Raw genomic sequence first — 48,629 nt, 5'->3', positions numbered from 1 at the left:
GTTTTCGAGCTAAAATACTATTAACACATAAGTATAAAAGATTGGGTTCACATATTGGATAAGGGTGAAGCAACATTCACTTCACCCCAACATTTGACGTTGAACCTTTTTTTGTGCTTGTCGGGCCTGACCAACCCGCCTCCGCTTTTCGATTTGTTCAAGAACTTGTCATTACCTTACGTTGAAGTGGGGGAGGGTTGTCAGTATAATGGGGGTAGGTGTTAATTGTGAAATGAGGTGAGAAGATGCCTTTGGGTATTTTTGGTTTTATGGCGTTATGGAGCCCGTTTTTTCTTATGACGCTGGTGTTTATGACGGTACTCTATTTTTTGATTACGATAAAGTGGAGGGGGAGCTTCAGGGATAACAGGAAGCTGTCTGGAAAGGAAGCAGCGTTCTTCCTTGTTTCGATGGTGTTATTATATGCCATCAAGGGTTCGCCTGTTGAGGTTCTGAGCGGGATATTGTTTTCTGCTCATATGACACAGATGGCATTTTTATATCTTGTCTTTACTCCATTATTGATTTTGGGAATACCGGATTGGGTTTGGAAGGCAACGATTGAATTGCCGGTCGTGAAACAAATATTCAGCTTTATGACCAAGCCGCTGATTTCCTTATTGTCATTCAATCTGGTTTTTTCGATTTACCATATCCCGTTAATTTTTGATAACGTACGTACCGATGTCACTCTACACGCTTTGACCACGTCCGTATTATTCATTCTTGCCGTCTTTATGTGGTGGCCACTGATTAATCCGGTAGATGAAGATATTGAATTAAGTGGATTAAAACGAATCGGGTATATCTTGGGAAGCGCTGTGTTATTGACACCGGCATGCGGATTGATCATCTTTGCGGAAAACCCGATGTATGCGACCTACTATGATCCAAACGAATGGCTCCAAGCGTTATCTCTATGTGTGCCTGTGAATACACTGGAAGGATTGACACTTACTGGTCCGGAATTATTTACGTCCATGTCGACTCTCAATGATCAGCAGCTCGGAGGAGTCCTGATGAAGATTATTCAGGAAATCGTGTTTGGTGTCGTTCTATTTAACTTGTTCTTCCAATGGTATAGAAAGGATCAGGAGCAGCAAGAGAAGCTTTCTTATGATCCGGTTGCAGATTCAACCCTGCCAGAACAATAAATGCGTATACAGGGATATCAGGGGAGTGTGGTTATTCCTGTATGTACATAGGTATCTTGAAAGATGCTGGTTAGAATTTTTTAGAAAAGAGAGGAAACGAGATGGATTTACCTATTTTACCTACCATTAGCACGAGTTTCATCGTGTTAAGTGCTGTTACTGTTGCAATAGGCTGGTGGCAGATTACACAAAGAAAGATTGAACAACATCAGAAAACGATGACACTTGCGGGAATCTTCGCCCTTATCTTTTTCGTTATCTACTTAAGCAGGACGATTTTTGTCGGGAACACATCATTTGGCGGTCCTGATGACATCAAGGTCTATTATACGATCTTCCTGGTCTTTCATATTACTCTCGCGACCACAGGCGCCGTATTCGGTATCTTAAGCCTTTGGACAGGGTATAAAGATCGCCTGAAAACCCATCGCAAGCTTGGTCCGATTACAAGCTTCATCTGGTTTTTTACGGCCATCACAGGGGTTGCCGTTTACCTTCTGCTTTACGTTTTCTACAAAGGTGGAGAGACAACGTCCGTTATCAGGGCAATACTCGGTTATTAATATAAACCGCTATGTGAATCAAGCACATAGCGGTTTTTTTGTATAAAAAAGCAAATCCCGATACAGCGGGATTTGCCTTTTTATACTTTGAAATTTGTTTTAATGATACCTGCTTCTTTTGCGGAGTTAAACACAATGAGAAGCAATGGGCCGATAATGAATCCCAATACCCCAAATAGCTTAAGGCCGAGATACATGGCGATGAGCGTAGCAAGGGGGGACAATCCGATATGGCTTCCCATGACCTTCGGCTCTACGGTTCTTCTGATGATCAACAATATGGCAGCCAGCACCGCTAATTGGGTTCCGAGGGCGATGTTTCCGGTCAAGAGATGGAAGATTGCCCAGGGGCCCAATACAACGATGGAACCGATCAGTGGGATGAAATCAATCACCCAGATGATGAGTGACATGACAATTGCCACATCAGGAGCTATGAAAAGAAGACCGATCAAGGAAACGATGAAGATAATGATACTGACGAGAAATTGCGCCTTAAAGAATCCAAATATGACGTAGGTAAGTCTGGACGTCATGAATGTTACTTTCTCAGCTGTTCTTTCTGTCAGATGACCATAAATGGATTTCTTGATCCTGGGCAGATCCAGCATGAATAGAAAAAGTGCGATTAAGTAGACGAGAAAACTTACCAGATAGTTCGGTATATACGATAAAAACACGCTGATTCTTTCGATGTTGAATGAATTAAGAATCTTTGTTTTACCACTCTCCAGAAAGCTCTGGACATCATCACTGAAGCTCTTGACCAATTCATCGGGAAGGTCCTCGGTTGCATTCAACAATCGATCTTCATAATCCAGCCAGATATCGCTTAATTGATTAACGTATTTGGGTGCATCTTCAATAAGCTTAATTCCTTCTCCTACCACTTTAGTGGTGACGAAAAACGTGGAAACACTGATGAGGAGCAGAAACAGAATGAAAACGGAAAGGACTGCGAATCTCCGTTTTGTTGAAAAGCGTTTTTGGATAAAACCTACGGCAGGCTCAAGAAAAAGAGCGGTGATGATCGCAGTGATCAAAGTTACGGATACCGGCAGAATAAAAAATGCAATTAATGCTATCAGTAAGATGACCAATGAGATCATCCATACTTTTTTAGTGAAAAACTTGGACAATGGTGTACCCCTTTCTAACAGGAACCTCTTCTTTTTATTATATTAGAGTCAGAGAAGAATGAACAGTGGGAAGAAAGTGAAATTTTGAAGGTTTTGTTTCCGTTTAGATCAGGTGGTGATGAAGTGCTTTCGTACAAAAAGACCATATAGAAAAGACTGTCCACAAGGCAGACAGTCTTTTTTAAAGGTATATTACCATGCAAAGTTCGTTGCATCTTTTTTAACATCAGCTAAGAGCTTTTCGCAAGAAGTGACAAGATGTTTAGGGAACTCTTCACCTTCACCGTATTCAACTCCGTGCGGATAGTAATGTTTCCCGAGTAGGGGAGTCATTAATTGGATAACGGCGTCATGCTTTCCGATATCCCCCTCGACTGCAAGGCCCTGGATCCGTAAATAGAAAATGCCTTCTCTAATTTCAAATTTACGGTCATAAGTTACACGCTCGTAATCCCATTGGCCTGCTCGGACCAGTCCATGAGATTCCATGATTTCGTCCAATCGGTTTAAATCGACTTTTAAGCTTTCAAATTCAGTTGCTTCAAAACGCATAATATTTTCCTCCTATATTGGCTTGCATGAGAATGACGGATACTTTGTTACCCCCATGCTGTCCGTATCGTAGAAGCATTTATATCGGTGTATGTACATTGATACTAAATGCGGTATTTCTCATTCTTAATAATAGTGGAAAAAACTTTATCTTGCAATGTCTTGAATCATTTGAATTGGGTGATTTTTAAAAAATGGATAACTTTTCACGGGATGTACATCCCATTATACAAAGGTTTATATGATTTGTTGTACAATAAAGGTTGAGGGAGGGTACATGTTTTAGAACGAAGGGAAATATGCTATCCTTTATTGTAGACACGATTTCTATAAACAATTTTAGTGGTATACTATTTTTAGATAAGTAGACCTGTTTTTTCAAGGGGAGAAGAGAGGAGGGGAGATCCTGAAAACGGTTTTACGTGTTTTGATCATATTTGTCATTATTTTAATTATTGGTATTTATCAAGGTCAAAAGCAGGAAAATAAACCATTAAAGGGACCAGAAACCCAAACTCTTAAGGAAGACAAAGAGAACCAGGTGAATCAATCCATTGGGACACCAGGGGAAAGACCGGCTTCAGGCTTATCCACCTGGATAGGCAAAGATACGAAAATGGTAAAGGAAGCATTTGGGGAGCCGGAAAGAGTCGAACCGAGTCCGTACGGATATGAATGGTGGGTTTATCCGATTTCAACGAAACAATACATACAAATGGGTGTTTTAGATCATAAGGTGGTTACCCTATATGCCATCGGGAATCAGGTGGATGTCGCCCCTTATAAGCTTGGACAGCGCTTGGAAGATATTTATCGTTTTACCATTGTTGAATCTGAAATTGTTGTGAACGATGATTCAGGAGCCTATCAATTTGAATTGAATGAAGAAGATTTGAATACCCGTCTGCTTGTACCTCTCGGAAATATCTATGCTCAGCTTTATTTGGATAAAATCACAAGCCGACTGACGAGTATCCGATTTCTGGACAGCCGCACATTGATCGAGATGCATCCGTACGAAATGATGTATCGGGGTGAGCTCGCTGAGGAAACGGAACCGAGTGAAGAGGAATGGGATAAGGTGAATACTGCAAGCGAACAGCAGATATTTGATATTACGAATGTAATCAGACATCAGTTTGATGAAGAATCTCTCAAGTGGGATGAAAAAACCGCGGAGGTAGCCAGGGGACATAGTAAAGAAATGTATGAGGAGGATTACTTCTCCCATGATTCACCTATCCTTGGGGATCTTACTCAGCGTCTGGAACTAGGGGATGTGCGTTTTAAGACAGCTGGGGAAAACATTGCGTCCCAGTATATGGATGCACCGGAAGCCGTACATGGCTGGCTCAATTCAGAAGGTCACAGGAAGATCCTGCTGGAGAAGAATTTCACGCATCTTGGCGTAGGTGTTTACAAACGATTTTATACCCAGAATTTCATAGAGAAAATGGAAGAGGAAGAATAAAAAGGTGGGTTCTCCAGAACGGAGAACCCGCCTTTTTTATTGATTCTTCTTGAAAATAAAAAAAGAACCTGTTGAGTGAGCTACGATTTTCCCGTCTGAACTTACCACTTTCCCGTCCACTACAATCGTTTTGCTTCCTTGATGAACGACTGTCGCATGGGCAGTGAGGCGTTCACCTACACCGGGTGCCAGATAATGGACATTTAAGTTTGTCGTCACTGCGCCGTACCCTTCGGGAAGCATCATGTTCGCTAAGGTACCCATGGCTGTATCCACTAGGGTAGCGGTTACACCACCATGTACAATTTCCAGTGAGTTATGTGTAACGGGAGTGATTGGGATGCTTACCTCAAAGTTTCCGTCCGCCATATTTCTGTCCATGGCGAAAATTCCGCCGATGATTGATCCATTTTCACTGTTTTTCTTTCGTTGTATACCTTCGAGCAGCTGTTTCATAACCAGGAGGTCCTCATCGGTAGCTCCTGTCATACATTCATTAAATAATTTTTGTACCTGTTCTCTCATTTTTTAACATCCTTTTAAAGTATTCACAGTCAGCACTGAACTGTTGGGAAACACATGTGTGAATTACATGTAAATATTACTACAAAAAGGAATGTATCACCATTCTTTTCAACTTTTCATAAAGTGTAGTAGGTAGAAGCCTGTAATGGAGGTGTTCATATTATGGGGAAATCATTACACCCTAAAGTCAAAGAATTTAAAGGTTTTGTGAAAAAGCACCCGAAAATCATAAAGGATGTACGAAACGGCGATGCTAATTGGCAGGATCTCTTTGAAGACTGGTATTTGCTTGGGGAAGACGACACAAGGTGGGATAAATATAGGACAGAGTCAGCGAAAGAAAATGAAAAGACATCGACCAATTCCGAAAGTAAAGGGGGGTGGATGGATCAGGTGGGAGAAATGGTGAAGAAAATGGATGCTAATCAATTGCAGCAGCATATCAACAGTTTGAGTGAAGCCCTTGGGACTGTTCAGGGCGTGCTCAGTCAATTTCAATCAGGTAACAATAGGGGATCTGGGACAGCGACCAAAACGGAAGCGCCATCCAAACCTTCCCATCCTTTTTCTTTCCGAAAAGATTAGGGGGTAAAATATGAGACCGGACATCATTGAATATATTTATGGCAAAGAAGACCTGAAATTATTCCTCAGGGATCAACCCCAGTGGTACCGCACACTTTCCCGAAATCCCAATGAATTAGAAAAATTTGAGATCGCGTCCATCAATCATTTTCAAAAAACGATTCCACACAGGGTTCAAAAATTTTCGAATGGAGTCCAGATGGCTTCCATGATGATCAGTATGTTTCAATCAATGAATAGTGCCGACGATTAAGGTGCTATTTTTTTTGTCTTCATTTGGACAATCAATATGTGAGTAAAAAAGGGATCGATAGGGCAAGGCTATAGGTAAGGAGTGGTGTAAACGATGAAGAAAATGATCATGTTAGCCTTCGCTTTACTTGTATTAAGTGGTTGTAAGGAAAAGATGCCAGAGCCGGAAAGCTTCTCGTTCTCTAAAAAGGTGGAGGCAGCCAATCGAGAGCAAAAGACTGTTTCCATCAAACATATGGTCCAGGGAAATCAAGTGTATATAGAGTGCATTGTACCAGGTGTTACATTCACAACAGAAAAAAAGGGAGCGAAAAAAGGGAAAATCATTGTCCGGTCCAATACAGGGAATTTGTATAAAGAATATCATACCGCCGCCTTTGTCATTAAAGGATTACCGAAGGGTGTACACCTTTTGAATGTTGAAATTGTAGGGAAAAACAACCAATCATTTGGGATGAAGGAACAATTTTATGTGACAATTCAATAAGGGATCCAGCACTTCACCGCCACATTTAGGCGGTGTTTTTTTTATTCGTTATCATGGAATTTGAAATATCGAATTTGCCTATTCGCTTCCTTCCGAGAAACATGTTAAAATATCGTTACGGAGGTGGGCGTTATGCTTGCTACTATTGAAAGAATGGAAATATTGGATTCAGCTGACGAATTATCTCAGTGGATAGTAGAATCTGATGTGGCAGAGAATTATCGTAAGTCTTTATATAAACTGCGTAACAACTCTGAAACCCAGCGAAAGGTCCAAACCTTTTCACGGATGAAAGAGAGTTACGAAGAAGTACAACGCTTTGGCAGATACCATCCTGACTACAAAACCATCATGAAGGAAATCCGGGAAGTTAAGAGAGAGATGGATCTTGATGAGAATGTGGCAGAGTTCCGCAGAGCCGAAAACGAGTTGCAGGATCTTCTTGATCAGGTGAGCCTTGTAATCGGACATTCCGTTTCTAAAAATGTAAAGGTTCCTTCAGGTAATCCTTTCTTCTCAAGTGGGGGATCCTGCGGGGGAGGCTGCGGTTCAGGTGGAAGCTGCGGTTGTTCGGCGTGACAAAACAAACAAAAGAAAGAGCGGACTGAAAATGTCTGCTCTTTCTTTTGTTTCAAGGCACCTATTTTAACCGCACACAATCCACACAGAGATTCCCACAACAAAACATTTTTTCCTGGGGAACAAAGAACCGGTGTCGATACACATATAATGATTCCTCTTTCCTGAAAAAAATAGTATCAGAATGCAGTCTCTTTCCACGCATGGCTTTAGCCGACCATTTTTTGATGCAGTATTCAATATCATTTTTCGGTTTCTTTGATCGAATATAGATGAATGGAATGCCGGCACTCCATCTTACTTGTGCTTCTTCAATTCCTTCTTCTTCCTTCAGGTGCCCGATGAAATAGTCCCAAATCACATTCAAGTCCATGTAGGCCCTCCATTCTCTCGATATGCAGTATTTACTTTACACTCCATTTAAGGAAAGATCATGCCATTACTTATTGCTTACCCACACGCTATTATGCTAGACTTAAAAAAAAGTGATTCCTAGAGGGGAAACTATATGTTAACAGAAAGACAAGGTTTAGTTGTTTGGTTACATAGCTTGAAGCATGCCAAGTCCCTTAGACGATTTGGAAATGTTCACTATGTATCAAAGAAAATGAAATATGTTGTGCTGTATTGTAATCAGGACGAAATTGACTCTGTGATGGATAGAATCTCTGCTTATTCATACGTGAAAAGAGTCGATCCTTCCTTTAAGCCCTTTATCAAGTCCGTTTTTGAAAATTCACGACCTGATAAAGCGAAGGAATATGATTACAAAATGGGATTTTAAGAATGGCTGCCAAAGAATGTTGTTTTGGCAGCTTTTTTCATTGGACCGTCAGATCAAGCTTTTTGAGACGCAGACGACGGTCATTGCAAAGGCAGGATATAATGATTCAACCGCAAAATGGCAATCAAATGCTGATAGTACAGGGCATTTTCCGGAAATAGAGTCGACGGCTTAACATCCATTTGTATGATGACCCTGCCAAGCTTTTCTGCTGTCTCTTCAAATAGTGAGTAGCGCTGGTTCGGTGTTATATTCGGATTTGGAATTCCTTCCCTGCATACATAAATGGCTTGGAATTTCCCTTGTTCCGTCGGTTTCATCACAAGGGCCAAAGAAGTGACAGCGCGGTCCTTCACAATTGTATGGAATGCCAGCATATGCTGCAAGCGTTCTTCATTCGCTTCCGCAAGCTCCAATAGCTCATAAATATCTGAATAACCTTCTCCTAATTCAATAAAACGTTGAATCATTGTATTATTCCCCTTTTCTTACCAAGTTCATCAATTCCTTATTATTTCAAAACTAAAGACATAAGTAAAGATGGTAAATATGATCATATCAATAGGCTTTTTATTGAAAATATGGTCTTTTCACAAATATGTACCACTATTATCCTTATACTTCTGCTATTCTTTAAGTAGTAAACGGAGGTAAGGGTATAGTATGAGACGATTTGTGTTCACTTTCGGTTTTTTGATGATCCTGGCCAGTTCCGGTATTCTCTTCTTTCAATGGATGGGTTTTACGACAGAGAGTGCGGGTGAGTCGGGTATTGTTGAGGTAAGTCAATCCTATTCCATCATTCATAAAGAAGGCAAGTTTGAAGTGACTCAGACGATTCACTTTCCATCAAGCATTCCTTCTGATCCCCTCCTGATCAAATGGCCGGAGGGAGCAGGGAACTTTACCTGTAAAGATAAAGAAAAAACCAATTGTTTAACGAAAGAAAACGGTGAATTTTATGTAAGTACCTTGGATCAGGATCCTCAGGAAATCACCATAACCTATTCATTAAAGAAGTCTCGGAAAGCTGACAGTGTGATATTAAGAAATTGGTATCCTGTACTTTCGGGGATTTCAACCCTCAAGACAGATATCGAGTTAACGGAAAAGACCTTAAGAAACGGAAAATGGATAGCGGGGTATCCATCATCAAACCATAAAAAACTGGATTACATCGATTATTACTTCTTCAGTGGCAGAGGGGAACCTTCAGATTTAGTGTGGACAAAAGAATCATGGAAAGAAAGTGGGTCGCGGGCAGTTAAGGTATTGACTGAGGAAGGGGATCCAGCCGGATTTGATAAGCTGGATTCTCTGGAATCAGCTGACGGCTTTGTGACTGTCCTCATTTCTGGAAAAATCAAACCTTTTAAGTCCCCTCATCTCATCGTGTTGAATGATGCATACGGGGAAGAAGTGAAAAGTATAAGGCAAAGCTTGTTGTACCAAACTTTGTCCTCAAGGGATGAAGATGCCTGGATGAAGGAATTGGTTGTCAGCATCCTGCTTAATGAACCTCCAAACTCTTCCAAACCGGCATGGGCATACAAGCAGTTAAAAGAGGGTCTGAGCCCGTCGGAGTGGGATGGTCTTAGACAAAAAGTAAGGAACCAAACCGTAGACCGTAACATGTTGGATGATGCAGTCAGTAAAGTGACAGGGTTCAAGTGCTCTTTTTTTGCTGACAGTTTGAAAGGAAATGACCATCCATTGCTTATTCTGAAGGCGAGCAAGCCGATAATGGTCAATCAGAAATCAATTCAGCTATCATACGTTTCTTATCAGCAAAAGGAATACGTTCAATTCCCTGAGGCAGTAGAGGCCATGGGAATAAAAATGAAAGAACTGCAGCCTGGCGTATACTTCACTTCTGTAGAGGGGAATACCTTAAGGTTTTATATAAATGAAGATTATTTCATTTATAATGAAGAAAATTACGGATTAATGGGGAAGCCGGTTCAAAAGATAGGGGATACCATCTATATGGATATCCACTGGTTTGGGAAATTGTTCAATGCGGAAGTGAAAAACAAGGAAAATGCAATCGAAATCTTAAAGAGAATGTAAAAAGCCCTGCAGAACTTTCTGCAGGGTCCTTCTATATCCATCTCTGGAAAGAAGGCAAAGGGAGAGGAGAAACCGGAGGAAGAACTTATGGGGAATCGTAAGTCTTCTCCGCGGTTGGCAACAACATCAGTTAGGATGCTGTTACATTCATTATCACCTATCAAAATGATTTTATACATTTTTGATGCAAATTCCGAATGTGGCGATATGTGTCGAGATATGATAGGATAGGGAGGAAAAAATACATATATGGTGGATGATTATGAGAGTCATATCAGGTACGTTAAAGGGCAGGCCGTTAAAAGCTGTTGCTGGAAGTGGAACAAGGCCCACAACAGATAAGGTGAAAGAATCGATATTTAATATGTTGGGTCCCTATTTTAAAGGTGGGACAGGATTGGATTTGTTTGCAGGAAGCGGCGGTTTGGGCATTGAAGCATTAAGTCGCGGACTCGATTCCGTCATTTTTGTGGATAGGGATCAAAAGGCTTTCCAAACGGTAAAGGCCAATCTTAAAGACTGTGATCTGATGGACCAAAGTGAAGTATATCGAAATGAAGCTACGAGAGCGTTAAAGGCGATACTAAAAAGAGAAATAGTCTTTGACTATATATTTCTGGATCCTCCTTACAAACAGCAGAAGCTTCAACAACTCCTGGTATTCATCGACGAACACAACCTTCTGAATGAAAGCGGTTTCGTTATGTGTGAGCATGGATCGGAAATAACATTAGAAGATAGAGTGGGAAGCTTGAAAAAGATAAGGGAAGAGACCTATGGAATCATCAGGATATCGATATTTTCCAAGGGAGAATGATAGAGGATTACGATAAAGAGTGGGAGGTAAGAAAATGCCAAGTATAGCAGTTTGTCCGGGAAGCTTTGATCCCATTACATACGGACATTTGGATATTATTACACGGGGTGCAAAGGTTTTTGATGAAATGTATGTGGTAGTATTAAATAATTCTTCAAAAAAACCACTTTTTTCGGTAGAGGAACGAATCGAATTGATTCGGGAAGTAACCAGGGATATACCAAACGTGGTAGTCGATTCATTTCAAGGCTTGTTGGTCGATTATGCAAAAAGTGTAAATGCAAAAGCGATAATCAGGGGATTAAGGGCGGTATCGGACTTTGAATATGAAATGCAGATCACGTCCATGAACCGGGTACTGGATGATGAAATAGAAACGTTCTTCATCATGACGAATAACCAGTATTCTTTCTTAAGCTCGAGTATTGTCAAAGAAGTGGCTAAATACGGGGGCGATATCTCTGAACTTGTACCGAAGCGTGTAGAAGAATCATTAAAGACAAAATATCAGCGTGACTAACTATACAGGGTTGATCCAACTGTAGACCTTACATCTTCACTAACTTTGAAATCGGTCTAAGTGGGTCAACCCTGTTTTTCAATGATTCACATGTTTTCGTGCATATAGAACCATGTATACGATCAGACTTGAAATCGTGAGAATGGGACCTGCTGTCTTGAACCAATAGAGCATGTCGGTCCAAAATGCGTGGTTGTGCCTGGCGAATACCGGGATGGCGTTGGAAAGCTGTTCATCGGAAAACCTATCATATATGGGCTTCCAAATGAGAATGGTAATGATGGATGCGGCAAACCCGTGAACTAAGCGTGCGTAGAAGAAAGGCTTAAATTGAATATCCGTATCTGCAAGGATACTTGCGACCTGTGCCTGGACACTGAAACCGCTGAAGCCTAATATAAAGCTTGTGATGATCGCTTGGTGGAGGAGGGTGGCTTCCGTTACACCGCTTGTGAGTTTTGATCCCAATGTGATTTCAAAGAGTCCTGAAATAAATGGGATACTTAACTGCTCGGGTAATTGCAGAAGGTTAAATAAAGCCGATAGACCCTCGGCAAAAAAAGTCGTGATGTTCAGATGATACAACATTTTATTAATGACAGAAAATAAGATGATGAATCCACCGATCATTAATAAAGTTTGAATGGATGAAGTGACGGCATCCCCCAATAGTTTGCCGATGGGGCGTTTGTCCTGCAGTCTTGTCCGGTGAAGTGCCGAGAATGCTTCCCGTAGGATGAAACCCTTCCTTTTTGTCTGGCGGCTTCTGATTTCCTCTTTCTCTTTAGCTCCATAGAATCTCATGACGACTCCCACACAAATGTTCCCGATATAATGAGCAGCTGCTAACACAATGCCCAGTGTAGCGTTTTGGAAGAACCCGACGGACACTGCTCCGAATATAAATAACGGATTGGAAGAGTTCGTGAATGAAACGAGTCGTTCCGCTTCCAATTTCGAAATTTGTTCTTCCTGACGCAGCCTGGCCGTCAATTTAGCTCCTGCAGGAAACCCCGATGCCATCCCCATTGCCCACACAAACCCTCCTACTCCCGGGACCCGGAATAATGGTCTCATCAAGGGCTCCAGCATTACTCCTATAAACCGGACAACCCCAAATCCGATCAGCATTTCAGATACAATGAAAAACGGCAATAACGAAGGAAAGACGATTTCCCACCACATGTCCAAACCTCTGATGGATGCCTCCAATGATTCCCCGGGCATCAAGATGAGAGATGTGGCAAATACCGTCACACTTATGGATAAAGCCAAGGTTTTGATTTTAGATTTGAACAACAGGACTTCCTCCCCTAAGAAAATAGTTCCTTCTATCTCAATTCCTTGTGATATGGGAAAAGAATGATAAAATGAGATTAATTCAACTTGTCCTCATATTATTCAATATACTCATACATAAATGAAATAGACCATATGATGAATAGACCGATGACTCGGGAAAAGGGGGAAGGGCATGGGTAGACCAAAGATCGGATTGGCCCTCGGCTCGGGTGGCGCAAGGGGATTTGCTCATCTAGGCGTCTTGAAAGCCTTTGATGATGCCAACATACCGATTGATATGATTGCAGGCAGCAGCATGGGGGCGCTTGTCGGCTGCTTCTATGGGGTGGGTCACAAGATGGAAGACCTCTACAAGCTTTCCACTACCTTCAGAAGAAAGTATTACTTGGACTTTACCGTCCCGAAAATGGGGTTCATATCTGGTAAGAGAATAAAAGAGTTCATTCAGCTATTTACCCATAATAAAAATATCGAAGAATTGAATATCCCTGTAAGTGTTGTGGCAACTGACATTACGAATGGAGAAAAAGTCATATTTACCACCGGTCCAATAGCAAGCGCAGTGCGGGCAAGTATCTCTATACCAGGTATTTTTGTGCCTGAAAGGATAAATGGCCGTCTATTGGTGGACGGGGGGGTCATTGACCGGGTGCCGGTTTCGGTGGTGAAAGAAATGGGAGCGGATATTGTGATCGGGGTCGATGTGTCCCATGTGAAACGTAATGCAGAAATAACCACCATATATGACGTGATCATGCAAAGTATTGATATCCTCCAACTGGAAATCGTCGCTCACCGTGAATTTGCTTCTGATTTCATGATCAGACCACATGTAGAAATGTACAGCACCAGAGCTTTTAAAAACATTGAAGAAATCATCGATATGGGAGAAGAAGAAGCAAAGAAGGCTATTCCTTCCATCAAGGAAGCTCTGGACAATTGGAAGGAGTAAAAAATATGAAAACAAAAACGCTGATAAGAACCCTGCTCATCATGACCATCATTATGGTCGCCACTTCTTTTTATTATCTTCCTTTCTATGTTACGAAACCCGGGAATGCACATGAACTTGATCCAATCGTCCACGTCGAGAATGGATATGAAGACGATGGGGAACTAATGCTGACAACTGTCAGGATGGGAAGGGCGAATATATATGCCTATCTAATGGCGAGCATAAGGAAATATGAATATATTTTTCCGGTAGAGGAGATAAGGAGTCCACATGAAAGCGATGAAGAATACAATCTTCGCCAACTTCAGCTCATGAATAACTCCCAAACCCATGCCATTGAAGTGGCATATAAAAAAGCAGGCAAACCGTATGAATATAAATATAAAGGGATTTATGTATTAAATATATATCCGGACATGCCAGCTGAAAAAGTTTTGAAACCTGGCGACCGGATCACCGCCATCGACGGTCAAACGTTTCAGTCCTCACAAGAGTTCATTGATTACGTAAGTGGGAAAACAAAAGGGGATAAAGTGGACATAACGTTCGTCCGGAATAAAGAGGAAAAGGTTGAAACGATTCCACTGGAAGCATTTCCCGATGTCCCAGATAAGATTGGCCTCGGCATCACATTAAGCGATGATAAAGAAATCATAACAGATCCACCCGTAAAGCTTCAGACCGAAGAAATAGGGGGACCTTCAGCCGGATTGATGTTCAGTTTGGAAATCTATGATCAACTGACGAAGGAAGATCTGGCTAAAGGGCACAGGATTGCCGGGACCGGGACGATCTCAGAAGATGGTGTGGTCGGTCGTATCGGTGGCATCGAACAAAAAATCATTGCTGCTGATAAAGCGGATGCCGAATACTTCCTTGCACCGGATGAAACCATTACAAAAGAAATGAAGAAAAAATACCCTGATTTAGAATCCAACTATACCGCTGCGAAAAGAACAGCTGAAGATATCGGTACGGATATGAAAGTGATACCAGTAAAAACATTTGATGAAGCACTGTCCTTCCTCAAATCAATCGAAAACTGAACAAAGAGACTGCCTTCCGATTCGGGGGCAGTCTCTTTGTTTGAATCACAGTGTCTTCATGATAGGCGGTTGAGACCACTCTTGTCGCAGAAGTCTTTTTCGTGCGTTTGGATCCTGCAGGCCAAATGAATAGATTTCAGCGGCCTTCACATCCAGATGGATATCATGTTGATCCGCACTGGATAGCTTACTGATCAAAGGAAGGGACAGATTCTTTTTACGGGAGTGGATAAATTCCCTTCCTCTGTCATTCATCCCTAACAGGCGAATATATCTTGGAGAGTCATGACGGCTCCTCATCTCTTCTTTATGTGTATCGGTTAAAACGTGAAGGAGCATTCTTTGAAGGCGTGTCCACGTGTAACGCTTCGTCTTAAGCTTCGTCATGAATTCCTCAAATGACAAGGAAGACTTCGCATATTCTACCATCCGGTTTTCTATTCCCTCTTCTATTTCATATATATCCCTCAACTCACCTTTTGAAGAGGAAAGAAGCTTGTATTGAAGCAGGGTCCAATAATTCTCCCACCTGTGGAATCCCCCAAACTCGCCTTTATACTTATCCAGTTCCTGCACAGAGCTGGACGGAAGGTAAGATTCGATCTCGTGGTCCCCCCGGGTACTGAATATACTTTTTCGAATGCTGGTCGCACTGGCAATGGAAGGGGAAGAGAAATGTTCATCATGGTAACCGGCTGATTCCCGCGTAATGGTATACGCTTCTAATGAAGAGCCAAGCTCATTCCTTGCCTCCAAATAGTGAAATCCCAAGATGTTGTTGGGTTTACTTAAATCGATGACAGAATCCTGATTTCCCAATTTCCGAAAGGCACCGGCCAGTGCTGAAGGATAGCTCATCCCTTCCTGGATAAATTCCTTTATGTACGCATCGTATTGCTTCTGGTGTGTATGGATGAATTGAATCGTCTTTAAGAACGCATCAATATCCCCATCTTCGCTTCCGAAACAGAAGCTTTCACAGCCAATTCGGTCCAGGAGTGAAATGGCCCCTTTTGAAAAAATTTCTGCATGCTGAGTCGCAAAACAATATGGAAGCTCTATCACAACGTCCACTCCGGCATCCAGTGCCATCCGGGTACGGGCCCATTTGGAAACGAGTGCAGGCTCACCGCGCTGTAGGAAGTGCCCACTCATCACGGCAACGACAACATCCGCCCCGGCAGCGGCCCTTGTTTCCTTCAAGTGATGCAAATGTCCATTATGAAACGGATTATACTCCACAACTACCCCTGTCGCCTTCATAAAAACCACACAACCTTTCCATAATCAGTCACACATTCTTTATAGTAGAAAATTAACGTACTCAAATATCATATTTCATTGAATCTAACTAAATATAACATATTTAATGATTCTGCCTTTCAGTTAGATTGGAAAGACTATTCTTTAGAATCAAAGAGGGGATCGTAGCGGAAGCCACTTGACTCCTGCGGGAAAGAGAGGAACGGTCCTATCTTTAATTTGTACCCATTTGCTTCTTGATAGAAAGAATCATAACGAATATAATAAAATATTTGAAAGTCCTTATATTTAAACGTTATAATTACAACACTATGGTTAAAGAGAGTGTAAAGAAAAAATATTGACAAACGGTATTATGAAAGCTATAATTACCTTTGTTGCCTTGAGGTGATTACATTGAAATGGTCAATAATCCAATTACAAAAATTCAGAGACAAGGGACTTTCCATAGACGAAACGATTAATTTGGACGAACTGAAAGAAATCGATCCCCAAATTATAGAAGTCTCCCCTATTCGGGTGTCTGGAAAGGCAGATATCGGTTCAAACCGTGTCACTTTTCATCTCCATATAGAAGGAAAGTTAGTCCTGCCTTGCTCAAGAACCCTTGTGGATGTCGATTTACCAGTTGACATCAATACGATTGAGACGTATCTTCTAAATGAAGCTGATTATGATCAGTATGAGGAAGAAGAAGTACATCGTATGCAAGGTGATGTTATTGATTTAAAACCGGCTATCAGAGAATTGCTGTTACTTGAGATTCCGATGCAGGTAATCAGTGATGAAGCGAGAGAACAAGATGAGATGCCTTCCGGTAAGAACTGGGAAGTGATGACCGAAGAACAGGCTCATGAAGTCGAACAAGAGGAACAGAAGAAAGTAGATCCTCGACTCGCTGACTTAGCAAAACTTCTTGATCAAAACAAGAACTCTTAAAAGCGAAGTACCAGCTCGACTGGCTTCATAATGAGTATGAATCTCTTTTAAGGAGGTGGGAAGAATGGCAGTACCTTTTAGAAGAACTTCTAAAACAGCAAAAAGACAACGTCGTACACACTTCAAACTAAGTGTACCTGGTATGGTAGCATGCCCAAACTGTGGTGAGATGAAACTAGCACACCGTGTTTGTAAAGAGTGCGGAACGTATAAAGGAAAAGAAGTTGTAAGCAAATAATCGCTTATACCGCTAAAAAGCGTGAAGAGACCATGGCTCTTCACGCTTTTTTGTTGTATCTAAAGAAAAGGTCTGTTCAACGGATCGGGAAAACCATACACTTTATGTAAGATAGAAGGGGGTTTTTGAAAGTGGGAGAATATGTATTACATATGAACAATGAAGGAATATTGGAGTTTATTATTGATCGACCGGATAAACGAAACGCAGTAAGCTACGAAATCATGAATGGGCTTCAGAAGGCGATGGATGAGTGCGTTCAAAACGATCATGTAAAAGCCCTCGTTATTACCGGAAGCGGAGCCCGTGCTTTCTGTTCCGGGGGAGACTTGTCACAATTTCACAATCTGAAAACAGAAAGTGAAAGCTACGAAATGCTCAGTAAAATGGGCAGCCTCCTTACGAGACTCGCCTTTCTGCCTAAACCTACCATTGCCTTCATCAATGGGACTGCCATTGGAGGGGGATGTGAAATCGCCGCTGCGTGTGATTTCAGAGTTGCAAGAAGAACCGCAAAGATGGGGTTCGTTCAAGGGAATCTTGCCATCACCACCGGATGGGGAGGAGGGACCCTGCTCCTTGAAAGACTGCCTGTATCAAAAGCCATGTCTCTTTTAATGACGGCACGTCTGGAAAAGGCAGAAGCACTTCATGAAATGGGGTTCGTAGATGAAGTGGTGGATGAAATGGTACCCCTGCATGAAGTACCATTTATTCAAATGATTTCGTCTAAATCTGCAGGGGTCTTGATGGCATATAAGCGGCAACTCCTTAATCGATGGAATACAAAGAGGATAGAAGCGAATATCCAGGAGGAAATCAAACAATGCTCCAAACTGTGGGCACATGATGAGCACCACAAAGCAGTGGATCAATTTTTATCTAAATAGTTGAAGTCACAGAAAGGAGCAGGTGAAAACCGGTTCCTTTTTTGTATGTTAAAAATAGTGATGCTGATTCTATCTTCTCTAGTAAGAGCATATGTATGGAGAAACTGACGAAATAGGGGGGATGGAAATGTCTTCAAATAGACAGGATGCCTGGAGCCAGGATGAAGATGTATTGTTAGCGGAAGTGGTGTTGCGTCATATACGTGAAGGTGGTACCCAGCTGCAAGCGTTTGAAGAAGTAGGAAAAAAACTATCAAGGACATCCGCGGCATGCGGCTTTCGTTGGAATTCATTTGTTCGTAAACAATATAAATCCGGAATCGAATTGGCAAAGAAACAGAGAAAGCAATCCAAGAAACATTCTCTGCCAAAGAAGACATTTGAAGAAAAGCAGGAAATCCCGACGGTTGAAAGTGCGTCGGAGTCTCCGGAAGCATTTTCGATGGGAAGTATGATTCAGTACCTTCAAAAAGCGGAGGAAGCCGTCCGTAACGAGGAGAAAGTACGAAATGAAAACAATCAGCTTCACGAACAAATCTCACAACTGCAGGAAAAGCTTAAGGAAACAGAAGAAGAGTTGAAAGAGTATGAAGAAAAATTCAATCTCCTAGAAGAAGATCATAAATCTTTATTAACCATCTTTGAAAAAGCGAGAAAGATGGCCCTGCTCCAAGGAAATGAAGACAAAGTGAAATTTCAGATGGATAAGAACGGTAATTTACAAAGATTGAATAAATGAATTGAAAAAGGCTGACTCAAGTGTACTTGAGCAAGCCTTTTTGTGTATTAACTGATTTTCTGTTCTTTAACCCCTTCAGGGAACCATACGTATGGATTTTCACCTAAATCTCTTTCCACTTCGTATGTTACGGCTTCAAACCCCATCTTCTCCCAGAACCCTTGAGATTTTATACGGGAGTTTGTCTTGATCGGCAATCCGAAGGTCTTGGCGAATTCCACTAATGCTTTTCCGTAGCTTTTATTCTGGTATTTTGGCAATACTTCCAGCTTCCAAAGCTCCAGGTAATTTTGGGGAGGATCGAAGTACTGATCAAAGCGGGCATTGCGTTGATAAAGACTCATTCTGGCAACCAGCGTATCCCCGAAGTAAATTCCGTAAAACGGAGATTCACTATCGTTTTCAATGATATTCGCCTGCAGGTCCTCAAGCATGGATAATTCCTGTACGCCATATTCTTTAAATTTCTTAAACTCCTCTAGAGTTTTATAGTTTACTTTTAATTTTTCCACTTTCACTGCCATGGTATGACCTCCTAAAATGCTGAAAAATGATTCTTTGAATACAAGAAGAATGTTGTATCCGTTTGCAATTTGTTTACTATTAGAACTAGTATTTATTATTATTATATAACAAAATAACAAAAAATTCTGCACTTAATTAAGAAAACGTTTACAATGGAGAAGAAGGATTTCGACGATTTTTGTAGAATTCGTATTATGAACAGGTGTGTTCCATGAAGAAAGGGGAGAGATTGTGCAGAAGATATTAATTGCAAACAGGGGAGAAATCGCTTCTAGGATCATCAAAACATGTAAACAATTAAACATTCAAACAGTCGCGGTTTATTCAGATGCAGATCAGGATATGCCCTTTGTGAAAGAGGCGGATGTTGCATTCCGCATAGGTGAATCACAAGTGAACCGTTCATACTTAGTGGTGGACAATATACTGGAGGTTGCAAAGAAGGAAAAAGTGGATGGAATCCATCCCGGGTACGGCCTGCTCTCGGAAAATGCCGACTTCGCGAAGAGGGTTTCCGAAGAGGGCTTTACTTTTATTGGTCCTGCCCATGACATCATTGAGAAAATGGGAGATAAGGTAGAGGCAAGAAAAGTGATGCAGGATGCGTCTGTTCCTGTAGTGCCGGGAAGCGACGGAGGAGTCGGTACCATAGAGGCTGCTAAAGAGGTGGCGAATGAAATCGGCTACCCCGTGATGCTGAAGGCAAGTGGCGGTGGCGGTGGAATCGGTATGATCCGCTGTGAAAATGAGCAAGCGCTCGTTCAAAGCTTCGATTCTACTAAAAACCGTGCTAAAGCCTATTTCGGGAAAGAGGAAGTCTTCCTTGAGAAATGTATAGAGAATGCGAGACATGTAGAAGTACAAATCTTCGGTGATCATCATGGAAATCTCGTTCACCTATTCGAACGGAATTGTTCCGTGCAACGAAGGAATCAGAAAGTGATAGAGGAATCACCTTCTCCCGGCCTTTCTCAAGAAACGAAGGAGAAGATGTTCACCGCTGCCATACAGGCTGGAAAGGCAGTGAATTACACGAATGCAGGAACGGTGGAGTTTATCGTTGATGAAGAGGAGAATTTTTACTTCCTTGAAATGAATACCCGCCTTCAAGTAGAGCATCCGGTCACTGAAACGATCACGGGGCTCGATCTCGTGAAATGGCAGCTGCTGGTAGCAAGCGGAGAGCCTCTGCCCCTTTGCAGGCAGGAAGAAATCCAGAATGCCGGTCATGCGATTGAGTTCAGGGTATATGCCGAAGATCCCAAGACGTTTTACCCTTCTCCTGGCAAGTTGACAGAATTGGAATGGGGCGAAGGTGAAGGTGTCCGGATTGACAGCGGATACGAAAAGGGGAACAATGTGACTCCATTCTATGATCCGATGATATCCAAGTGTATCATCCAGGGGAATGATCGACAGGATGCACTGGACAAAGCAAAGGCTTTCTTTGCGGGGGTAACGGTTGAAGGGGTCAAAACGAATGTCAGTCTTTTCAGGGATATACTTGAAGACAACGGGTTTAAAGAAGGATCATATACGACCAAATGGCTTCAGGACTTCTTGACAGCCAACCGTACGTAATGTGGGTGCGGGATGATCCGCACCTCAATCAAACATAAGAAGACAAACTGGAGGAATCAATCATGAAGGAAATCACATCAACAATGGCAGGGACGGTACTAAATGTTTTAGTGGAACAAGGTGGAGAGGTGTCTACCGGGGATACAGTTCTAATGCTTGAATCTATGAAAATGGAAATTCCCGTTGAAGCTGAAGCGGGCGGGAAAGTCACAGAGATTAAAGTAAATGTAGGGGACTTCGTGAATGAAGGGGATGTATTGCTTATAATCGAAGGATGATCCGGTTAAAACAATGAGTCAGAAATCGTTTGCGGTTTCTGGCTTGTTTATGAGCCGTTCTTGTATTTTTACATAAAACGACGGAGGGGATAAAATGTCAACATCTAAAACGATCATCAATACTCTTGAAGAAACAAGGGAAAGAATTGCTTCCGGTGGTCAGCCTAAATATCATGAGAAATTGAAAGAACAGAAGAAGATGTTTGTCCGGGATCGCCTGGAACAATTATTTGATAATGGGGATTATCAGGAAGATGGGATGTTTGCCAATAATAAGGCTGACGATTTACCGGCTGATGGTGTTGTGACGGCGATCGGAAAAGTAGGGGGGCAGACGGTGTGCGTCATGGCCAATGATTCCACGGTCAAAGCCGGATCCTGGGGTGCAAGGACGGTTGAGAAAATCATCCGGATCCAGGAAACGGCACTCAATTTAAAAGTGCCTATCTTCTATTTAGTGGACTCTGCAGGCGCACGTATCACCGATCAGTTAGATATGTTTCCGAATCGTCGGGGTGCCGGCAAAATATTTCATAACCAAGTGAAGATGTCCGGGATGGTTCCACAGATTTGCGTCCTTTTTGGACCATCAGCAGCCGGAGGAGCATATATTCCTGCATTCTGTGACATCGTCATCATGGTGGATGGGAATGCGTCAATGTACCTTGGATCGCCTCGCATGGCCGAAAAGGTGATTGGGGAGAAGGTGACCCTTGAAGAAATGGGCGGTGCAAGAATGCATTGTACGGTCAGTGGGTGTGGTGACCTGCTTGCTGCTTCCGAAGAGGAGGCAATTGAAGAGGCGAAAAGGTATTTAAGTTATTTCCCGGCAAATTATCAACACAAGCCAAAGGTGTCCGACGGACTTGCACCTAAGCATGAAAAGCTCCTCGAAGACATCATCCCGGAACATCAAAATGCTCCATTCAATATGTATGATTGCATCGATACGTTGATTGATGAAGGGAGCTTCTTTGAAATGAAAAAGCTATTCGCTCCTGAATTGATCACTGGTTTCGGGCGACTTGACGGGAAGGTAGTGGGGATCATTGCCAATCAACCGAAAGTGAAGGGTGGAGTCCTTTTCCATGATTCTGCGGATAAGGGGGCTAAATTCATTCAATTATGCGATGCTTTCCATATTCCTTTGTTGTTCCTTGCTGATGTACCCGGATTCATGATCGGGACCAAGGTGGAAAGAGCGGGTATTATCCGCCACGGTGCAAAATTGATAGCAGCCATGAGTTCGGCAACGGTAACAAAAATTTCTGTGATTGTAAGGAAAGCTTATGGAGCAGGTTTATATGCCATGGCCGGTCCTGCTTTCGACCCGGATGTCTGTATTGCCCTTCCTACGGCTCAAATTGCCGTAATGGGTCCTGAGGCGGCGGTGAATGCGGTATATTCCAACAAGATCCAGGCAATCGAAGATCCGAAAGAAAGGATTCAGTATGTCCAGGAAAAACAGAAGGAATATAAGGAGCATATCGACATTTATAAATTGGCTTCTGAATTAATTGTAGATGAAATCACTGCCCCGAATGAATTACGCTCCGTATTGATCCAACGTTATAGGCTTTATGAAACAAAGGATGTCAATTTCAGTGAAAGAAAACATCCTGTATATCCTGTATAAGGACATATAATTGCCGGGCTCGTTCCTTTGGGACGGGCCCTTTCTTTCGGAGAGGATTGATTCTTTCTGCCTATAACCGTTTTCTCTCTGAGAAAGATTTGGTAAAATGTTCATAAACGATGAAAAAGAAGGAGTTTGTATGAAAATTGGAATCATTGGAGGAGGAGCGGTCGGCCTTTTATTTGCCGGTTATCTGGGCCGGTTATTTGATGTTACCCTTATCGTGAGGAGGGAGTCTCAAGTCCGCTCACTATTGGAAAATGGGGTTACCATATATAAAGAAGGGTCGGCAATCACTACCAGGGTCGGAGCAGTACAAGAAACCGAAACGCAGAAGGATTTGGATCTAGTGATCGTGGCTGTGAAGGAATATGATCTCCCGCTTCTTAGAAGGAATCTTGTCGAACTCGGCTCTTATGTTCCCCTTCTGTTTGTTCAAAACGGGATAGGTCATGTTGATTGGGTGAAATCATTACCTCATCGTCATCTGATCGCCGGCTCAGTGGACCATGGGGCAATGAAGGAAAATGACGCCGCTGTTCATCATTTAGGGGAAGCAGAGACGAATATTGCGTTAATTAGAGGAAATTGGCATGTAATAGAAGAAATAGTATCAAAGAGTAATGATTCCTTCCGGTTTTCAATCCAGCCAGACTTCGAGAAAATGCTCCTGACTAAGTTATTCGTCAATGTATTAATCAACCCGCTGACAGCTTTAACTGGTGTGACGAACGGTAAACTTGTTGAAAACCCTTATTTCCATGGATTACAGAAGGATTTATTCAACGAAATGCTTCTCCTTTTTCCTCAAATGAAAGGGAATATTTCCTTTGAAAAAGTAGTCGATATCTGCAGGAATACATATCAAAACAGATCTTCCATGTTAAAAGACATAGAATCACAAAGAAGGACGGAAATTGAATCGATCATTGGTGTCCTTCTCGAGAAAGCGCAAAAAGAACACCATTTTGTACCCATCATGAATCTACTTTACAAATTAGTTAAAGGAATAGAAAGAGAAGGTCTGGGGGGATAAAATGGCTTCCATTTTTTCAACGATCATTGCCATTTTCGTTATGATTCCATTTTTGGGGTATTTCATCAGTTTTATTCTTGCCAAGGAAATCTTAAAGAGTCACCGGAGAGCTGTGCATATCGCCATTGATATTACGACATTTCTCTTGATTGTATCTGTTCATTTCATTGTCATCGCCATATGGAGGACATCATATCTGTGGCTCATTTTTATCGTGATCTGTTCAATCGGGGTGCTGTTTGCCATCATGTATTGGAAAGCAAAGGGGGAGATCGACTACTCAAAAGTACTCAGAGGGTTCTGGCGGGTAAACTTCCTTTTATTTTTTACTGCCTATATCACATTAATGATCACGGGTCTCGTCCTCCGAATCCTGGAACTGTATTGAAAATTCAGCAGGCAAGTTTTTTCCTTTTCCTTATGTGGAATGATATACTCATCGTTAGGATATCAAGAGCTAGAAAAGGAGTAATTCATATGGAATTGGAAAGCTTAAACATTCCAGCAATAAATCAGTTTGCGTCTAAATACTTAAAACAAGAAGAGCCTGTCACTTCTTTTTTTCATTATAATATCAACAGACCATCAGTTTACGAGGAGCGGATGGAGGAATTAAGTTCACGTACTTTTCCTCGGGAGGGTCTCTCGGAATGCATCTCTTCCTATATGAAAGGGCTGCCTTCTTCCGATAAAGTAGAAGAGGCACTTGAGAAACTGAGGGATAATGCGGTAACCGTCGTGGCCGGTCAACAGGCAGGTCTTTTGACAGGTCCTCTTTATACCATACATAAAATCATTTCAGTCATCCAATTGGCCAGGCAGCAGGAAGCGCGGTTGGGGCACCCGGTTGTACCGGTTTTTTGGATAGCAGGGGAAGACCACGATTATCAGGAAGTGAATCATATATACGTTGAAAAAGGATCAAAGCTTGAAAAGGTGGGGTATCCCGAGAGAGTATTGGAAAAGAAGATGACCTCTCACATAACGTATTCTAAATCAGTAATGAAGAAGTGGCTTGATGACATTCTCGTCGCTTTAGGGGAGACGGAATATTCAAAACAGCTTTCGGTGGAGCTTCATCAAATGATTGATGAGGAAGAGACGATCGTCCGCTTATTTGCCCATATCGTAATGAGTCTATTCAAGGATTTCGGTTTACTGGTCATTGATTCATCCCACCCTCCACTAAGGAAACTGGAAGCGACCCACTTCCGTCATCTGATCGAAAACAGCGAGTCGATAACGGATGCGGTCCTTCTGCAACAGCGTGAAATCCGGGAAAGTGGTTTTCATACTCAGTTGGAGATCTCTCCCTCTGCAGCCAATCTTTTTCTTCAGATTCAAAATGAAAGGGCTTTGTTAGATCGGGATGGGGATATGTTTTTTGAGAAAAATAGTGGAAAAACATATTCTTCCGTTGAGTTATTATCTGTTTTGGAGAAAAGCCCTGAATCTTTCAGCAATAATGTCGTCACAAGGCCAATGATGCAGGAATGGTTATTCCCGAATCTGGCGTTCATTGCGGGACCCGGTGAGATAGCTTATTGGGGAGAATTGAAAAGAGCGTTTGAATATGTGGATTTGAAGATGCCTCCCGTCGTGCCACGATTGAATATCACCCTAGTGGAAAGGGAGATAAATAAAAGGATCCAAGACCTCCAACTATCCATTCACGGAGTGATTACAGAAGGGGTAACAACTGCCAGGGATGCCTTTTGGAAATCTCTTGAGCGTCCAGGGATAGAAAAGGAAATGAAGAGCATTCAGGATGAACTCGACCGCCGATATGAGGAAATCCGTAAACAGGCCGTCTCGATTGATCAGGGATTAAATCCGATCCTTGATAAGAATCTTGAATTCCACCATGGTCAGTTCGATTATTTACGCAAAAAAATTGACAAAGCGTTAAAAGATAAGCACTCATTGATCTTCACCCAATTCATGAAAGTGGAAAACAGTATCAGACCAAATGAAGGACCACAGGAAAGAACCTGGAATGTCCTCTACTTCCTGAACAAATACGGCCCCACTTTCATAAGGGACCTGACCGCTCTGGATTATTCCTTTGATGGCACTCATAAAGTGATCTATATCTGATCGGTCAATATAAAAAAGGACCAAATTCGTTTTGATGCGCGAATTTGGTCCTTTTTCTGTTGTTTAAAGACAAAATTCAACCTTGGAAATTTGTCTTTAAAAGCAAGAAAAACACTAATGAAAAATAGAGGAAATATTTTGCTGGAAAAGAATATAGAAAAGTGTGGAGAAAAGTGGGGGGATGTGGTACATTTGTGATAGAAAGTGGGGGCAGTGCATATGTTCATGGGCGAATATCAACATAATATTGATAATAAAGGCCGTTTAATCGTACCTGCCAAGTTCCGTGATCATCTCGGGGATTCATTTGTCATCACCCGGGGACTTGATCAGTGCTTATTTGGTTACCCCATGGATGAATGGCGATCCCTAGAGGAAAAGCTTAAAGCCCTGCCACTTACTAAAAAAGATGCCCGTGCCTTCACTCGTTTCTTCTTCTCGGGGGCAACCGAGAGTGAACTGGATAAAACGGGCAGGGTGAATATTCCTGCTACACTTGTGAATTATGCACAATTGGATAAAGAATGCATTATTTTAGGAGTTTCCAATCGAATTGAGATTTGGAGTAAATCATTATGGGAAGACTATTTCACACAGTCTGAAGATTCATTTGCTGAGCTTGCAGAGAATATGGTGGGATTTGATATTTAGCCCACCACAAAACGTTCGATTGGAAAGGTGAAGTCAACATGTTTAAACATACAACTGTATTATTAAAAGAAACCGTAGATGGACTGGCTATCAAGGAAGATGGAGTCTATGTTGATTGTACGTTAGGCGGGGCAGGGCATAGTGAGTATCTGGTCCAAAAGCTTTCGTCCGAGGGGCATCTCTATTGCTTCGATCAGGATGAAACGGCCATCAACCATGCGAAAGAAAAGCTTGCCGCTTATCGGGACAGGGTGACTTTCGTTCAATCAAATTTCCGGCATATCAAGGAAGAACTTGAACATCTCGGAGTACATAGTGTGGATGGGATTCTTTACGATCTGGGTGTGTCATCTCCTCAGCTGGATACTCCAGAAAGGGGCTTTAGTTATCACCACGATGCGCCTCTGGATATGAGAATGGACTTACAAGGTGAAGTAAGTGCATATGATGTCGTCAATCATTGGTCGTTTGAAGATCTGGTCCGAATCTTTTACCGGTATGGTGAAGAAAAGTTTTCGAAGCAGATTGCAAGGAAGATTGAAGCGGCACGGGAAGTGAAAGCAATCGAAACGACAGGGGAATTGGTAGAACTGATCAAGGAAGGAATACCGGCACCTGCAAGACGTAAGGGTGGACATCCTGCCAAAAGGGTCTTTCAAGCGATCCGCATAGCCGTCAACGATGAGCTTGGGGCCTTCGAGGATTCGTTGGAACAAGCCATAGGGCTTCTGCATAAGGGTGGAAGAGTGAGTGTCATTACGTTCCATTCTTTAGAAGACCGGATTTGTAAAACGATGTTCAAAGAAAAAGCATCAGGACCGGACCTGCCACCGGGATTACCTATTATCCCGGAAGGCTATGAAGCGGAACTTAAACTTGTAACGAGAAAACCGATCCTGCCAAGCGAAGAAGAGTTGGAAGAAAATAATCGGGCCAGGTCGGCTAAATTGAGAATCGCAGAAAAAAATATATAAAAAGAAGGAAACAGGAGGGAGAATTTTGAGTAACTTAGCCAGAAATTATGAACAGCAAAATGTTGAGAAATCCTATCAGTCCGTTCAAGCCAAACCTAAGCGTCTGAATGAAGAAAGAAGGTCCGTTGTCACGCCGGGTGAGAAAATCCTTGTGGCCATCTTCGCAATGGTATTTTGTATCCTGGCGGTTCAAATTGTTTCGACCCAGGCAGCCATCTATGATGTCAACAAAGAGGTTCAGCACGTAGAAACGACCATTGAAAAGCAGGAAAAGGCGAACACTGACCTGAAACTTCAAGTAAGTGAACTAAGTACGTATGAGCGTATTCTCGAAAAAGCAAAGGAACTTGGACTTAACTTGAAAGAAAAGAACGTTAAGGTTGTTGAACAATAATGAAAAAAAGGCCAAGTATGAACATAGGGGCAGCCATCCTTTTCGGGATTTTCGGCTTGCTCTTTTTTGTATTAATGGTCCGCTTCGTCACCATCCAGGTCACGGGAGAAGCGGAAGGGAAGGTCCTGGCATCGCAGGCGGCAAAAAAATATATTAAAAGTCATATTTTAGAAGCACATAGAGGAACCATCTTTGACGGGAAAGGGGAAGTCATTGCAGAGGATACATCCGCATATACACTGGTTGCGATATTAGATCCAAGTATCACCAGTAATCCAAAGAAACCCAAGCATGTGACCGACCCTGAAAAAACGGCAAAAGTCCTCGCCAAGTATCTTGATATGAAGGAAAGTGAGATTTATGACCGCTTAAACAAAAAAGGTCCGTATCAAGTGGAATTCGGTGCTGCAGGAAGAGATTTATCCCATCAGATGATGCTTGATATCAAGGAAGAGGATATCCCTGGCGTTACGTTCAGGAAGGAAGCGAAGAGGTTTTATCCTAACGGTTCCTTTGCCTCCCATCTTATCGGGTTCGCACAGAAAACAACCGACGACGATGGGGATTCTACGACAGTGGGTAAAATGGGAGTGGAAGCAAGTTTCAATGATGTATTGAAAGGCAAGGATGGTTCTGTTTCTTATAAGAGTGATGTGTGGGGCTATCTCCTGCCGAATTCAGACGAACATGTTACACCGCCTGAGGATGGAGATGACCTATATCTGACCATCGATAAGAAGATTCAAACCTTCCTTGAAGAAGCGATGAATGAAGTCCAGAAAAAATACAAGCCTAAGAAAATGTTTGCGATCGTATCTGACCCGAAAACGGGGAAGATTCTTGCCATGAGTCAAAGACCTACCTTCCACCCGGATACAAGAGAGGGGCTTTTGGATAACTGGACCAATATCATCGTTGAAGATACGTATGAACCGGGCTCCACGATGAAGTCTTTTTCCCTTGCAGCTGCAGTGAATGAAGGAAAGTTCAATCCGAATGAAACCTATGAATCTGGTAAGTATTATGTGGAAAATGTTCCAAATCCGATCCGGGATCATAATGGGGGAGAAGGTTGGGGAACGATTACATTCCTTGAAGGCGTTCAAAGATCTTCCAATGTTGCATTTGCAAATCTTCTGGATAAAATCGGATTTAAGAAATATGAAGACTATTTACATGACTTTGGATTTGGCGAAGCGACAGACGTAGGATTACCAAATGAGGCATCGGGTTCGATATTATATCATTACCCGATTGAAAAATACACGACCATTTTCGGTCAAGGCACGACCGTCACACCGCTTCAAATGATTCAGGCGGAGTCGGCGATTGCCAATGATGGGAAAATGATGAAGCCTTATGTCATTTCAAAGATCGTCGATCCCAATACAAAGAAAGTGATCAAAGAGACGAAGCCTGAAGTTTCTGGAAGCCCTATTACGAAGGAAACAGCGATCAAGACCAGGGAGTACCTGGAGACGACTGTCACATCTGAAGATGGTACAGGACAGAAATTTGCGATAGAAGGATATCGTGTCGGAGGTAAATCCGGTTCGGGTCAGATACCTGATCCATCGAATGGCCGTTATATGGTCGGGAAAGAAAATTATCTTTTCTCCTTTATGGGTATGGCCCCTATCGACGATCCTCAGTTAATCGTTTATGTCGGGGTCCAACAGCCTGAATTGGAACCGACTGAAATCGGATCGGATCCAGTCTCTGAGGTCTTCAATCCCGTTATGCAAAACAGCTTAAAATACCTGAACATCAAACCTCAGGAAAAAGTGAGCCTGAAAAAGCAATCACTCCCTGAAACGAGGGAAATGAGCGTGGAAGAAGCGAAAAAAGAGCTGGAAAAAGCAGGTGTTACTCCAGTCGTGGTCGGGAACGGTTCTCAAGTGGTCAAACAGCTTCCTCAAGGCGGAAACGCCATTCTTGAAGGGGAGAGAGTAGTGATCAAAACGGACGGAGACATTACCATTCCCGATATGAAGGGGTGGTCTGTAAGGGATGTCTTTAAGGTAGCGAATATCGCCGGTCTGAAGATTAATATGGTTGGAAATGGATATGCTTTCAGCCAGAATATACAGCCTGGGACAAAGGTCAAGAAAGATGAGCCACTCGTCGTCAATTTCAAGACCCCTGAAGAAGCAGCAGCACCAAAAGAAAAAGAAGAAGAACAGCTGAATTAACAAAAAGGGATGACTCCGGTATTTGAGTCATCCCTTTTTGTCCATCCTTTCATGAAATGGTATCCCGCTAACAGCAGCCCCGAGTCTTTCATTGAATTCAAACATACCACCATGAGTCCAAGCATATAATGGAACGAGCCATAGAAGGGGAGGTTCCATTTGTGAAAAGAGTATCCAATGTAACGGTAAGGAAGAGGTTGGCAGTAGCGCTTATAGTAGGGGTCCTTATTTTCTCCATCATAGATATCAGGCTGGGGTATGTTCAGTTCTTTAAAGGGGACTGGCTTACCGGTTTGGCGAAAGACTCCTGGAGTCGAAATATCCCATTTCAACCTGAGAGAGGGAAAATAGTCGACCGAAATGGAGTGGAACTAGCAGGGAATCAAAGTGCGCCGACAATATTTGTCGTTCCACGGCAAATTACGGATCCTCAAGGGACAGCAGATAAACTGGCGGCCGTTCTTAATATTTCAGTTGAGTCTGCATATAAATATGTAACACAGAAAGCCAATATGGTGCTGATAAAGGAAGCGAGGAAAATCTCGTATGAAAAAGCGAAAGAAGTAAGGGATTTGAATTTAAAGGGCGTTTATTTAGGGGAGGATTCTAAGCGTTATTATCCATATGGAAGTTATTTATCCCATGTACTCGGCTTTGCAGGAATCGATAATCAAGGGCTTATGGGGCTCGAACTTTCTTATGATGAAGAGCTTAGCGGAGATAAAGGGTATGTGAAATTTTTCTCCGATGCCAAAGGTAAGAGAATGCCTGATATGGCAGATGATTTTGAAAAACCCGAGAATGGGTTGGATTTAAAATTAACGATCGATACCAAAGTACAAACCATCGTTGAGCGTGAATTGGATATCGCAGAGGCGACGTATAATCCGGATGGCATCATTGCCATCGCCATGAATCCTAAGAATGGTGAGATATTGGCCATGTCAAGCAGGCCGACATTTGACCCGGCTAATTTCCGCAATGTACCCCAGGAGATCTATAATCGGAATTTACCGATTTGGAGCACGTATGAACCGGGATCTACGTTCAAGATCATTACTCTTGCGGCAGCCCTCGAAGAAAAAAAGGTGGATCTCTATAAAGAGACATTTCATGACCCCGGGCATATTGAAGTGGCTGGATCGACTCTCCACTGCTGGAAGCGTGGGGGACACGGGACACAAACCTTCCTTGAAGTGGTACAGAACTCATGTAACCCGGGATTTGTCGAGTTGGGTCAAAGGCTGGGGAAAGAAAAATTATTCAGTTATATCCATGATTTTGGATTTGGTGAAAAGACGGGAATCGATCTGCAAGGGGAAGGGAAGGGGATTCTCTTTAACCTCGACCGTGTCGGGCCAGTAGAACAGGCGACAACCGCATTTGGCCAGGGGGTGGCCGTCACCCCCATTCAACAGGTCGCAGCAGTGTCAGCGGCAGTCAACGGAGGAGTATTGTATCAGCCTTATATCGCAAAAGAGCTTATCGACCCTTCAACCGGAGAAGTGGTCATGAGAAAGAGCCCTCAGATCAAGAAGAGGGTCATTTCCGAAGAAACGTCAAAGCAGATTCGTGAAGCGTTGGAAAATGTCGTGGCCAAAGGAAGCGGAAAGAAAGCGTTTGTAGATGGTTACAGGGTAGGTGGGAAGACGGGGACAGCGCAGAAGGCAAAGGATGGTAAGTACCTGGAAAACAATCATATCGTTTCCTTCATGGGAGTGGCTCCTGCGGATGACCCTCAGATTGTAGTGTATGTCGCTGTCGATAATCCGAAGGGGACGATTCAATTCGGTGGGGTCGTGGCAGCCCCGATCGGAGGAAGTATCATAGGTGATAGTCTGGAGGCAATGGGCGTACCTAAGCGTAAAGGTCAAATTGAAAAAGAGATGACATGGACCGACACTCCGTTGATTGAAACCCCGGACTTGATCGGGTTGACGAAAAATGAACTGCAGGAACAACTGGTGAATCTTGACCTGGATGTAAGTGGAAGCGGAGAAAAGGTGGTAAGTCAGTCTCCGGACCCGGGAGTAAAAATAAAACAGGGCTCAAAGGTAAGGGTTTATCTATCTGAAGAATAATGGCGGAGAAGGTCTACACAGTAGTCATTTCATGATATACTTTTTATTTATGCCGGGGATTTGGACGGGTGAATCCCCGGGGTATAAAGTGTCAGTCCGCGTGACGTTAAAAAGATATCGAACTAAGTTAAAAGGTTGATAGCTTTCATTCATATTTTTTTGTAAAATATAAAAAGGTTGCTTTCTGCCTGTGAGGAGTTGAAAGGATGAGATTGCACACTTTGCTGGAAGTACTACCGTTTTTCTCAGTACAGGGTGAAGGGAATCCCGCTATTTCAAACATCGCGAACCACCATAAGAAAGTGAAGAATGGTGATTTATTTATCTGTATCAATGGACTTGAGATCGATAGCCACTCTCTTGCAGGGGTGGCAGAGAAGAATGGTGCAGCAGCGATCCTTGCAGAGAGGAGACTGGATGCAGGAGTTCCTGTCATTATTGTTCCCGATACGAAGAAAGCGATGGCGATTCTAGCGGACCATTTTTATAAACAGCCCTCCCATCAGCTGCTTTTGGTTGGGGTGACTGGGACAAATGGCAAAACCACGACGACACACCTCATCGATCACGTTTTTACTCAAAGTGGGATGAAAACAGGATTGATTGGAACCCTGCATATCAAAGTGGGGGAGGAGTTGGAGGTCAGCCATAATACGACGCCTGACAGTTTAACCCTTCAACAGACGTTCAGACGATTTTGCGATAAAGGGGTGCGGTCCGCCATCATGGAAGTTTCTTCACATGCTTTGGATCAAGGTCGTGTGCACGGATGCGACTATGACATAGCAGTGTTTACGAATCTGACACAGGATCATTTGGATTATCATAAAACAATGGAAGACTACCGCAATGCGAAAGGCTTATTGTTTTCTCAATTAGGGAATACTTATTTCAAGAAATCCCCTAAGTATGCCATTATTAATAAGGACGATGATGCATCTGATTATTTCATCAAATCCACAGCCGCCCATGTATTTACATATGGACTGTCTCCATCAGCTGACTTCCATGCAAAAGATGTGGTCCTTAGGGCAACAGAGTCGGTCTTCACCCTTGTCTCTCCATTCGGGGAACGGGAAATGGTTCTAAAGTATGCGGGGAAGTTTAATGTATACAACGCCCTGGCTGCAATAGCGACAGCGTTTGCTGCAGGTATACCGATCGATGAAAGTATAAGGGGCCTTGAAAAAGCCAAAGGGGTCAGGGGACGGTTTGAAACGATTTCAGAAGGTCAGCCCTTTTCCGTCATCGTCGACTATGCCCATACTCCAGATGGCTTGAAAAATGTATTAGAGACCATCCGTACGATAACAAATGGCCATGTCATTGTAGTGGTCGGATGCGGAGGGGACAGGGATAGGATCAAGAGGCCGATCATGGCTGAGATTGCCTGTGATTATGGCGATTATGCCATTTTCACTTCTGATAATCCCAGGACCGAGGATCCGGAGGCTATCTTGAAGGATATGGAAGCGGGAGTGGTCGGCAAGCAATATCAATTGATCGTTGATCGCAAAGATGCGATCAAAGAAGCCTTGAGCCTTGCTAAACCCGAAGATGTCGTCCTGATTGCCGGGAAAGGGCATGAAACCTATCAGATCATAGGGAATCATGTATACGATTTTGATGACCGTGAAGTGGCAAGACACTTCATCAAGGGGATGTAGGAATGCTTCTTTATGATGAAGTCAGAAAAAAGTTTCCGGAAACCAAAGGAATCCATTTGCCGGGTTACCCCTTTTTAGTAGTTTCAAATTCAACTAGGATGGGAATGGAGAAAGGACTATATATACCTGCAGGTGATGAGGTGAACCTTTTTCGGAGCATTGAAAAAGGAGCGATTGCTTCCCTTTGGCCAAAGGGTGAAGAAATTCCATCATTTGTCCCCAATCACTTTCCGTTATTTATGGTTGAAGATGTATACAGGGCTTATGTAGACTTACAAGAGAGTTACAAACAAAATTACAATCAAGAAAAGTGGGAAATTATGACGAAGTTTATTTTTAGCAGTGAATCTGAGCAACATCAAACAAATGATATGTCTAGAAACGGATCTATACAGGATCCAACCGAAGGAATGGGAGGGGAATGACGATGATGGAACAAGTGATCTTTTTTACCATCATAATGGCGTTTCTCATAACCGTATTGCTTGCCCCATTGTTTATCCCTTTCCTCAGAAGATTGAAGTTTGGACAAAGCATCCGGGATGAAGGTCCCCAGTCGCATCAAAAAAAGACCGGCACACCAACGATGGGTGGAATCGTGTTCTTAGTATCGATTGTCATCACCACATTTGTCATGACCGGTAAATATTCTGAACCCGGTCCCGAAACGTATTTAATGATCCTTGTGACTGTTGGATTTGGTTTACTGGGTTTCCTGGATGACTTTATTAAAGTCGTGATGAAAAGGAATTTAGGCTTGACCTCCAAGCAGAAGCTGCTGGGACAGATTGTCATATCGGTGATCTTCTATCTTATCTTTAAACAAAACGACTTTCCGACCACGGTTTCGATACCGCTAACGGATATTTCGTTTGAATTAGGCTGGTTTTATTGCTTGTTCATTATTTTTTGGCTTGTTGGATTTTCAAACGCCGTCAATTTGACCGATGGTCTCGACGGTTTGGTGTCCGGAACAAGTGCCATTGCATTCGGGGCACTGGCTGTACTTGCGTGGAGTCAATCCCAATATGATGTTGCCATCTTCGGAGTAGCGGTGGTGGGGGCGGTTCTTGGCTTCCTCGTCTTCAATGCCCATCCAGCCAAAGTATTCATGGGTGATACCGGCTCACTTGCACTTGGAGGCGCAATCGCCACGATTGCCATTTTAACCAAGCTTGAAATCATATTAATCCTTATTGGGGGAGTATTCGTCATTGAGACTCTTTCCGTCATCTTACAGGTGGCAAGCTTCAAGACAACAGGAAAACGAATTTTCAAAATGAGCCCATTGCACCACCATTATGAGTTGGTCGGATGGTCGGAGTGGCGTGTTGTCGTTACTTTTTGGACTGTGGGATTGCTTTTTGCCGTTTTAGGAATCTATATTGAGGTGTGGTTATAAGTGAAAAACATTACGAAATTCAAACATAAAAAAGTATTGGTATTAGGGTTGGCGAAAAGTGGGGTAAGTGCTGCCTCTCTCCTACATAAGTTAGAAGCATTTGTTACGGTCAATGACCAAAAGCCTTTGTCGGAAAATCCCGAAGCTCAAGGGCTCCTGCAGGAAGGGATTAAAGTCATATGCGGAAGTCATCCCATCGAGCTTCTGGATGAAGGTTTTCAATATGTCATAAAGAATCCGGGTATCCCATATCATAACCCATTAATTAAAAAAGCGATGGAAAAGAATATTCCCGTTTTAACAGAAGTAGAGCTCGCTTATCTAATTTCCGAGGCGGAAATGATCGGGATCACGGGAACCAATGGAAAAACGACCACCACGACACTGTTATTCGAAATGCTGAAAGAGGATAATCAAAAGCCTCTGATCGCCGGGAATATTGGAACCGTTGCTTCTGAAGTAGCACAGGATGCGAAAGAGGACGAAAAGATGGTAGTCGAACTATCTTCTTTCCAACTGATGGGGATCCAGGACTTCGCTCCGCACATTGCCATTATTACAAATTTGTATGATGCACATCTGGATTACCATGGTGACTTGAACGAATATTGGAAAGCAAAATCCAATATTACAAAAAATCAAACGGAAAAAGACTATTTGATCATTAACGGGGACCAAGAGCATGTACAGGAAGCGGTAAGCTTTACCAAAGCCCAGGTGATTCGCTTTTCAACCGAAAAAGAAATAGAGGGCGGTGCCTATATAAAGGATCGTGCAATTTATTTCAAGGACGAAAAAGTGGTGGATTTATCCTCCATCGTCCTTCCGGGTGCCCATAATCTTGAAAATATCCTTTGTGCCGTTGCTGCCTGTAAAATATATGGAGTTTCTAATGATAGCATCACAAAGGTATTGAGTACGTTTGGCGGAGTGAAACATCGAACTCAGTTCGTTCGCGAAATGAATGGCATCAAATTTTACAATGATTCTAAAGCAACGAACAGCCTGGCGACGAAAAGTGCGCTGAAAGCATTTGAATCCCCTACTATATTGCTTGCAGGAGGATTGGACCGCGGGAATGAATTTGATGACCTGATTCCATATCTCGTAAACGTCAAAACATTGATCACCTTTGGAGAAACATCTGAGAAGTTCGTGAAGACAGGGGAAAAGGCAGGGATACAAACGATTATTCCTGTCGATAATGTTGAAAAGGCGGTTCCGGTTGCGTATGAGCATGCACGGGAAGGGGATATCGTATTATTGTCCCCTGCATGTGCAAGCTGGGATCAATATCGTACTTTTGAACAACGCGGTGACATGTTTATCGAGGCCGTGCATAAGCTTTAATAAGGGCTTGTCCATATAGAGCATCCATACTTACACAACCAGTCATTCAATCCGGGATCAGTAGTTTTCTATGCTCGAACGGCTCTAAATTTGTCTATTCGAGGTGTTTAGGATTGCCTTTAAAAAAATCGACTCCCGATTTTATACTCATTGTGGTTACACTCACACTGCTTGCGATCGGACTGGTCATGGTATACAGTGCGAGTGCTGTATGGGCAGATTACAAATTTGATGATTCCTTTTTCTTTGCAAAAAGACAGGTGCTCTTTGCGGGTGTAGGACTATTCGCCATGTTTTTCATTATGAACGTAGAGTACTGGACATGGAGAAACTGGTCAAAGATCATCATCATCATTTGCTTCGTCCTCCTTGTTCTCGTCCTCATTCCCGGCATAGGGGTGCTCCGGAATGGTTCGAGGAGCTGGATCGGTGTAGGGGCCTTTTCAATTCAGCCTTCGGAGTTTATGAAACTCGCCATGATAGCTTTTCTATCAAAGTATTTATCAGAGAACCAAAAGTATATTACTTCTTTTAGAAAAGGAGTCCTTCCGGCACTATTACTTGTGTTTACAGCTTTTGGAATGATCATGCTCCAGCCGGACTTAGGAACGGGTACCGTCATGGTGGGGACTTCTGTTGTGATGATCTTCATATCTGGGGCCCGCATCAAACATTTCGTAGGACTCGGCATGATCGGTTTGCTGGGATTTGTAGGACTCGTCATTTCTGCTCCTTACCGGATCAAACGGATTACATCCTTTTTAGATCCCTGGCAGGATCCGCTCAATAGTGGTTTCCAAATCATTCAGTCCCTGTATGCCATCGGACCTGGTGGATTATTCGGATTAGGTCTTGGACAGAGCAGACAGAAGTTCTTTTATTTGCCGGAACCTCAAAATGATTTTATTTTTGCTATTTTAGCAGAGGAACTTGGATTTATTGGGGGAACCCTGGTATTGATCCTGTTTTCATTGATTTTGTGGAGAGGGATCAGGATTGCATTGGGTGCACCGGATTTATTTGGCAGCTTCCTGGCTTTGGGGATCGTCTCCATGATTGCCATCCAGGTGATGATCAATGTAGGGGTGGTGACGGGGCTGATGCCCGTAACCGGTATTACCCTTCCATTCTTGAGCTACGGGGGATCTTCTTTGACCCTCATGCTGATGGCTGTAGGGGTCCTGTTGAATATAAGCCGCTATTCAAGGAATTAGTGCGTCACATAAAGAGATTGACAGAAGAAAAGGGTAAGCGAATGATGAATCTAGACCTCATCACTCCTTCCCATTTTTCTCAGTCAGTCTCTTTTTTTATCTGAAATAAAACGAAGAAAATCCTTCCGTTGAACGAAATAACGATAGGATATTTATGTTTTCGATGTTACAATAAATTACATATACGTAATTCATTTTTATCATGCCTTTTCAAAATAAAGGAGAGTTTGTTACTTTTGTTAACCAAAACTTTTACAATTCAATGACATGCATTCATAATGCTTCAATTGTTGTTTAAAATAGGGTTCAAGAGTGTAATACATAGGATGGCCATTCTTTTGGAAAGTGAATGAAAGTACATATACGAAAAGCGGTATGGACAATCCATCTTAGGGTGACTGTAGGTCAATTCTCCAAAAATAGGCCATTAACCCTGCATCACTCATTTTTTTGCCTTTAAAAAGGGTATATGGCAGAAAATAACGTTCTGTTCCTCTTTTAACATGTTATTCCTTCGTATAGAATAGAAGGTATCCCAATGTAAAGAGTACTTTCATTATAAGACATGATGAGTCTAGCTCACTCATGACATAATGAATCCAAAGTGAAATTGAGGAGAACGAAATGAAAAAAGAAAATGTTGTTTCCATTGAAGATCGTATTCCTAAACTAAAACAACACCGAAAAAAGAAAGCAAACCGCAGGCTTCTGTTTTTACTTTCTTTATTCTTTCTGATGATATTGTCGGTTGTATACTTTCAATCGCCCTTGAGTCATGTAAACACAGTGTCCGTTCATGGGAATGAACTTATATCAAATAAGACGGTTCTTCAAAAAAGTGGAATTGACAAAGGTATGAATGTGTGGAGTGTAAGCAAAGAGAAAACGGTCGAGCAATTAAAGAAGCTTCCTGAAGTAAAAGATGCGAAAGTGAAATTATCCTTTCCGAATTCATTCGAAATAACCGTTCAAGAATATGATAAAAAAGCGTATCTCTCAAAGGGAAATAAGTTTTTTGTCATTTTGGAAAATGGGAAGGTCTTGGATAAAGGGACCGGATCGATTCCTGTGGATGCACCTTTATTGAGGGGATTCGAAGAGGATAAGGTCCTGGTCAAAATGGTGAACGAATTAGAGGAACTTCCGAAAGAAGTGCAGCATCTTATTTCTGAGATCAACCTCGTTCCCAAGAAGACAGACCAATATCACTTGACTCTATTTATGAATGATGGGTTCGAAGTGAGTGCGACCATCCGGAGTTTCTCTGAAAAGATGGTACATTATCCTTCGATCGTCAGCCAGTTGGATCCTTCGGTAAAAGGGGTCATTGACTTAGAGGTCGGTTCTTATTTCAGAGCATACGAAACGGAAGGTGAACAAACGAATGAAGAGGATGAAGGTGAGAGGTAAGCACGTGGTCCTCTCTCTTGTATGTCTGGTTTTGGGTTTCATCCTTGCTTTTTCATTCAGTCTGGCAAACACAGAACAAAAAGAGCTCGGGAGCCGGACAAATGGTCAATGGAAACAGGAAGAGACGTTAAGAGATCAAATCCTCGAGTACCAGCAGAAGAATAATCGTCTGCAGGAAAAACTTTATGAGAAACAGGAGAAGGTCGGCAATATGGAGAAGGAATTCTCCAAAGAGAAGCAAATTTATTTCAACCTGGCAGAGGATGCTGAGAAGTACCGTATGTACTTAGGTAAAACGAAAGTGAAGGGGCCGGGGGTAACGGTCACCTTGTCCGATGCAAAATATGACCCGGAGGAAGAAAACGCAAATAATTATATTGTCCATGAACACCACGTCTTTAAGGTGATTAATGAATTATATATAGCAGGTGCCTCTGCGGTTGCCATCAACGGGCAAAGACTTAAGCATGATTCATACATACTGTGTAACGGTCCGGTCATCCAGATTGATGGCATCGAGTACCCTGCCCCGTTCAAAATTACGGCAATCGGAGATCCGGAAGTGTTGTCCTCCGCCATGAATATCACAGGTGGAGTGAAGGATCAGTTGGTGAATGAAAATATCATATTTGAGATGAAAAAAGAAAATTCGGTCATCCTCGAACCAACAATTGGTGAATCATGAGCCGGCTCCCTTTGAAGTAAACGATACGGGCGAGGGTCAGGTCCCGAAAGTAAGGTGCAATAAATGGACAACAAACTTAAAATCAGCTTTACTGTCATTACGGTCATCATCGGATTTATGATTGCCATTCAGTTCCAGACTGTCAAAGAGCCAGTTGTCCGGGATACCAGAGATATCTGGGAACTGAGGGAAGCGCTTCTGAAAGAAAAGGAAGTCAATTCCAACTTATTATCAGAAACGCGTTCTGTGGAAGCGAAGCTGGAACAGTACAAAACTGAGCAGCAATCAAGTCCAGAACAGGCATTAAAGCAAACGTTAGAGGAATTGAAGACTGAAATGGGGCTGACAGAAAAAACGGGTCCTGGTCTTATCCTGACGATAGAGCCTTCGATGGAGGAAATCCTCCTCGGTGAAAAAGTTCAGAATGTCTCACCCGAACTTTTGGAGAGGCTTGTAAATGAACTGAATCAGTATGATGCAGTAGATATCGCGATTGACGGCCATCGACTAATCAATACGTCAGTCATCCGTGATATCAATGGAGAAACGAAGGTGGACGGTAATTCAATAAAGAAAATACCGTTTGAAGTCAAGGTGTTGACCAAGGATGTAAATGCTGCCAAGGACCTGTATAACCGCATGCAGGTTTCAAGATCCGTTGAAGACTTCTTTATCGATAACCTCCGGGTCAGCATCTCCAAGCCTTTAGAAAAGCTCACGGTTCCGGAATATAAAGATACGATCCGGATCCGCTTTATGGAACCGGTTAAGGAAAGGGGAGGGAACGAATAATATGTGGCTTCCCGTTTTAGGGTTGCTAGTAGGGGTCGTCCTCGGGCTTCTGACAGATATTAGGATTCCAGAAGAGTATTCCAATTATTTATCGATTGCGGTCCTCGCAGCATTGGATACATTATTTGGCGGTATTCGTGCCCACCTCCAAAATATTTATGATGACAAGGTCTTTGTTTCTGGATTCTTTTTTAATATTTTACTAGCAGCAAGTTTAGCTTTTCTGGGCGTACATCTTGGTGTAGACTTATATTTGGCGGCTGTTTTTGCTTTTGGGGTAAGATTATTCCAAAACATTGCAGTGATTAGAAGAATAATGATTAGCAATTGGTCAAATAATCAAGAAAAAAGAGAAAAAAATTAGAATTTTAAAAGGGAATCGTTTTTGTTACGACGAATATCATATTAAGATATACTTAGAATAATGTTTTTCTAGGATTGTTGTTCCAAATAAACATTCTTTAAGGAGGTGCCATAGAGTGAACAGCAATGAAATTTACGTTAGCCTAGACATCGGTACATCCACAGTGAAAGTAATCATTGGTGAAATGACAAATGATTCCTTAAACATAATCGGTGTAGGAAATGTGAACTCAGAAGGAATCAGAAAAGGTTCCATCGTAGATATAGACGAAACTGTTCATACAATCAAGAAGGCAGTTGAACAAGCTGAAAGGATGGTCGGTTTATCCATAAGCCAGGTCATCGTAGGTATAACAGGAAACCATGTGTCACTTCAATCCTGTCATGGTGTGGTGGCAGTGTCGAGTGATAACAGGGAGATCGGCGATGAAGACGTTCTAAGAGTGATGGATGCAGCCCAGGTTGTATCGATTCCTCCAGAAAGGGAAATCATCAATGTAATCCCAAGACAGTTCATCGTTGATGGATTGGATGAGATTACAGATCCCCGGGGTATGATCGGTGTTCGACTTGAAATGGAAGGCACCATCATTACGGGATCTAAGACGATTTTACATAATACTCTCCGTTGTGTAGAAAAAGCCGGCCTTGAAATTGTCGATATCGTCCTTCAGCCCTTAGCGGCAGGTACGGTTGCTTTATCAAAGGATGAAAAGAACCTTGGAGCTGCCTTGATCGACATAGGTGGCGGTTCTACGACGATAGCCGTTTTCGAACAGGGACACCTGAAGGCGACAACCGTGTTGCCCGTTGGCGGGGAGCATATCACGAAGGATTTGTCGATCGGATTACGGACATCAACGGACGACGCAGAGAAAATCAAAACAAAATATGGACATGCATTCTATGACCATGCGTCAGAAGATGAAGTGTTCAGCGTGCCAATTATTGGCAGTGATCAACATCAGCAATTTAATCAATTAGAAATTTCTGATATCATAGAAGCAAGGCTTGAAGAGATCCTGGACCTCATCAGCCACGAGCTGAAACGATTGGGAATCAGGGACCTGCCAGGTGGATATGTTCTAACTGGTGGTGTAGCAAATCTTCCAGGTGTGTTAGAATTAGCACAAATCGTTTTCCAAAATCGTGTACGTGTGGCAATTCCTGATTATATCGGTGTACGGGAACCCCAGTATACGACAGCAGTTGGATTGATTAAATACGCTCAAAAGAATGCTAGATTGCAAGGAAGATCTGTAAGCGCGGAACCAGTGCCTGTAGAGGCTGCTGAGAAACGTCAATCAAAACCTGTGAATAAAAAGCCGAAGCCTGCAAAGGTAAAAGAAGAAGAACATGAAGATGAAAAGGCCATGTCAAAAGTGAAAAAGTTCTTTGGATACTTCTTTGAATAAATAAAGGAATCCATAGATTCGACGAGTTAGGAGGATTTGTTATGTTGGAGTTTGATACAAATTTAGATTCATTAGCGACAATAAAAGTTATTGGTGTCGGTGGCGGAGGAAATAACGCCGTAAACCGCATGATCGAGCACGGCGTACAAGGCGTTGAATTTATCGCAGTCAACACGGATGCACAGGCTTTGAATCTATCAAAAGCTGAAATAAAGATGCAAATCGGTGGCAAATTAACCAGGGGATTAGGAGCAGGTGCGAATCCTGAAGTAGGTAAAAAAGCTGCTGAAGAGAGTAAAGAGCAGATTGAAGAGGCACTTAGAGGAGCAGATATGGTCTTTGTAACTGCCGGAATGGGTGGGGGAACCGGAACTGGTGCAGCTCCGGTCATTGCCCAAATTGCCCGCGAAATCGGCGCATTGACGGTTGGTGTCGTGACACGTCCGTTTACATTTGAAGGCAGAAAGCGTTCAAATCAGGCAAGCGGTGGTATCGCTGCAATGAAAGAAGGCGTGGACACCCTTATTGTCATTCCAAACGATCGCCTTCTTGAAATCGTAGATAAGAGTACTCCGATGCTTGAAGCTTTCCGTGAAGCTGATAATGTACTGCGTCAAGGTGTTCAAGGTATCTCGGATCTTATCGCTACACCTGGTCTCATCAACCTGGACTTTGCAGATGTTAAGACGATCATGTCTAATAAAGGTTCAGCCCTTATGGGGATCGGTGCAGCATCTGGAGAGAACCGTGCAACTGAAGCGGCTAAAAAGGCTGTTTCAAGTCCTTTGCTTGAGACCTCCATCGATGGAGCCCAAGGCGTCCTCATGAATATCACTGGCGGGACATCATTAAGCCTTTACGAAGTTCAGGAAGCTGCTGATATCGTAGCTTCTGCATCTGATCAAGAAGTAAATATGATCTTCGGTTCTGTCATCAACGAAGATTTAAAAGATGATATCGTCGTTACCGTCATTGCAACAGGGTTCAATGAAGAGGTCATTCAACCTCCGAAACAAACCCGACCAACTTTCGGTGGGATGAAACCAAATCAAAGTCCTAACCCAAGCCAATCGGTGAAACGGGAACAGCCTAAACGTGAAGAGCAACCTCAACAGCAAGAGCCTGTGAGAACATCTTCGAATCAAGGTGCGGAAGAAACATTGGACATTCCAACATTCCTTCGCAATAGAAACCGTCGTCGTTAATAGTGGAATAGAAATAAGAATCCCCCAAGGCATCAAGCCTTGGGGGATTCTTATTTCTATAGGATATTCTTTTACCTGGAACAAAAATGCAATCTAATAACCATATTTTGGAGGTGTCTGTTGCATCCATATTTAATGACATTTTTCGTTCATATCTCCGAAAACTTTTCCGTGGGAGCATACAAAAAATGACAACCTTTAATAAGGATGTACGATATACTTCTGATAAGTCATTCCGGTCTTTATCAGAAACGAATTGTGAGGTGTTAAAAGGAGGGTAGAGATTGACTTTATACTTGGATGTCATTTGGTTGTTAAATCTGTTAGTAGACTTTTTCTTATTATGGTTAACAGGAATCATCTTAAAGAGACAATACGCCCTCTGGAGAATAGGTATCGGGAGTCTGATCGGCTCAATCATTATTCTCCTCGCTTTTTCACCATTTGCTCACTTTACAGGAAACCCCTTAGTCAAGTTATTATTTTCCGTTGTCATGGTGTATTCAGCTTTTGGCTATAGAAGATTGCGCTATTATATGTCAAATCTTCTTATGTTTTATTTCGTCACCTTTTTTACGGGTGGAATATTAATTGGGACTCATTATTTTATCAGCTTCGATCCAAGCAGGGAATCATCTATGCTGCTTGCAAGCATACGCGGGTTTGGTGACCCGATAAGCTGGGTATTTGTGATGCTCGCCCTACCGCTTGCCTGGTACTTTTCTAAGGGGAGGGTGGATAGTATCGAGCATGTGAAGCTCCAGTATGATCAGCTCCTGAAAGTCAGGATTCAGATCGATGATTTCCATTGTACTGTAAGCGGTCTTGTGGACAGCGGAAATCAACTTCAGGATCCCATTTCAAAAAGTCCGGTGATGATCCTATCCATTGCTGAAATCGAGGGTGAGATCCCGGATGAAATGAAGGCGCTTTGCCATGATGTTGATGACATTTTTTCTGGTGAGAAACAGATCGATACCCGTTGGTCTGACAGGATGCGTATCGTTCCAGCACAATCGGTGGGAAGAAGTAGTCAGCTTCTGGCAGCGATAAAGCCTGATTCATTGGTACTCAGTGATCATGAAGCAGAATGGACCATACCAAATGGGTTAGTCGCCTTTAGGGAGGAACCCTTATCGGCTGATGGCAATTTCGGGGCGATCGTTCATCCGAAAATGGCTGCAAGAAAGCCGGTGCTTAACGTTTCGTAAATCAATTATTACTACTATACTCACAATTTAAAGAAATAGAAGGGGGAGCAACAATGAAAAAATTCAAATTCAAATTTTTATATTATTGGTACAAACTGTTAATCAAGCTGGGCCTGAAGACAGATGAAATTTACTACATAGGTGGTAGTGAAGCGCTCCCTCCACCGTTGACGAAGGAAGAGGAAGAAGTCCTCCTCCATAAATTGCCGAAAGGTGACAAGGCAGCGCGTTCCTTATTGATAGAACGAAATTTACGACTGGTCGTATATATCGCCCGAAAGTTCGAAAACACAGGCATCAATATAGAAGATTTGATCAGTATCGGCACCATCGGCCTTATTAAAGCAGTCAATACCTTCAATCCCGAGAAAAAAATCAAGTTGGCGACCTACGCTTCAAGGTGTATAGAGAATGAAATTCTTATGTACTTAAGAAGGAACAACAAGATCCGTTCGGAAGTCTCATTTGACGAACCCCTAAATATCGATTGGGATGGTAATGAATTGCTCTTATCAGATGTACTCGGGACGGATGAAGATATCATTACAAAAGACCTTGAAGCAACAGTGGATAAAAAATTACTCTTCAATGCCCTGCATCAGCTTTCAGATCGTGAGAAACAAATTATGGAGCTTCGATTCGGATTGATGGGGGAAGAGGAAAAAACCCAGAAAGATGTAGCTGATATGCTTGGGATTTCCCAGTCCTATATTTCCCGATTGGAAAAAAGGATTATTAAGCGATTGAAGAAGGAATTCAATAAAATGGTTTGACATTTAAAGCTGACTTTTTCAATTGAAAAGGTCAGCTTTTTAATTTGGCCAGTAATTTAAAAAAATTTTAGGTATTTTAATCAGTTATCGTAAGGGATTGGGGACGTACCCGCCACAGCATGTCAGAATGAAATGCATATTTTTCCTCTTCAAGGAAATACTGAATTTTGTACAGCAGCTCCTACAAGGAGGGGAAAGAATGACACGTAATAAAGTCGAGATTTGTGGTGTGGATACGTCCAAATTGCCAGTACTCAAAAATGATGAAATGAGAATTTTATTCAAGGAAATGCAAGCGGGTGATATCTCCGCGAGAGAAAAACTGGTCAACGGAAATTTACGCCTCGTCTTAAGTGTAATTCAACGCTTTAATAACCGTGGTGAGTATGTTGATGATCTATTTCAAGTAGGGTGTATCGGATTAATGAAATCCATCGATAATTTTGATTTGGGTCAAAACGTTCGATTCTCTACATACGCGGTTCCGATGATCATTGGGGAAATCCGTCGATATTTGAGGGACAATAACCCAATAAGGGTGTCCCGTTCACTGCGGGATATTGCGTACAAAGCTCTGCAAGTACGGGAGAAATTAATGGGAGAGACTTCCAAGGAGCCGACTGCGGAAGAAATAGCCAAAGTTCTTGATGTATCTCACGAAGAAATCGTATTCGCACTGGATGCCATACAAGATCCCGTTTCGCTGTTTGAACCGATCTATAATGATGGGGGAGACCCAATATTCGTTATGGATCAACTGAGCGACGAAAAGAATCGCGATTTCCACTGGATCGAAGAAATTGCCCTTCAAGAAGGAATGAGACGATTAAATGATCGTGAGAAACTCATTATCAGCAAACGCTTCTTTCAAGGAAAAACCCAAATGGAAGTCGCAGACGAAATCGGAATCTCTCAAGCACAAGTATCAAGACTGGAAAAAGCAGCAATCAAACAAATGAACAAAAATATTCAGTGAATAACGAAAAGCGGAAGGGCTTTGCCCAGAGGCGACAAGCATAAGGCGAACCATCCGGAAAGGCGTACTTTGCCTTTTTGGATGGTTTGACTTATGACCTCGAGCCTCTAAGCCCTGCAGCTGGACAACGACAAGCTTAGAAAAAAGGCAGATCTCCCCAGGGGAGGTCTGCCTTTTTTTTTGATGCATACACTTATAATATCTACTATAAAAAGGTGAAGTGTATCACTGCTATTAACCGATAAAGAACTTCATGAAAAGAGGGTGAAGAAGTATGGTGCGAATATCAGAATTCCAGGTGAAGGATGTTGTCAGTATTTCAGATGGGCGGAAATTGGGGAATATCGGTGACATTGAGATCAATCTGGATACTGGAAGAATCGAGGCAATCGTCATAGGCACTGGAGGAAAGATATTGGGGTTTTTCGGGAAAGACGAAGATATCGTGATTCCATGGAGCAGTATTGTAAAGATTGGGGAAGACGTGATTCTGGTCAGATATAAAGACAGCCATTACATTCAAGGACAGCTTCAGGAACCGAAACAATCCCCCGATACATGACGAATCTCAATGGACTATGGTACACTAAATAAAAAACGAGGGAGATTCACCGTGTCGAAAGAGCCTTTTATAACAGAGACAAACTCATATTACTCCATTGGAAAATGGACGAAAGAAAACCCCGAACTTGTCGCGGGCATCACCATTAATCGTGGCGGAATAAGTGAAGGTCCTTTTCAGTCATTCAATATGGGGCTTCATGTTGGAGATAAGGAAGCATCAGTCATTCATAATCGCAATCTTCTTGCATCCGCCCTGAATATGCCTCTTGATACCTTTGTGGCTGCTGAACAGACACATGGGAAGAATATTTCTTTAGTGAGCCATGAAGACAGAGGAAAAGGTGCAGAGAACTATCATAACAGCATTAAAGATACCGACGGATTCTTGACAGGGGAAAGAAACCTTCTGTTAACGATGTGTTATGCAGATTGTGTCCCCCTTTATTTTCTTGACAGGATAACCGGAACAATCGGTCTGGCACATGCCGGATGGCAGGGTACGGTCCTTGAAATAGGGCCGAAAATGGTCGGTGCGTTTATCGGTAGAGGTTCCTCCCTATCTTCTATAGAAGTGGTGATAGGCCCTTCCATATGTGAAGATTGCTATATTGTGGATGATTATGTGATTGACAAAGTGAAAAAAACACTAGAAGATGAAAACAACTTACCCTATAATTTAAAGGAAGAGGGACAGTACAATCTTGATCTGAAGAAATTAAATCAACAGCTCTTGGTTCAGTCCGGTTTACATTCTGATCAAATTCACACTTCCAGTTTTTGTTCGTCCTGTCACGATGAGTTTTTCTCTTATAGAAGAGATGGTGGAGAAACGGGAAGAATAATGAGTTTTATTGGCTGGAAGGAGAAATGAGATGAAGGTATCTGAAAATATTCAACATATCAATGAAAACATCCAACTTGCCTGTGAACGCAGTGGAAGAAGGACAGAAGACGTAAATGTTGTAGCGGTCACGAAATACGTATCCATCGACCGTGCAGAAGAAGCAGTTGAAGCAGGGCTACGTCACTTAGGGGAAAACCGGGATGAGGGTTTGACCTCCAAGTGGGAGGTTCTACGGGACAAGGCCCGGTGGCATTTTATCGGTTCCCTGCAATCAAGGAAGGTCAAAAACATCATTGATAAAGTATCATACATACACTCCCTGGATCGTCTGTCATTGGCGAAAGAAATTCATAAAAGAGCGGATAAGCCTGTGTCTTGTTTCGTTCAAGTGAATGTTTCCGGAGAAGGATCCAAACATGGTATTTCTCCTGATGAAGTGAAAG

At 42.5% G+C, this 48,629-nt stretch carries 53 protein-coding genes (1 of these 53 cut by a window edge); 45 read left to right on the top strand and 8 right to left on the bottom strand.

The genetic code is table 11. From position 1 onward, the window contains the following. Positions 1-245 precede the first annotated feature (245 nt). Positions 246-1,154, top strand: coding sequence for a cytochrome c oxidase assembly factor CtaG (gene ctaG, locus V8G47_RS05300; protein ID WP_336199161.1), 909 nt, complete (start codon positions 246-248; stop codon positions 1,152-1,154). A gap of 101 nt (positions 1,155-1,255) precedes the next feature. Continuing rightward, positions 1,256-1,717, top strand: a complete 462-nt coding sequence (locus V8G47_RS05295) for a DUF420 domain-containing protein (protein ID WP_336199160.1) — start codon at positions 1,256-1,258, stop codon at positions 1,715-1,717. An 80-nt stretch (positions 1,718-1,797) separates the two neighbouring features. On the opposite strand, the gene ytvI is transcribed toward V8G47_RS05295, so the two are convergent. Continuing rightward, positions 1,798-2,856 carry a sporulation integral membrane protein YtvI gene (ytvI, locus tag V8G47_RS05290; RefSeq protein WP_336199159.1) on the bottom strand — a complete coding sequence of 353 codons (1,059 nt, stop codon included), beginning with the start codon at positions 2,854-2,856 and terminating at the stop codon, positions 1,798-1,800. A 192-nt stretch (positions 2,857-3,048) separates the two neighbouring features. After that, complete coding sequence (locus V8G47_RS05285; protein WP_079531576.1) at positions 3,049-3,408, bottom strand: YugN family protein; 360 nt, start codon at positions 3,406-3,408, stop codon at positions 3,049-3,051. 427 nt (positions 3,409-3,835) lie between these two features. Here V8G47_RS05285 and V8G47_RS05280 point away from each other — a divergent pair, with 427 nt between their 5' ends. Next, positions 3,836-4,879 (top strand): CAP domain-containing protein, encoded by a 1,044-nt coding sequence (locus V8G47_RS05280; protein WP_336199158.1) that lies wholly within the window; start codon positions 3,836-3,838, stop codon positions 4,877-4,879. Positions 4,880-4,915: 36 nt separating this feature from the next. Here the strand turns inward: V8G47_RS05280 and V8G47_RS05275 are convergent, their stop codons facing one another. After that, positions 4,916-5,404: a PaaI family thioesterase gene (locus V8G47_RS05275; RefSeq protein WP_336199157.1), complete on the bottom strand. Its 489-nt coding sequence runs from the start codon at positions 5,402-5,404 to the stop codon at positions 4,916-4,918. A gap of 162 nt (positions 5,405-5,566) precedes the next feature. Between V8G47_RS05275 and V8G47_RS05270 the strand changes: the two genes are divergently transcribed. The 4 genes from V8G47_RS05270 to V8G47_RS05255 all read left to right on the top strand — a co-directional run bounded on the left by V8G47_RS05270 (position 5,567) and on the right by V8G47_RS05255 (position 7,307). Then, positions 5,567-5,989, top strand: a complete 423-nt coding sequence (locus tag V8G47_RS05270; RefSeq protein ID WP_098440871.1) for a YlbD family protein — start codon at positions 5,567-5,569, stop codon at positions 5,987-5,989. A 10-nt stretch (positions 5,990-5,999) separates the two neighbouring features. Beyond that, positions 6,000-6,242 (top strand): YlbE-like family protein, encoded by a 243-nt coding sequence (locus V8G47_RS05265; RefSeq protein ID WP_336199156.1) that lies wholly within the window; start codon positions 6,000-6,002, stop codon positions 6,240-6,242. Between the two features lie 93 nt (positions 6,243-6,335). Further along, entirely contained in the window at positions 6,336-6,728 is a 393-nt protein-coding gene (locus tag V8G47_RS05260) for a membrane lipoprotein lipid attachment site-containing protein (protein WP_336199155.1), read from the top strand. Between the two features lie 132 nt (positions 6,729-6,860). Further along, positions 6,861-7,307, top strand: coding sequence for a YlbF family regulator (locus tag V8G47_RS05255; RefSeq protein ID WP_034755927.1), 447 nt, complete (start codon positions 6,861-6,863; stop codon positions 7,305-7,307). Positions 7,308-7,368: 61 nt separating this feature from the next. Here the strand turns inward: V8G47_RS05255 and V8G47_RS05250 are convergent, their stop codons facing one another. Further along, positions 7,369-7,680 (bottom strand): hypothetical protein, encoded by a 312-nt coding sequence (locus V8G47_RS05250; protein ID WP_336199154.1) that lies wholly within the window; start codon positions 7,678-7,680, stop codon positions 7,369-7,371. A gap of 135 nt (positions 7,681-7,815) precedes the next feature. On the opposite strand from V8G47_RS05250, the gene V8G47_RS05245 reads away from it, so the two are divergent. Next, the gene (locus V8G47_RS05245) at positions 7,816-8,091 is read left to right on the top strand and encodes a YlbG family protein (protein ID WP_336199153.1); all 276 of its coding nucleotides are present in this window, start codon (positions 7,816-7,818) and stop codon (positions 8,089-8,091) included. A gap of 80 nt (positions 8,092-8,171) precedes the next feature. Here V8G47_RS05245 and V8G47_RS05240 read toward each other — a convergent pair whose 3' ends face one another. After that, positions 8,172-8,561, bottom strand: coding sequence for a DUF7147 family protein (locus tag V8G47_RS05240; RefSeq protein ID WP_336199152.1), 390 nt, complete (start codon positions 8,559-8,561; stop codon positions 8,172-8,174). 193 nt (positions 8,562-8,754) lie between these two features. Here V8G47_RS05240 and V8G47_RS05235 point away from each other — a divergent pair, with 193 nt between their 5' ends. The 3 genes from V8G47_RS05235 (at position 8,755) to coaD (ending at position 11,498) form a co-directional block, all read left to right on the top strand. Then, entirely contained in the window at positions 8,755-10,161 is a 1,407-nt protein-coding gene (locus tag V8G47_RS05235; RefSeq protein WP_336199151.1) for a hypothetical protein, read from the top strand. A gap of 262 nt (positions 10,162-10,423) precedes the next feature. Further along, positions 10,424-10,978 (top strand): 16S rRNA (guanine(966)-N(2))-methyltransferase RsmD, encoded by a 555-nt coding sequence (gene rsmD, locus V8G47_RS05230; protein WP_336199150.1) that lies wholly within the window; start codon positions 10,424-10,426, stop codon positions 10,976-10,978. Between the two features lie 34 nt (positions 10,979-11,012). Further along, on the top strand, positions 11,013-11,498 hold the full coding sequence (coaD, locus tag V8G47_RS05225; protein ID WP_060669926.1) for a pantetheine-phosphate adenylyltransferase: 486 nt from the start codon (positions 11,013-11,015) through the stop codon (positions 11,496-11,498). Between the two features lie 78 nt (positions 11,499-11,576). Here coaD and ylbJ read toward each other — a convergent pair whose 3' ends face one another. Continuing rightward, the gene (gene ylbJ / locus V8G47_RS05220) at positions 11,577-12,797 is read right to left on the bottom strand and encodes a sporulation integral membrane protein YlbJ (RefSeq protein WP_336199149.1); all 1,221 of its coding nucleotides are present in this window, start codon (positions 12,795-12,797) and stop codon (positions 11,577-11,579) included. A 175-nt stretch (positions 12,798-12,972) separates the two neighbouring features. Here ylbJ and V8G47_RS05215 point away from each other — a divergent pair, with 175 nt between their 5' ends. Then, positions 12,973-13,752 carry a patatin-like phospholipase family protein gene (locus V8G47_RS05215; protein WP_336199148.1) on the top strand — a complete coding sequence of 260 codons (780 nt, stop codon included), beginning with the start codon at positions 12,973-12,975 and terminating at the stop codon, positions 13,750-13,752. A 5-nt stretch (positions 13,753-13,757) separates the two neighbouring features. Next, complete coding sequence (locus V8G47_RS05210; protein WP_336199147.1) at positions 13,758-14,801, top strand: SepM family pheromone-processing serine protease; 1,044 nt, start codon at positions 13,758-13,760, stop codon at positions 14,799-14,801. A 45-nt stretch (positions 14,802-14,846) separates the two neighbouring features. On the opposite strand, the gene V8G47_RS05205 is transcribed toward V8G47_RS05210, so the two are convergent. Further along, positions 14,847-16,064, bottom strand: a complete 1,218-nt coding sequence (locus tag V8G47_RS05205) for a nucleotidyltransferase (RefSeq protein WP_336199146.1) — start codon at positions 16,062-16,064, stop codon at positions 14,847-14,849. Between the two features lie 396 nt (positions 16,065-16,460). Between V8G47_RS05205 and V8G47_RS05200 the strand changes: the two genes are divergently transcribed. The 4 genes from V8G47_RS05200 to V8G47_RS05185 all read left to right on the top strand — a co-directional run bounded on the left by V8G47_RS05200 (position 16,461) and on the right by V8G47_RS05185 (position 18,870). After that, a complete protein-coding gene (locus tag V8G47_RS05200) occupies positions 16,461-17,003 on the top strand; it encodes a YceD family protein (protein ID WP_336199145.1) in 543 nt (180 codons plus the stop codon). Positions 17,004-17,067: 64 nt separating this feature from the next. After that, on the top strand, positions 17,068-17,241 hold the full coding sequence (gene rpmF, locus V8G47_RS05195; protein ID WP_034755898.1) for a 50S ribosomal protein L32: 174 nt from the start codon (positions 17,068-17,070) through the stop codon (positions 17,239-17,241). Between the two features lie 131 nt (positions 17,242-17,372). After that, on the top strand, positions 17,373-18,131 hold the full coding sequence (locus tag V8G47_RS05190) for an enoyl-CoA hydratase/isomerase family protein (protein WP_336199144.1): 759 nt from the start codon (positions 17,373-17,375) through the stop codon (positions 18,129-18,131). A 127-nt stretch (positions 18,132-18,258) separates the two neighbouring features. Then, positions 18,259-18,870: an RsfA family transcriptional regulator gene (locus V8G47_RS05185; RefSeq protein ID WP_336199143.1), complete on the top strand. Its 612-nt coding sequence runs from the start codon at positions 18,259-18,261 to the stop codon at positions 18,868-18,870. Positions 18,871-18,917: 47 nt separating this feature from the next. Here the strand turns inward: V8G47_RS05185 and V8G47_RS05180 are convergent, their stop codons facing one another. After that, a complete protein-coding gene (locus tag V8G47_RS05180) occupies positions 18,918-19,394 on the bottom strand; it encodes an N-acetyltransferase (RefSeq protein ID WP_336199142.1) in 477 nt (158 codons plus the stop codon). Positions 19,395-19,626: 232 nt separating this feature from the next. Here V8G47_RS05180 and V8G47_RS05175 point away from each other — a divergent pair, with 232 nt between their 5' ends. From V8G47_RS05175 to V8G47_RS05040, 28 genes are all read left to right on the top strand, one after another. Next, entirely contained in the window at positions 19,627-20,976 is a 1,350-nt protein-coding gene (locus V8G47_RS05175; protein ID WP_336199141.1) for an acetyl-CoA carboxylase biotin carboxylase subunit, read from the top strand. Positions 20,977-21,038: 62 nt separating this feature from the next. Then, positions 21,039-21,254, top strand: coding sequence for a biotin/lipoyl-binding carrier protein (locus V8G47_RS05170; RefSeq protein WP_079531546.1), 216 nt, complete (start codon positions 21,039-21,041; stop codon positions 21,252-21,254). A gap of 94 nt (positions 21,255-21,348) precedes the next feature. Further along, on the top strand, positions 21,349-22,890 hold the full coding sequence (locus V8G47_RS05165) for an acyl-CoA carboxylase subunit beta (protein ID WP_336199140.1): 1,542 nt from the start codon (positions 21,349-21,351) through the stop codon (positions 22,888-22,890). Between the two features lie 139 nt (positions 22,891-23,029). Continuing rightward, a complete protein-coding gene (locus V8G47_RS05160) occupies positions 23,030-23,926 on the top strand; it encodes a 2-dehydropantoate 2-reductase (protein WP_336199139.1) in 897 nt (298 codons plus the stop codon). A gap of 1 nt (position 23,927) precedes the next feature. After that, positions 23,928-24,314, top strand: a complete 387-nt coding sequence (locus V8G47_RS05155) for a DUF3397 domain-containing protein (RefSeq protein WP_336199138.1) — start codon at positions 23,928-23,930, stop codon at positions 24,312-24,314. A 32-nt stretch (positions 24,315-24,346) separates the two neighbouring features. Then, the gene (gene bshC, locus V8G47_RS05150) at positions 24,347-26,023 is read left to right on the top strand and encodes a bacillithiol biosynthesis cysteine-adding enzyme BshC (RefSeq protein ID WP_336199137.1); all 1,677 of its coding nucleotides are present in this window, start codon (positions 24,347-24,349) and stop codon (positions 26,021-26,023) included. 219 nt (positions 26,024-26,242) lie between these two features. Continuing rightward, entirely contained in the window at positions 26,243-26,674 is a 432-nt protein-coding gene (gene mraZ, locus V8G47_RS05145; protein ID WP_034755875.1) for a division/cell wall cluster transcriptional repressor MraZ, read from the top strand. A gap of 38 nt (positions 26,675-26,712) precedes the next feature. Then, positions 26,713-27,648 carry a 16S rRNA (cytosine(1402)-N(4))-methyltransferase RsmH gene (gene rsmH, locus V8G47_RS05140; protein WP_336199135.1) on the top strand — a complete coding sequence of 312 codons (936 nt, stop codon included), beginning with the start codon at positions 26,713-26,715 and terminating at the stop codon, positions 27,646-27,648. Between the two features lie 25 nt (positions 27,649-27,673). Further along, complete coding sequence (gene ftsL, locus V8G47_RS05135) at positions 27,674-28,042, top strand: cell division protein FtsL (protein ID WP_336199134.1); 369 nt, start codon at positions 27,674-27,676, stop codon at positions 28,040-28,042. Beyond that, positions 28,042-30,234: a penicillin-binding protein gene (locus V8G47_RS05130; protein WP_336199133.1), complete on the top strand. Its 2,193-nt coding sequence runs from the start codon at positions 28,042-28,044 to the stop codon at positions 30,232-30,234. The genes ftsL and V8G47_RS05130 overlap by 1 nt, the downstream gene beginning before the upstream one ends. 161 nt (positions 30,235-30,395) lie before the next feature. Continuing rightward, positions 30,396-32,315 carry a stage V sporulation protein D gene (locus tag V8G47_RS05125; protein ID WP_336199132.1) on the top strand — a complete coding sequence of 640 codons (1,920 nt, stop codon included), beginning with the start codon at positions 30,396-30,398 and terminating at the stop codon, positions 32,313-32,315. A 206-nt stretch (positions 32,316-32,521) separates the two neighbouring features. Then, a complete protein-coding gene (locus V8G47_RS05120) occupies positions 32,522-33,982 on the top strand; it encodes a UDP-N-acetylmuramoyl-L-alanyl-D-glutamate--2,6-diaminopimelate ligase (RefSeq protein WP_336199131.1) in 1,461 nt (486 codons plus the stop codon). A gap of 2 nt (positions 33,983-33,984) precedes the next feature. Then, on the top strand, positions 33,985-34,407 hold the full coding sequence (locus tag V8G47_RS05115; RefSeq protein ID WP_336199130.1) for a hypothetical protein: 423 nt from the start codon (positions 33,985-33,987) through the stop codon (positions 34,405-34,407). Between the two features lie 2 nt (positions 34,408-34,409). Further along, the gene (gene mraY / locus V8G47_RS05110; RefSeq protein WP_336199129.1) at positions 34,410-35,384 is read left to right on the top strand and encodes a phospho-N-acetylmuramoyl-pentapeptide-transferase; all 975 of its coding nucleotides are present in this window, start codon (positions 34,410-34,412) and stop codon (positions 35,382-35,384) included. Beyond that, on the top strand, positions 35,385-36,734 hold the full coding sequence (gene murD / locus V8G47_RS05105) for a UDP-N-acetylmuramoyl-L-alanine--D-glutamate ligase (protein WP_336199128.1): 1,350 nt from the start codon (positions 35,385-35,387) through the stop codon (positions 36,732-36,734). It begins immediately after the preceding gene. A gap of 113 nt (positions 36,735-36,847) precedes the next feature. After that, complete coding sequence (gene spoVE, locus V8G47_RS05100) at positions 36,848-37,948, top strand: stage V sporulation protein E (RefSeq protein WP_258263189.1); 1,101 nt, start codon at positions 36,848-36,850, stop codon at positions 37,946-37,948. A 624-nt stretch (positions 37,949-38,572) separates the two neighbouring features. Next, on the top strand, positions 38,573-39,358 hold the full coding sequence (locus V8G47_RS05095; protein WP_336199127.1) for a cell division protein FtsQ/DivIB: 786 nt from the start codon (positions 38,573-38,575) through the stop codon (positions 39,356-39,358). After that, positions 39,333-40,043 carry a DUF881 domain-containing protein gene (locus tag V8G47_RS05090; RefSeq protein WP_336199126.1) on the top strand — a complete coding sequence of 237 codons (711 nt, stop codon included), beginning with the start codon at positions 39,333-39,335 and terminating at the stop codon, positions 40,041-40,043. The genes V8G47_RS05095 and V8G47_RS05090 overlap by 26 nt, the downstream gene beginning before the upstream one ends. A 63-nt stretch (positions 40,044-40,106) precedes the next feature. After that, a complete protein-coding gene (locus tag V8G47_RS05085; protein WP_336199125.1) occupies positions 40,107-40,835 on the top strand; it encodes a DUF881 domain-containing protein in 729 nt (242 codons plus the stop codon). A gap of 1 nt (position 40,836) precedes the next feature. Then, positions 40,837-41,199: a small basic family protein gene (locus V8G47_RS05080; protein ID WP_034755840.1), complete on the top strand. Its 363-nt coding sequence runs from the start codon at positions 40,837-40,839 to the stop codon at positions 41,197-41,199. Between the two features lie 115 nt (positions 41,200-41,314). Continuing rightward, entirely contained in the window at positions 41,315-42,613 is a 1,299-nt protein-coding gene (ftsA, locus tag V8G47_RS05075; RefSeq protein WP_061809829.1) for a cell division protein FtsA, read from the top strand. A gap of 41 nt (positions 42,614-42,654) precedes the next feature. Further along, positions 42,655-43,818, top strand: coding sequence for a cell division protein FtsZ (gene ftsZ / locus V8G47_RS05070; protein WP_061809828.1), 1,164 nt, complete (start codon positions 42,655-42,657; stop codon positions 43,816-43,818). A 284-nt stretch (positions 43,819-44,102) separates the two neighbouring features. Continuing rightward, on the top strand, positions 44,103-45,029 hold the full coding sequence (spoIIGA, locus tag V8G47_RS05065) for a sigma-E processing peptidase SpoIIGA (RefSeq protein WP_336199124.1): 927 nt from the start codon (positions 44,103-44,105) through the stop codon (positions 45,027-45,029). A 53-nt stretch (positions 45,030-45,082) separates the two neighbouring features. After that, the gene (gene sigE / locus V8G47_RS05060) at positions 45,083-45,802 is read left to right on the top strand and encodes an RNA polymerase sporulation sigma factor SigE (RefSeq protein ID WP_034755828.1); all 720 of its coding nucleotides are present in this window, start codon (positions 45,083-45,085) and stop codon (positions 45,800-45,802) included. A 199-nt stretch (positions 45,803-46,001) separates the two neighbouring features. After that, positions 46,002-46,778 carry an RNA polymerase sporulation sigma factor SigG gene (sigG, locus tag V8G47_RS05055; protein WP_060669863.1) on the top strand — a complete coding sequence of 259 codons (777 nt, stop codon included), beginning with the start codon at positions 46,002-46,004 and terminating at the stop codon, positions 46,776-46,778. A gap of 274 nt (positions 46,779-47,052) precedes the next feature. After that, positions 47,053-47,340: a YlmC/YmxH family sporulation protein gene (locus tag V8G47_RS05050; protein ID WP_034755825.1), complete on the top strand. Its 288-nt coding sequence runs from the start codon at positions 47,053-47,055 to the stop codon at positions 47,338-47,340. 51 nt (positions 47,341-47,391) lie between these two features. Further along, positions 47,392-48,213: a peptidoglycan editing factor PgeF gene (gene pgeF, locus V8G47_RS05045; protein WP_336199123.1), complete on the top strand. Its 822-nt coding sequence runs from the start codon at positions 47,392-47,394 to the stop codon at positions 48,211-48,213. 1 nt (position 48,214) lies between these two features. Then, positions 48,215-48,629 carry the 5' portion of a YggS family pyridoxal phosphate-dependent enzyme gene (locus V8G47_RS05040; protein ID WP_336199122.1) on the top strand. 260 nt of this gene lie beyond the right edge of the window, so only the first 415 of its 675 coding nucleotides appear in the window; its start codon is at positions 48,215-48,217; its stop codon lies off the right edge, out of view.

It is taken from the genome of Rossellomorea sp. LJF3 (assembly GCF_037046045.1).
Lineage (GTDB): Bacteria > Bacillota > Bacilli > Bacillales > Bacillaceae_B > Rossellomorea.
Note: the sequence above shows the minus strand (reverse complement) of the source record. Positions and strands in the feature narration are given on the sequence as shown.

What these genes read in the sequence shown, in the direction of transcription:
- V8G47_RS05260 (WP_336199155.1), top strand. Translation starts at nt 6,336, where the DNA reads ATGAAGAAAATGATCATGTTAGCCTTCGCTTTACTTGTATTAAGTGGT.
- V8G47_RS05090 (WP_336199126.1), top strand. Translation starts at nt 39,333, where the DNA reads ATGAAGAGGATGAAGGTGAGAGGTAAGCACGTGGTCCTCTCTCTTGTA.
- V8G47_RS05265 (WP_336199156.1), top strand. Translation starts at nt 6,000, where the DNA reads ATGAGACCGGACATCATTGAATATATTTATGGCAAAGAAGACCTGAAA.
- V8G47_RS05270 (WP_098440871.1), top strand. Translation starts at nt 5,567, where the DNA reads ATGGGGAAATCATTACACCCTAAAGTCAAAGAATTTAAAGGTTTTGTG.
- V8G47_RS05115 (WP_336199130.1), top strand. Translation starts at nt 33,985, where the DNA reads ATGCTTCTTTATGATGAAGTCAGAAAAAAGTTTCCGGAAACCAAAGGA.
- V8G47_RS05295 (WP_336199160.1), top strand. Translation starts at nt 1,256, where the DNA reads ATGGATTTACCTATTTTACCTACCATTAGCACGAGTTTCATCGTGTTA.
- V8G47_RS05185 (WP_336199143.1), top strand. Translation starts at nt 18,259, where the DNA reads ATGTCTTCAAATAGACAGGATGCCTGGAGCCAGGATGAAGATGTATTG.
- V8G47_RS05255 (WP_034755927.1), top strand. Translation starts at nt 6,861, where the DNA reads ATGCTTGCTACTATTGAAAGAATGGAAATATTGGATTCAGCTGACGAA.
- mraZ (WP_034755875.1), top strand. Translation starts at nt 26,243, where the DNA reads ATGTTCATGGGCGAATATCAACATAATATTGATAATAAAGGCCGTTTA.
- V8G47_RS05050 (WP_034755825.1), top strand. Translation starts at nt 47,053, where the DNA reads ATGGTGCGAATATCAGAATTCCAGGTGAAGGATGTTGTCAGTATTTCA.
- ftsZ (WP_061809828.1), top strand. Translation starts at nt 42,655, where the DNA reads ATGTTGGAGTTTGATACAAATTTAGATTCATTAGCGACAATAAAAGTT.
- coaD (WP_060669926.1), top strand. Translation starts at nt 11,013, where the DNA reads ATGCCAAGTATAGCAGTTTGTCCGGGAAGCTTTGATCCCATTACATAC.
- V8G47_RS05095 (WP_336199127.1), top strand. Translation starts at nt 38,573, where the DNA reads ATGAAAAAAGAAAATGTTGTTTCCATTGAAGATCGTATTCCTAAACTA.
- sigG (WP_060669863.1), top strand. Translation starts at nt 46,002, where the DNA reads ATGACACGTAATAAAGTCGAGATTTGTGGTGTGGATACGTCCAAATTG.
- V8G47_RS05170 (WP_079531546.1), top strand. Translation starts at nt 21,039, where the DNA reads ATGAAGGAAATCACATCAACAATGGCAGGGACGGTACTAAATGTTTTA.
- ctaG (WP_336199161.1), top strand. Translation starts at nt 246, where the DNA reads ATGCCTTTGGGTATTTTTGGTTTTATGGCGTTATGGAGCCCGTTTTTT.
- bshC (WP_336199137.1), top strand. Translation starts at nt 24,347, where the DNA reads ATGTGGAATGATATACTCATCGTTAGGATATCAAGAGCTAGAAAAGGA.
- V8G47_RS05155 (WP_336199138.1), top strand. Translation starts at nt 23,928, where the DNA reads ATGGCTTCCATTTTTTCAACGATCATTGCCATTTTCGTTATGATTCCA.
- V8G47_RS05180 (WP_336199142.1), bottom strand. Translation starts at nt 19,394, where the DNA reads ATGGCAGTGAAAGTGGAAAAATTAAAAGTAAACTATAAAACTCTAGAG.
- V8G47_RS05120 (WP_336199131.1), top strand. Translation starts at nt 32,522, where the DNA reads ATGAGATTGCACACTTTGCTGGAAGTACTACCGTTTTTCTCAGTACAG.
- sigE (WP_034755828.1), top strand. Translation starts at nt 45,083, where the DNA reads ATGAAAAAATTCAAATTCAAATTTTTATATTATTGGTACAAACTGTTA.
- V8G47_RS05275 (WP_336199157.1), bottom strand. Translation starts at nt 5,404, where the DNA reads ATGAGAGAACAGGTACAAAAATTATTTAATGAATGTATGACAGGAGCT.
- V8G47_RS05160 (WP_336199139.1), top strand. Translation starts at nt 23,030, where the DNA reads ATGAAAATTGGAATCATTGGAGGAGGAGCGGTCGGCCTTTTATTTGCC.
- V8G47_RS05245 (WP_336199153.1), top strand. Translation starts at nt 7,816, where the DNA reads ATGTTAACAGAAAGACAAGGTTTAGTTGTTTGGTTACATAGCTTGAAG.
- rsmH (WP_336199135.1), top strand. Translation starts at nt 26,713, where the DNA reads ATGTTTAAACATACAACTGTATTATTAAAAGAAACCGTAGATGGACTG.
- V8G47_RS05165 (WP_336199140.1), top strand. Translation starts at nt 21,349, where the DNA reads ATGTCAACATCTAAAACGATCATCAATACTCTTGAAGAAACAAGGGAA.
- rsmD (WP_336199150.1), top strand. Translation starts at nt 10,424, where the DNA reads ATGAGAGTCATATCAGGTACGTTAAAGGGCAGGCCGTTAAAAGCTGTT.
- V8G47_RS05130 (WP_336199133.1), top strand. Translation starts at nt 28,042, where the DNA reads ATGAAAAAAAGGCCAAGTATGAACATAGGGGCAGCCATCCTTTTCGGG.
- V8G47_RS05205 (WP_336199146.1), bottom strand. Translation starts at nt 16,064, where the DNA reads ATGAAGGCGACAGGGGTAGTTGTGGAGTATAATCCGTTTCATAATGGA.
- V8G47_RS05210 (WP_336199147.1), top strand. Translation starts at nt 13,758, where the DNA reads ATGAAAACAAAAACGCTGATAAGAACCCTGCTCATCATGACCATCATT.
- V8G47_RS05235 (WP_336199151.1), top strand. Translation starts at nt 8,755, where the DNA reads ATGAGACGATTTGTGTTCACTTTCGGTTTTTTGATGATCCTGGCCAGT.
- mraY (WP_336199129.1), top strand. Translation starts at nt 34,410, where the DNA reads ATGATGGAACAAGTGATCTTTTTTACCATCATAATGGCGTTTCTCATA.
- V8G47_RS05250 (WP_336199154.1), bottom strand. Translation starts at nt 7,680, where the DNA reads ATGGACTTGAATGTGATTTGGGACTATTTCATCGGGCACCTGAAGGAA.
- V8G47_RS05215 (WP_336199148.1), top strand. Translation starts at nt 12,973, where the DNA reads ATGGGTAGACCAAAGATCGGATTGGCCCTCGGCTCGGGTGGCGCAAGG.
- V8G47_RS05080 (WP_034755840.1), top strand. Translation starts at nt 40,837, where the DNA reads ATGTGGCTTCCCGTTTTAGGGTTGCTAGTAGGGGTCGTCCTCGGGCTT.
- rpmF (WP_034755898.1), top strand. Translation starts at nt 17,068, where the DNA reads ATGGCAGTACCTTTTAGAAGAACTTCTAAAACAGCAAAAAGACAACGT.
- V8G47_RS05085 (WP_336199125.1), top strand. Translation starts at nt 40,107, where the DNA reads ATGGACAACAAACTTAAAATCAGCTTTACTGTCATTACGGTCATCATC.
- V8G47_RS05240 (WP_336199152.1), bottom strand. Translation starts at nt 8,561, where the DNA reads ATGATTCAACGTTTTATTGAATTAGGAGAAGGTTATTCAGATATTTAT.
- V8G47_RS05285 (WP_079531576.1), bottom strand. Translation starts at nt 3,408, where the DNA reads ATGCGTTTTGAAGCAACTGAATTTGAAAGCTTAAAAGTCGATTTAAAC.